Consider the following 57,671-nt stretch of genomic DNA (forward strand, 5'->3'; position numbering starts at 1 on the left):
AAGATATCATCATAATAGAGCCCAACTGGCCTGTAATATTTACATTCCTTAGCGTCTTTTAAACATTGTTCAGTCGTTTCGATGTAAGCCTTTTGCTTTTCGTATATTCGCAATTTCAAAATATCCGTCACATTTTCGTTCGAGACTTCATTAATAGTGGTCTTCATCATTTATTTTCCTTCCTCATTGCGCACCTGGTTATCCGCTTTGTTATCATGATATATTAATACCCTAAGGTATATGGTTACCATATAGTCAAGAGGAGAGATCGTAATGCCCGATGGAAATGTAGGCAAATATTTTACTACTGGCGAATTCGCCAAATTATGCAATGTAAAAAAACAAACGCTCATTCATTATGATGAGATTGGGCTTCTTACTCCCGATTTAAAAAACGAAAAGGGCTATCGGTATTACTCTTATCAACAATTTGAAGTTTTTTCGGTCATCACGCTTTTAAAAGAATTCAATATGCCTTTGAAAGAGATCAAATGGTTTCTTACTAACAGGTCACCTATGGAACTAATTGAACTTTTCAAAGAAAAGACCATAGAATTAGAAAAAAAGATAAAGAACCTTCACAGAGTGCAGAAGATCATTGAAACGAAAATATCCCTCACTGAAAAAGCAATTTGTATGGATGACTCTCAAATCACCTTCAAACTTCAGGAGGAAGAACAGCTCTTCCTTAGTGAATCCATCCTGAACTCTTCTGATGCCGAATTCTTAAAATCTACATCTGACTTCATTGATTTCTGTAATGAAAATGAATTTTATACAGGTTTCCCTATCGGTGCCATGATTAGTAAAGAAAACATCATCGATGGGAATCATGATGACTATTCATTTTTGTACACGAAAGTCATGGAAAAGCACCCAGCCCACACTTTCTATTCAAAACCTAAGGGACTCTATGTTGTTGCCTATCATAAAGGAAGTTATAAAAATATCTCCGAAACGTACGAAAGAATATTACAATTCATGGAGAGTGAAAACTTGAACCTCAAATCGTTTGCATACGAAGAATACATCTTGGATGAAGTCGCAGTAAAAGGGTATGAAAATTACCTGACGCAAATCATGGTTGAAGTGGAATGAGATTGAGGGGATTTCACATAGTTCGGGCGAGGATTAAAACATGCGAATGAATCATTCCAAGCAATGCCGTTAGCCTTGAAAAAGCTTTTCCTTGACGGTTTTCTAATGACAGGTTAATGCAGTTTGTTGACGGGTTGTTAAAGTTGTCCTAGGATATAAGGATATGAATTGATTTGGTAATAAATAGAAGGGGGAGTTATATGTCTCTAAAATCGGTCATGCTTTCCCTTTTGCTGTCGCAAGCAATGTTTTTGTGCGGTTTGCCTTTTTTTCTTCAGCTTCTATTATTTTTGAATCCTTTGGTGATCATGGTTGTCTGGTTTTGTATACTTCTTTTCGTTTCGTTTGCGGTTCTTTATTTTCGAGGTGAAACGATCAGAATTCCGCGCCTTTTATGGCAGGCAGTATTGTTTGGCTACAGTTTATCATTATTGGTTTTGCTGTTCTTTCGGCCAGAGGGGCAGGTATATTCGTATAATTTGATTCCTTTTTCTACGATTCTTTCCTATTTATCGAATGAAATGAATGGGCTTGTATCATTTTATAACCTTAGCGCAAATGTGGGGCTGTTCATTCCATTTGGTCTGTATTTGTTGTCCAGGGAAGGGCAAGAGCCCTCCGCTAAAAGGAAATTTCTATATCCATTATTTTCGATTTCAGTCATCGAAATCTGTCAGTTTGTTTTTCGGCGCGGAAGTTTGGATGTCGATGACCTGATCCTGAATACGATTGGTGTTTACCTAGGGTACATTCTGTATCCTTTGTTCAAGAAAGTCGTAGTGTTCTGTTCTGGAAATGTAAAAGGATGAGAGGCAGTGCAAATTGTTAAATGAAAGGGTGTATTTCCATGTATAGCACATTAGAAGAATTATCGAGCCATCCGGTTTTTCATTATTTTGCTGCGATTTCCAATATCCCGAGAGGATCGGCTAATGAAAAAGCGATCAGTGACTATCTGGTTCGCTTCGCGAAGGAGAGGGACCTGGAGGTGATCCAGGATGAGGCGCTGAATGTGATTATCAAAAAGCCTGCCACAATTGGATATGAGAGTGCACCTACAGTCATTATTCAGGGGCATATGGATATGGTTTGCGAAAAGAACAAGGGAACGCTTCATGATTTTGAGAAAGATCCCCTTCAATTAAGGGTTGTCGGAGACATGTTGTATGCGACGGAGACAACATTGGGGGCGGATAATGGGATTGCAGTTGCTTATGCTTTGGCATTATTGGATGCCAATGATATTCCGCATCCCTCTCTTGAAATAGTCATAACGACTGAAGAAGAAACGACGATGAACGGTGCACTTGCCGTGGATCCGGCTCACTTCAAGGGGAAAATGATGATCAATATCGATTCGGAGGAAGATGGAAAGCTGCTGGTCAGCTCTGCTGGAGGAATACGCGTGCGGCAGGTCCTGCCAATCGGATGGGAAACGGCTTCCATTGTTGATGCTGTATCTTATAACATCAGGATTAAAGGGTTGAAGGGCGGGCACTCCGGTATGTCCATCCATAAGGAAAGAGGGAACTCCAATAAACTTTTGGGCAGAGTATTACATGAATTAACGACAGACTTCCCTTGCTGCATACAGCAAATCAACGGGGGCTTGAAAGGGAATGCAATCCCTCGTGAAGCGGATGCCACTGTACTGATTTCTGTTAAAGATGTTCAGAAGATAACGGAGAGACTCCAGAAATGGGAGAATACTTTTAAAAATGAACTGCAATCTTCCGACCCTGAGATATCGATTAGGTTTGAAAAGATCGAAACGATTTCTTCAAACGTTTTTTCCAAAGAGACGGTGACTAAAGCCGTTGCCTCCTTACTGGTAATCCCGCATGGCGTTCAAGCAATGAGCATGGGAATAGAAGGATTAGTCGAAAGTTCGACGAATCTAGGGGTCGTTACAACAAATGAAGCGGAAATGATATTCGAAAGTGAAATCAGGAGTTCGGTCAAAAGCATCAAATATAATATGGTCACGCAGGCAAAGGCGATAGCTGACATGCTTGGGTGCAAGCTATTGGTTGACGCGGATTATCCGGAATGGCCCTATAATCCTGATTCGAAACTCAAGAAATTATTTGAAGAGACATACAAAGAAAAATATCAGGAAGATATTGAAATCATCGCTGTGCATGCAGGGATCGAGTGTGGGGTATTCATAGATAAGATACCAGGGTTGGATACTGTTTCATTAGGGCCGGATATGTTTTCCGTACATACACCTGAAGAACACTTAAGCATCCCTTCGACCATAAACAACTGGGAATATTTTGTTTACACACTAAAGCGGATGAAGAATCTATAAACAACTGCATGTTTGGGGAACAATTGAAATTCAATAGATTTGGAGATATCCTATCGTTCAACGATAGGATGTCTTTTTTTCGTTGAAAAAAGGAACAGCCCGAGGATATGGAACATGATCAATTCCATGAGCCTAGTTAAAAATATAATTGAAGTTATATTAATTTTAGAAAGAGTAAGAAAGAGCCATTAAAGAGAACCAGTCTATCAAAGGTAGATATTATCCTGTTTTGTTGACTTGATATTCAAGTGAAAAAAGCGTTTACAATTATATGTAAACGCTTTATAATTCATTTGTACCTATAAATTCATACCAATGAATTTAATGTATACTTATCAATATGAATTAAAAATGCCAGAATTCCCTTTAATTAAGGATGGAAGTTATTAATGAAGAGCGGCTTTTAAATTCAGAACATTCTGTTTTTTATTCAATCATCTTCTAAATAATTAGATTAGCAGAAACATATTTCATATCTTTCTTTAAAGGGGGTGACATACATCTTCATTTCGTTTTGAGATTTACCTGGATCAGAAGCAAAAAGTAATCTAAATCAAATAATGGAGGAGAAAAATGAGAAAAACCATTTCGATAATAATTTTGTGTATTTTTACCATTACTTTGTTCGTCGGGAATATACCAGGAACAGTCAAGGCAAAGCAAGCAGGGAAACCATTATACATGAATGAGAAGGCACCTGATGAAGAAAGAGTCAAAGACTTGTTAAAACGAATGACAATCGATGAAAAGGTCGGTCAGATGATACAGGCTGAGCGAGCCTCAGTAACCCCAAATGATGTAAAGGAATATAAATTAGGTTCGGTATTAAGCGGGGGAGGTTCTTTTCCGGATGGAAAGGAGGAAAACAGCACCCGTGAAAAGTGGTCAAACTTAGTGGATTCATATCAATCCGGGGCTGTTTCTACCCGATTGGGCATTCCACTATTATATGGAGCAGATGCTGTCCACGGTCATAATAACGTAAAAGGCGCTACCATTTTCCCGCATAATATTGGTTTAGGTGCCACTAGGAATACAGAATTAATAGAGAAAATTGGATATGCTGCCGCATCAGAAATCAAATCTACAGGCGTGAATTGGACGTTTGCCCCGACAATGGCAAATGTCCAAAACATCCGATGGGGAAGAACGTATGAAGGGTTTGGAGAAAACTCAAAACTTGTTGCCACCATGGGTGCAGCCTATATTGACGGGCTTCAAGGCAAAAACCTTAAGAAAACGGAAAATGTTCTAGCTACCGCTAAACATTTCATTGGTGAAGGATATACAAAAGGCGGAGTCAATCAAGGTGATGTGACTGAGTATACAGAAGAAGAGATACTTAAGAATGACAGGAAGATATATGAGGAGGCTATCGAATCAGGAGCCAGAACGGTGATGGCTTCTTTTCATAGTATCGAAGGGTTGAAAATGCATGCGAACAAACGGCTGCTTACCGATGTATTGAAGAAGGATATGGGCTTTACGGGATTTGTCATTTCTGATTGGTATGGGATACAGCAAATCACGAAGGATCAAAATGGGAATGCGGTTTCCGGGTTAAAGCAGCAGATTGACGTGGCAGTGAATGCTGGGGTCGATATGTTGATGCAGCCTGAAAACTGGAAAGAGACACTTAAACTTACAAAAGAACTGGTGAATGAAAGTGAAATTTCAGAAAAAAGGCTAGATGATGCCGTTACACGGATTCTTCGGGTCAAGTTTGAGTCTGGTGTTTTTGAAAAACCAATGACAGATCCAAAGTTGGCTAAGTCATTTGGGTCTGAAAAGAACAGGGAAATAGCGCGTCAATCCGTCAGTGAATCTCTAGTCCTATTAAAAAATGATAAAGTGAATGGTAAACCGATTCTTTCTCAATTAAAGAAAATGGACAAAATATTTGTGGCAGGCAGAAGCGCTGATGATATCGGAAAGCAGTCGGGTGGCTGGACGATATCATGGCAAGGGAAATCAGGTGATACGACTGAAGGTACGACTATTCTAGAAGGATTAAAAGAAGTTGGTGGAAAACAAAAGAAAATCACTTATAACAAACATGGAAGAGGAGCAAAAGGAAATGATGCTGCTATCGTTGTTGTAGGTGAAGAACCATATGCAGAAACTGATGGTGATGCCACTGATCTTCATTTAAATCGGATGGATCTATTAACATTGGAGAATGTCCGCAAGGCAGATCCGAATATTCCGATCGTTGTCGTATTAGTATCTGGCCGGCCGATGATCATTACGGATGAAATGAAGGATTGGTCAGGTCTGGTTGCAGCGTGGCTTCCTGGTACTGAGGGTGCAGGAGTTGCTGATGTCTTGCTCGGTGTTGAGGAATTTTCAGGTAAATTGCCAGTCAGTTGGCCTTTCTATTTGGAAGACTATGGAAATAGGGAGGACAAAAAGGATTATTTTATGTTTAATTATGGATATGGTCTGACGAAGAAGCAGGCTACGCCAAAGCTGCCTGAAAAACCAGAGCTCCCTGAAAAGTCTGGCTTAAAAGTACCAGGGAAAATTGAAGCAGAGGATTTTGCCGCCCAATACGGATTGCAAACGGAAAATTCATCTGAAGGGTCATTAAATATGGGGTATGCGGATGGAAGAGATTGGTTGGAGTACGAAATAAATGTAGAACAGGATGGCCTTTATCAAGCCGATTTTCGTTATGCGGCGAATCTAAGTGGTCAAACCGGGATTAATATCGTTAGCGAAGAAAAGAAGCTGCTTGGTAAGTTACGAGTCGGATCCACTGGGGGATGGCAAAATTGGGACACATCTACAGTTGACGGCGTCATCTTGAAGAAGGGTAAACAAAAGATCAAATTTGAATATATCGAGGGATCATTGAACTTAAACTGGTTCGAATTCAAGCGGGTTGGCAATATTCCGGCAATACCTCCTCCGACTGAGGATGTACCCGCAGAAGTGATTAAGGCAAAGGCAGTTGAATCATGGATTACGAATGAACGGGAACCAAGTGATGTTGCTTGGTACTTTGATTCCAGGTATCAACGAGGTGATAAGAAGTTGTCTAAGCAGGAAAAAATGGATATCACCAAACCGGATGCATCAAATCTTACTACCATAAACATTGATCCGACCAAACAATACCAAAGCATATTGGGGATCGGTTCTTCAATGGATGAGTCGACCGTTCATAATTTGACGAAAATGTCTTCTGATAAGAGACAGGAAGTTCTCGATAAATTGATAGATCCGAATAAAGGCATAGGAATGAGCCTTATTCGAACAACGATAGGCACATCTGACTTCACGGCACAGAAATTTTATACGTATGACGACATGCCGCCAGGGAAAACGGATGTTAATCTGAAGCATTTTTCAATCCAAAAGGATATCGATTATAAGATTATTGAAACGTTAAAACAAATTAAGGAAATTAATCCGAATGTTACATTCTTTGCCTCACCATGGAGTCCTCCAGGCTGGATGAAAACGTCTGACAGCATGATCAAAGGACAGGTGAAAGACGAATACCTGCCAATCCTGGCCAAATATTATTTGAAATACTTTCAAGCATATAAGAAACAGGGAATCGATATAAGTGCAATGACCTTGCAAAATGAACCGATGCTGGAGATTGAGTACCCGAGTACCAATATGCCTTACAGTCAGGCAGCGGAATTAGCGACACTCCTAAGAAAAGAGCTCGATAACAACGGTTTCAAGCATGTAAAACTTTGGGGATTTGATCATAACCCAAGTGATACAGGAACATACGCGGAACAATTGTTAAAAGATAAGGGAGCATATGATGCTTTAGATGGTACGGCTTTCCACGATTACGGCGGATCCTTGTCTGAAATGACTAGATTACACAACTTATTTCCAGAGAAAAACGTGTATTTAACGGAGCGTGCAGTTTGGGGAACGTATGGTGCGGATCGAATTGCACAATATATGAGAAACTGGGCGAGGAGTTATAATTCCTGGGTGGTCATGCTGGATAGCGACATTCAAACGCATCAATGGGTGGGTCAGCCGGATCCTACACTATTGATTCAAGATTCAGCTGATAGGGATAATTACTGGTTGACTCCGGAATATTATTTAACTGGGCATTTCTCCAAGTTTGTTAAGCCAGGGTTCATCCGTGTTGAAAGTGATTATGGTTCTTCGGATACGGTTACAAATGTAACATTCTTAAGTCCTGACCAAAAGACACTTGTATCTATAGTTATCAATCAATCCTATGAACCTCAAAAATTCAAGTTCATTAGCGAGGATGAACAAATCAAGGGTGAGCTGCCGGCCAAATCCGTGGCTACTTACCAATGGCAAAGATAATGAACACCAAAATTGAAGGAAGGGGCCAATCAAAAAGATTGGCTTCTTTTGTTGCTGAATAAAAACGCATGAAATTATTTGAATAGATGGAATATAAGCGTTTACATTTATGAGTGTACGTTTTATACTATATTCATACCAATAAATTTGTACCAATAAATATAAATCATTCTTATGAAATGGAGGGGTATTTTAGATGCCTTATACTTCTGAAGAAGATGTACAGATGATCATATTTGGCTTGATTGCTGGAGCGGGAGATGCCAAATCCAACTTTTATCAAGCGATTTCCCTTGTGCGGGACCATAAATATGAAGAAGCAGAGGATTTGATACATCAAGGGGAAACAGCCTTACTAGAAGCACATAAAGCCCAAACTAGATTAATAACAAATGAGGCAAATGGAAACAAAACGGATATTGGCATCTTAATGATTCATGCTCAGGATCATTTAATGAATGCCATTCTAGTGAAAGAACTATTAAACAATCTAATTTCGATGCAAAAAGATATAAATGCATTAAAAGAAAAATTGGAGGGAAATGACAATGGTTAAAATCGGTTTGTTCTGTTCGGCAGGAATGTCAACAAGTATGTTAGTGACAAAAATGAAAAAAGAAGTTCAAGCAAATAGTTTGGAAGTAGAAATCAATGCATATCCAGAATCTGAATTGGAACAGATCGCAGATTCAATTGATGTGGCTCTATTAGGACCCCAAGTTAAGTTCCTTCTGTCTAAAGCAAAAGCCGTTTGCGAACCGAAATCGGTTCCTGTCGAGGTGATAAATACAATGGACTATGGCATGATGAACGGCAAGAAGGTTTTAGAAACAGCATTGAATCTAGTGAAAAAGCAATAGTGGGAGGTACAACATGAAATTTCCAAAAGACTTTTTATTCGGAGCTGCATCTGCATCATATCAAGTGGAGGGTGCCTGGAATGAAGATGGAAAAGGGCTGAGTAATTGGGACGTCTTTTCAAAGATTCCAGGTAAAACATTCGAAAATACAAATGGTGATTTAGCGATTGATCATTACCATAGATATAAAGAAGATATAAAACTAATGGCAGAAATGGGATTGGAGTCTTATAGATTTTCAGTTTCCTGGGCGCGCATCATCCCGGACGGTGACGGTGAAATAAACGAAAAAGGAATCGGATTTTACAATAATGTCATAGACGAATGTTTGAAATATGGAATCGTCCCGTTCGTTACACTATACCATTGGGATTTACCACAGAGTTTAGAAGCGGACGGGGGCTGGGTGAATAAAAGAACGATACGGGCATTCGCTAAATACGCCGAGGTTTGTTTCAGGGCTTTCGGTGACAGGGTGAAACATTGGATCACTTTTAATGAAACCGTTGTATTCTGCACATTAGGATATTTGAATGGAGCCCATCCACCAGGCCTTGTAAACGATCAAAAAAAATACTTTCAAGCTACTCATAATGTATTCGTGGCTCATGCTGAAGCCGTTCAAATCTATAAAAGCTTAAAGTACTACGGAGAAATTGGCATAACACATGTTTTTAACCCTGCTTTTAGCATTGATGGCAAAGAAGAAAATATTTTTGCCTCGATGCATGCGAATCACTATCAAACATTTTGGTATTATGATCCGATTTTAAAAGGGGAATATCCAAGTTATGTAGTGGATGCCTTGAAGGAAAAAGGCCTGACACCTGATTGGACAGAAGCAGAGTTGACTTTGTTGAAGGATACGGCTGATTACAATGATTTCATGGGCTTGAATTATTATCAGCCAGCAAGGGTGGCCAAAATTGATGGAGCGATTGAAAGCACGAAAATTGATCGTGATAAGTCGACCGGGAAACCTGGCAACCCATCATTCGACGGTGTATACAGAACGGTCATGATGGAGGATAAAGTATATACAAAATGGGGCTGGGAAATTTCTTCCGAGGGCTTCTTGGATGGCTTAAGGATGCTGAAGGATCGTTATGGCGATGTAAAACTTTATATCACTGAAAATGGTCTGGGCGACGAAGATCCGATCATAGATGGTGAAATTGTCGATGTCCCAAGAATCAAGTATATTGAAGAGCATTTAAAAGTGATTAAAAGCGCAATAAGTGAAGGAATTAACTTAAAAGGCTATTATGCTTGGTCAGTCATTGACTTATTAAGCTGGTTAAACGGCTATAAAAAACAATATGGTTTTATTTATGTGGATCATAAAAATAATTTGGAAAGAAAGAAGAAGTTATCGTTCCATTGGTATAAGCACATTATTGAAACAAGAGGAGAAGAGCTGTAACGCTTTCAGACATCATGAAAAAGACTGACCTAATCCATTTCCAGGATAAGGTCAGTCTTACTTAGTAAGTATCATTCACTTTTGACTAGGAGGGGTAGTTATGTCGCGTATTGAAAAACTATTCGAGAAAATGATGCCTGCATTCATGAAATTTTCAAATGCAAAAGCAACCGTAGCACTTAAGGATGGTTTCGTACTTACGATGCCGTTGACACTTATTGGCTCCATTTTCTTATTAATAGCAAACCTGCCGATCAAGAATTGGAATAAAATCATGGCTAATTTATTTGGTGCAGATTGGATGGTGCCATTGAATCAAGTTACAGGAGCCACCTTTGACATTCTTGCTCTCATAGCCGTTTTTGGAATCGCTTACTCCTATGTGAAAGCAAGCAATATTGAAGCCGTTCCAGCAGGGATAATCGGTATCATTTCATTTTTGATTCTCAGCAATTCATTTGTTGAAAGTCCTTCTGGGGAAGTGGTTGGCGGAGTCATTCCTAAAGCCTGGACAGGCGGACAAGGGATGATAACATCCATATTGGTAGGGTTGGTTGTCGGTGCGATTTACACATGGTTCATCAAAAAAAATATCAGGATCAAAATGCCGGAAAGCGTGCCATCTGGTGTTTCAAATGCCTTCTCGGCATTAGTTCCTGGATTTGTGATCATGTTATTATCGATGTTCATTTTCCTCATTTGTGATAAGATTCAAGGCGTATCAATGACTGAAATCATTTATAAAGTATTACAGATCCCCATGCAAAATCTATCAGATACATTACCTGGAATCATCATTATCATGGCACTAATATCCATTTTCTGGTGGTTTGGATTACACGGTCCGAATATCGTGATGGGAATCATGGCACCTATTTTAACTTCAAATGCCTTGGCGAATCAAGCTGTCATAGATGCCGGTAACACGCTGGCCGTAGGCGGAAATGCAAAAATCGTTACGGTTCAGCTAGTGGATATTTACGCGAAATTCGGTGGTGCGGGCATAACATTAGGTTTAATTGCAGCAGCGCTGCTTGTCGCTAAATCACAGCAAGTGAATCAGTTATCTAAAATGTCCCTGGTTCCAGGTTTATTCAATATTAATGAACCAATCATTTTCGGGCTTCCCATCATATTTAACCCTTTAATGATCGTTCCATTTGTTTTGGTTCCTGTCATTGCCGTATTGATGACGTATTTTTCAATTATTTTAGGGTTTATCCATCCATTTACAGCGGTACAGGTCCCGTGGACAACCCCGCCAATCATTTCAGGCTTTTTATTATCGGGATGGCAAGGGGCAGTCGTCCAACTAGCTATATTGGGTATGGCTACCGTGGTATATTTCCCATTCGTTAAAATGCTTGATAAAGTAGCACTGGAACAAGAAACCCCAATTGAAAAAGTTAGTTGATTTAAAAAGAAACAGAGGTTTCTTTACAATCGTTATGAAATAAACTATTGTAAAGAAAACCTCTCTTTTAGTCTAAACTATTGTTCGAAAACGTTCGAAATCATTATGTATAGAGGAAGGTATATGGAAATATGGGTGTAAAGTATAGAATGGTCGTAGAACAAATGGAGAAAGAAATATTAGATGGAAAATATACATTAAATACTAAGTTACCTACTGAAGAAGAGTTGATGAAGAAGTTCGATGTCAGCAGGAATACCATAAGAAAAGCAATCAATATATTGGTTGAACAGGGTTATATATATCAAGTTCAAGGTAGCGGCATATTCCTAAGGGAATTTTCCAGACCCGGCTGTATTTCTATGAAGGATATGAATGGCTTAACCAAAGAGTTTGCAAAGGATGAAATGACAAGTAAAGTGCTGAAGTTGGAATTAATAGAAGCTGATGAAAAATTGGCCGAACAAATGAAATGTAATGTGAATACCAAAATCTATAACCTCAAACGGGTTAGGTACTTAAATGGTGAACCCATTGTAATAGAAGAATCCTTTTTTAATAAAGACATCATTCCCATTTTAAATAAAGAAATTGCAAATGGTTCCATTTATGAATATATAGTCGAGGATTTAAAGTTGAATATTGGTTTTGCAGATAAAATCATTTCGTGTGAGAAACTAAATGACGATGATGCAAAGCTTTTGGACTTGCAACCAGGAGATCCGACTTTAATTGTTGAAAATACGGTCTTCTTAAAAGCGGGAGTCGTTTTCGATTTTTCAATTGAGAAATATAATTATACTTCCGCCAAATTATTAACATTGACCACGAATTAATGGGCTTTCGGGATCTGAATGGAAGAGTCGAAACAAAAAAAGAGCGACTGCATTTCTTAGCAATCGCTCTTTTTTTTATTTCTCGTTCTATAATGATTTTCAGCTATGGAAATAGGGAGCTCAAAATGCTTCACGTTTTTGCAATAGGTCTAAGAAGATTCCAAAATAAATTAAGCATGAAAGTCAGGAAGATAAAAGTTTGGGTTGCTCCCTGGTATTTCGCATAGTTTGCTGCGCCTACCTCTGCAAATTCCCCAGCAATGACCACCAGCTTCGCGTGTAACATCTCTTTGTCGTACTGATAGATATGGATCCAGCTTCTACACGGTCACCGTTATAGGTACGGTTTTGGCAATGTCCCTGTCTTTGGTGGATTTGTTTAACTTTTTTCCTCTACTGAAATCACTCTCTTGTTTTTCTTAGATAAAGAATCCTGGCTCATAATGGGAAACAAAAATTATAAACAATAAGAGCGAAAAAACTAAGGATTCTGGAATGTTGAACTCAAAAAAACATATTAGGACTATTTAGGGAATAAAATGAATGGAATATTTTGAAGGAAAGTGGGGCAGTGCATGTGAAAATCCATGTGGTGAATAGGGGGGATTCGTTGTGGGGAATTTCCCAGCAATATGGTGTCAGTACCAACCGAATTGTTCGGATCAATGGCCTTGAAAATCCAGATAAGCTAGTGATTGGTCTAGCACTTTTGATTCCTGAACCTTATCTTCGATACAGGGTTCAGCAAGGGGATACTCTAAATAAAATCGCAAATAAGTTTGGAATTACGGTACAGGAAATCATGCAATCGAATCGCATCACAAATCCTTCTGCTATCTATCCAGGGCAGAGACTAACCATCCCGGTTATTTATCATACCGTAAGGGAACGAGATACCCTTTATGATATAGCAAGACGTTATGGAACGACAGTTCAAGCCATAATGCAGATGAACCGGATTACAGATCCGTCCAATATTTATATCGGACTGATAATAAGGATTCCCCAGAAACCAAAACCCATCATTGATGTAAATGGTTTTACAAACGTTTACGGGCAAGCCGGTGCGGAACAGGTACGTGAAGTGGCCTACGATTTGACCTACGTAAGTCCATTTGGTTATAGAATGAGGCAAGATGGCAGCTTAGAAGCCATAGATGACACCCCGACGATACGGGCGGCACAGTCAACTGGCGTAATACCCATGATGTGCATAACGAATTTTTCCGCGACGGAAGCGGGAACTCAGCTTGCACATACGATACTTTCCGATTTAAGTTTAGTGGAAAAATTATTAACGAACGTCATAAAAACGATGAAAGATAAAGGGTACCGTGGGTTGAATATCGATTTTGAAAGTGTAGCACCAGATGACCGTGATTTCTATAATCGCTTTCTCCAAAGAGCAGTGGATCGATTGCATCCTGAGGGCTACTTTGTGTCATCCTCCCTTGCCCCAAAAACTAGCGCCAATCAAAAGGGACCATTAGTTGAGGCACATGATTATCCAGTTCACGGACGGCTGCTAGACTTCGTAGTGCTGATGACATATGAATGGGGTTACCGAAAAGGGCCGCCACAGGCAATCTCTCCCATTAATGAAATAAAGCGTGTCCTTGACTATGCCGTAACGGCTATACCAACAAATAAAATCTTCATAGGATTTCAAATTTATGCACGGGACTGGCTTATTCCTCATGAAGAGGGGCAGGAAGCAGAGACTTTCGACATGCAGGAAGCCATCAGACGCGCCGTCCAATATAATGTAGAAATAAAATATGACGAGACAGCCCAATCACCTTATTATAGGTACAAAGATAATCAGGGACGCACACATGAAGTTTGGTTTGAGGACGCACGCAGTGCTAAAGCCAAATTCGACCTGGTGAAGATTTACAGGTCAAGGGGTCTCAGTTATTGGGTACTTGGTTATCCTTTTCCCCAGAATTGGGAACTGCTTGGGGATACATTTATTGTAAGGAAACGGTAGGGTGTTTTGTTACAGCAAGGTGGATGGGCAGCTTTTTTTATAAAGCTGTCTATTTTAGTGAAAACCCTTTAGGTTTCGAAATGGACTACAAGAATTACCGGATTTTTATAACAACGTTAACAATCATTTGGAATCCGAGTCCATAAAGGGGCTTAATCGAGGACGCCATATTGAAACTGAAAAATATAGAATTCGAAAAGACCGCTATATGGTGATCTTTTTCATTTTATGAGATAAAGAGAACTCCTTAAAAACAGGTAAGGGTGATTACCATAAAGGAAATGTGTTCTTCATTGTGGAAATGTATTACGGACAATCCCATTTAAGGAGGCATTTTTTGGAATTAACCATCATTAATACGTTTACAGATCAACCTTTTAAAGGAAATCCTGCGGCTGTCTGCCTGCTTACCGGGGAAAGTGATAGCGAGTGGATGCAGCGAATAGCTAAAGAGATTAATATGCCTGTTACTGCGTTTATTCACCTTCATAAAGGCGAATGGCAGCTGCGTTGGTTCACACCTTCCGTTGAAATCCCGATTTGTGGACATGGGACACTGGCAAGCTCTTTCTTTTTGTGGGGTAAAGGATACGTGCCAAGGGATAAACCAATTGCCTATCAGACGAAAAGCGGGATTCTCAATGCAAAATTCGTTGATGGAATGGTTCAGTTGGAATTTCCGTCATTAATCGAACAGGAGACCGCTGCCCCTGAATTACTGATAAAAGCTTTAGGTGTTGTGCCTGTGTATGTTGGACAAAACAAATGGGATTATCTAGTCGAAGTTCAATCAGAAGAAATCGTAAGGAATTTAAAGCCGGATTTCAATTCCATTGCCCGAATGCAGATTCGGGGCGTCATTGTAACTAGTCTATCGGATAGCGGTGAATATGATTTCGTTTCCCGTTTCTTTTCCCCTGCCCAAGGCCTTGACGAAGATTATGTAACGGGCTCAGCCCATTGTTGTCTCGGACCCTATTGGAAAAACAAGCTGGACAAAAGTATCACCATAGCCTATCAGGCATCGGAAAGAGGAGGACTATTGAAGGTTGAAGTATCGGAAGACACAGTTAAACTTTCTGGCCATGCCGTGACAATATACGAAGGGAACTTAACCATTTAATGCAGGAGCCGTTTTTGATTTATCAATCGAGAAATATCATTACACTTCAGCCAAATTATTAACATTGACTTAAAGAGTGCAGGAAATTCTTAAGATTTTACGGTGTGAATTGGAGATATCGATTCACACCGTTTTTTTAATTCATTTCTCTTTTTCCCCAACGATCCCATAAAACAAAATCTTCATAATATCCTCAGTCAAAGGCAGGATGCTTTGATAAACCTCTTCCCGTTGGATATATTCATTCATCGCTTTTATATAAAATAAAATCGCTTCATTAGATAAATTTGGATCAACATATCCTTGTTCCTTCCCCTGGTTAAACAGATCAATAAAGCGTGGCAGGGCCTTTTCTGTATATATTTTTTCCATATAATTGATACCGGAAGTATATTCCCTCATTAAATATTGATAAAAATCTTCATGAATTTGTTTCGCAGTTTCATTCTTCGTGAACATGAGTTGTTTTATTTTTTCAGGGAAAGCAATGTTGCTGGCAAGTATTTGTTCAAATTCATCCAATGCCCTATCTGTATAATAAACAAAAACCTCATGAATTAGGTTATGTTTGCTTTCGAAGTAATTATATATCGTTACTTGAGATACATTCGCTTTTTTGGCTATTTCTCCTATCGAAATCTTTTGGACACCATACTCCATGAACAAAGCTAATGCAGCCTCTAGTATATTCAATTTTTTTTGTTCCCTGCGTCGTTGAAATCCGTCCATTTGTTTCACCTCAACCTTAGTTTAATTAAAAATATGTAATAGAACAATAAAATAAGTTCATAAACTATTGTCAGGAATTATTATTTTATATATTATGAACTAAATCGATAGAAATATTTCATAATTTCTTTTCAGAGGAAGAGGTGGATGAGGAATGTCAGTATTGAAAACAACGAATTTAACGAAAAAGTTTGGAAAGTTTACCGCTTTAAATGGTGTGAACATTGAAGTGAATAAAGGTGAGGTATTTGGATTCATCGGTCCTAATGGTGCTGGAAAATCGACAACGATCCGTGTGCTGCTCGGGATTTTAAAAGCGACGGATGGAGAAGCGAAGATTTTTGGCATGGATGCATGGAAAGATGCCGTTGAAATTCACAAGCGGATCGCGTATGTTCCAGGAGATGTGAACCTATGGCCCAACTTAACAGGCGGGGAAGTTATTGATCTATTTGTTGAATTACGCGGGGCAAACAATAAAAGCAGACGCGAAGAACTTATAAAAAAATTCGATTTGGACCCTTCCAAGAAATGCGGGACATATTCAAAAGGGAACCGGCAAAAGGTTGCTTTGATTGCTGCTTTCTCATCTGATGCCGACCTTTATATATTGGATGAACCAACATCAGGTTTAGATCCATTGATGGAAAGAGTTTTCCAGGAGTGTGTGATGGATGCGAAAAATGAAGGGAAAAGCATATTACTTTCCAGTCACATTCTTTCTGAAGTGGAAAGGTTATGCGATAAAGTGGGCATCATTCGGCAAGGACAAATAATTGAAACGGGAACATTGGATGAGTTACGTCATTTAACGAGAACAAGCTTGCTTATCGAAACGAAGCAGCCTATTCCTGCTTTAGGGAGTGTAAACGGTGTTCGGGATTTCGTGAAGAAAGACGAAGCACTTTCATTCCAAGTGGATACAGATGAATTGGATAATGTTATGAGGTATATAAGCCAATTTGGAATTGTGAAATTGGAAAGCGCGCCGCCTACATTGGAAGATTTATTCATGAGCCATTATGAAGGTGAAAGGAAGACTTCTGATTCTCGGGCGGGAGGTGCGTTATAATGGCGAATCAGTCCTACCAGAATACAGGAAGACTCTCCCGATTCATCGTACGGCAAGATCGGATTCGGATACCTGTTTGGATAATTTCCCTATCTGTCCTTACCTTTATGGTTGCAATGGCATTCACCGATCTGTACCCGACTGGGCTAGAAAGGCAAACTATTGCAGAAACGATGAAGAACCCTGCAATGACAGCGATGGTGGGGAAAGGTTACGGCCTGGATGACTATACAAACGGAGCGATGATGGCGCATCAAATGTTACTTTTAACCGCTATGGCAGTTGGGATAATGAGTATTTTACTTGTTACGCGCCATACACGCGCAGATGAAGAGGACGGCCGTATCGAAATGATCCGTTCTTTGCCGGCTGGCCGGTTGGCTAATTTATATGCAACCATTTCCGTATCGTTTGGTACGAATGCATTGATCGCGTTAATAACGGGTTTCGGATTATATGCTCTGGGAATTGAAAGCATGGATTTGGAAGGTTCCCTTATGTATGGAGCTGCGTTAGGGGCAACCGGTATTTTCTTCTCGGCGATAACGGCATTATTTGCCCAGATTACGGAGAGTGCGCGAGGTACGATTGGTTATTCCATCACTGTTTTGCTTCTTTCCTATCTTATTCGGGCGATAGGGGATGTCAGCAATGAAACACTTTCCTGGTTTTCACCATTGGGTTGGGTTTTAGGTTCAGAGGTATATGTGAATAATTATTGGTGGCCAATCATCATTACGATCAGTGCGGCAATCATTTTGGTTGTACTATCACTATATTTGAATGCCATCCGTGATTTGGAAGCTGGATTCATACCGGCTAAGCCTGGCAGAAAATATGCTTCATTGTTTTTAAAAAGTCCGCTTGGTCTCGCGCTAAGGCTTCAGCGTACAGGATTAATTGCGTGGGCAGCCGGGATGTTCATTTTAGGAGCTTCTTACGGTTCCGTTTTAGGTGATTTAGAATCCTTTTTTGCAAAAAATGAAATGATGGCCGAACTATTGACGCCAGTTGAAGGCTATTCGCTGACGGAACAATTCTTGACAATGTTGATGTCAGTCATCTCCATGATATGCACCATTCCGCCTTTAATGGCGATGTTAAAGCTTAAAGGGGAAGAAAAAAAGAATCTTACTGAACATTTACTGAGTCGCGCTGTATCCCGTACAAGGCTTATGGGCAGCTATCTTATCATCTCCGTTATTGGCGGTTTTCTTATGATTACGCTTGCTGCAATCGGTCTTTGGGCAGTCGGGAATTCAGTGATGGATGAAGGGATTGCTTTCGGCACTTTATACAGTGCAGCAATGGTCTACCTGCCTGCGATGTGGATCATGATTGGCATTGCCGTGCTGTTTATTGGCTTTGCACCAAAATTATCCGGCTTGACTTGGCTTTACTTGACATACTCAATCTTAGTCGTTTATTTAGGAGGAATGCTTCAATTCCCGGAATGGATGAATAAACTAACACCATTTGGCCATATTCCGAAACTTCCTGTTGAAGATATCGACTTCATGAAAGTATCCATGCTTACCATCATAGCCATAGTATTACTGGCTGTTGGTTTTATCGGATATAACAAACGGGATATCCGAGGTTGACGATTCAACTATGATTCTATTAGTCCTGAAAAAAGCCTGATTCCTCGTTGTTTCAATGAGAAATCAGGCTTTTGGTTATCAGTCATGGGTAATTAATAATAGTACACCTAGCGCAATGATGATAAAGAATAAATAGCTTTCGAATTTCTTCGCAGGAATTCGCTTATTCATGAAGATTCCAAGACCTGTCGCAAGTAATATGGCTGGAATGGAATAAGCGTAAAGAATAAGTGAATCGACGGTCCACAGTCCGCCAAGCGCATGACCCGTCACGACCAGGATTCCGGATATAAGAAAATGGGCTTGCAATGTTCCGCGAAATCGATCTGGATTCCATCTTCGTAACGTTCCATAGACGACGACCGGCACTCCGTTAAAGTTATAGGCGCTGCCAAGGACTCCCGACGCAAAACCGAAAGGCCATACCCAGCCCTTCGAGTTGAGTAAGGGTTTATCCACAGCCTGAAAAAGTTTTTGCTTTACAAGAGAATATCCCCCATATGCAATCAAAAAAACACCGAGTGCAGAAGTGATGATCATAGAAGGTGCGTAATGCAGCAATGCGAGGCCGGCTGGTATGCCGATGAATGTTGAAGTCGCCAACCTGATTAAAACCGAGCGTTCGATATGCCGCCATCCGCTAACGACGGTAAGTGAAGCAACGGTAAGACCAGCCAATCCAATCAGGGAAACCGAAGTATTAAGCGGAATGTGAAGTAAGGCAAGCAGCGGCATGCTGACAATCGCTTCACCGAACCCGAACATCGTCCGCATCAAGGCGCCGATAAAGACTGCCGCCACCACCAATATGATGCTGCTGATCGTCATTTTTTCACCTCCTGAAGCAAAAATTAACCCTTCTGTAATTATACCATACCAAACTGGTTTTATATCGAGGTAACTATGGTTTGAAACAGGTCATTTAAGACCTTTATTACTCTTTATAATGCGTTTAGTTCACCTTTTAATGGAGAGGTACACGAATTAATTTACGTTGCTTAGGAGTCAATAATGGGGGTGAAATGTGGGTGTGTATCTTGTGGTGTTGTGTGGTGATAAAGATAGAAAAACATTCTCTTTAATTGAATTTGATGTGAAGGTTGTTTTGCAGATTAATAAAGATAACGAAGGGTGGTTTGTGGAAAATATGTTACGGGCAATACTTTTTAGGGAGGCTTTTTCCATACAAGCAGATTTAAAGAAAGAGTCATAGCCTTTCATTGGATTTCTCACCAGGAAAGGCTATGAATGCGTTCACCTTTTATCAAGCTTAGCAGAAAGGTAATTTCCGGCGAATTGGACGGATTGAACAATGATGATAAGAAGGAATACGGTTGTTATCATGATGTCAGTCTGAAAACGGTAGTATCCATAACGAATGGCCAAGTCGCCAATTCCCCCGCCGCCCACGACCCCGGCAATAGCCGAGTAGGATATGAAAGAAACGGCAGTAACAGTTAGTCCTAACAGGAGACCGGAACGCGCTTCTAATAATAATACTTTGAAAATGATCTGGAAGGGGGATCCACCCATAGCAACAGCTGCCTCAATGGTCCCCTTTGGCACCTCACGTAAAGATTGTTCAACAAGCCGAGCTAAAAAAGGAATGGCAGCTATCGATAATGGGATGGAGGCGGCCAGCGGACCTACAGATGTTCCCAATATCGTTCTTGTAAATGGGATAAGAGCAATGAGTAAAATGATGAATGGGAAGGAACGGACCGTGTTGATCATTGCGTTTAAAACGTTATTTAAGATAGTCTGTTCGAGTAATTGCTCCTTTGAAGTTAAAAATGTAATGAAACCAAGTGGGAGGCCCAATAAGATAGCTGCAAATATCGCTATTCCCACCATTAAAAATGTTTGGCCTGCACCTAAGTAAATTTCAGGAAGTAAGGAAATGATATTATCAAACACTTACCTTCACCTCCTCTTCAGATTCATGTTTTAATAGAATTTTACCGATTTTCGTTGTGGGTACGGTTCTATTATCCGCTAAGTTCAATTCCTCCATGATTCTCCCATTTTCCATGACCGCCACCCTATTTGCTAACCTTCGAATTACATCCATTTCATGAGTCACGATCAGGATGGTCACACCATAGGTTTCGTTTATTTTTTTTAGATAGGCCAGGATGGATTGAGTGGTTTGCGGATCAAGTGAAGAGGTTGGCTCGTCACATAGCAATACATTAGGTCTTGTGCTTATGGCACGGGCGATCGCGACTCTTTGCTTTTGTCCGCCAGAGAGCTGCGCTGGATAATGATTGGCTTTATCAGATAAATCGACGATTTGCAGGGATTCAGCTATAATTTTGGCTCGCTCATGTTTTGGTACATTGGCAAGTTCCAATGCCAGACTAACATTTCCTTGTACCGTTCGATTTGCCAAGAGGTTGAAATGCTGAAAAACCATCCCGATTTTGTTGCGTGCTTCTCGAAGCTGTTTGCCAGATAAATCACTAAGGATAGAATCATTTATTGCTATCGTACCTTCAGTAGGCTTTTCTAATAGGTTACCCATGCGCAGTAAAGTCGATTTACCTGCACCGCTAAAACCGATGATCCCATATATTTCATTCTCCTTAATATCCAGATTTATATTGGAAACGGCAGTGAATAATTCATTTTTTACAGTAAATGTCTTACCTACATTTTTAAATGTTATCATTCTGGAACCTCCCAATCTTAAAGCGTTTATATCCATTCATTTAAAATAATCAGGCCGGTGAAATCCTTCAAATTCTGTATTGCTTTCAATCGCTTTTTGAAATTCAGGGGATTGGTAGGCGTTAATGATTTCCTTCACGAATCGTTTTTTCTTATCTTCGGTTCTTACTGCTACAAAATTTTGATATTCAAATGGGGGATCCTCTAAATAAAGGGCGGAAGAAAGTTTCCGGTCGGATACCAAGATGGTATACCCATTGGCTACCGCATAATCTACATCAGGCAAGATTCGGGGAACTTGAGCCTGTTCCACCTCAACAAATGAAAAGTTCACTTTTTGATCGACGATATCTTTTTTGGAGACAGTCAAGGGATCGTATCCTTTTTTTAATTGAAGCCACCCTATTTGTTCAAGCATTCTTAATGCTCTTGCCACGTTAGCGGGATCATTCGGGATTGCCACTTTTTGCCCATCCTTCAATTCATCCTTGCTGCCATGCTTATCGGAATATAAGCCCATAGGTGCTGTGGGGACTTTAATGGTTTCGGTAAGCTCCAGTTTGTTTTCATTGATGAAATTCTTGAAAAAAGCAGTATGCTGAAATACATTTACATCGATGGAGCCTTCGGCCAAGGCAAAGTTTGGTTGGTTTGGGTCACTGATTTCCACGTATTTAACGGAGTATCCTTTATTTTTCAAATAAGGTTCTATGCCTTTTTTCACTTGGTCACTATAAGGACCTGGAGTGAAGCCGAAAATAATTTCTTTCTTAGCTTCACTCGCTGCTTTATCACTGCCGTTGCTGTTGCAAGCTGAAAGCAACATGACGAATAATAGGGACATGATGATGAACAGAAATGAATTTCTCATGGAATTCCTCTTTTCTTTTTTTGTATAGGGTTCATTCTTTTTTTAGGAATAAAAAAAAGCATGAACAAGGTTTGTTCATGCCGCCGGTTATCCGGTAGGCTTGCATAGTATAGTTTTCCAATTGGAATAATTAAACTATAACAAGAGTATAGATAATTTATCAAGTGTTAATTTTTCTGGATATTTATGGGTTAAAATCAAAAACGCACTTGACCAATTGATTTTATCGGATTATGATAGTGAACATAAAAAAATAGCTTATCGGACAACCGAGAGCCCTTGTTAGGAGTCAGTTCCATACTCCTTCAAGGGCTTTTGTGTTATCCAGGGAGGAGTTGGGAACTTAATGAATAAGAGAAGCCGGCTTGCCGAAAGTTTGAAAGATGGAAGAAATGTTTGGCTTGATGGAAAGAAAATAGAAGATCTTTATGCCCATCAGGCTTTCACAGGCACTTTAAAGACTTTAACAAATTTGTTGGGTATGCTGGATTCACCTGAAGAACAAAAGATTGTCGGGTATGAAAGTCCAAAAACAAAGGAATATGTTCATAGATCTTTTCTCATTCCTAAAGATTTGGAAGAACTGATTTCAAGAAGAAATGCTTTTGAGTTATGGTCACGGAAAACTTACGGAGTGATGAGCCGACTATCCGACTATGCGAATTCGATGGTCACAGCATATTTCATTGATAGGGATTTCTTTAACCAGTATGATTCAGGATTTTCCGAAAAAATCACTGCATACTATGAACAGGCTAGGGATGAACGGCGTATTGTGATCCAGGCGATTCTTGACCCTCAGATAGATCGGTCAAAGCCAAGTGATGAACAGGAAGATGCTTTATTGAAAGTCATAAGGGAAACGGAAGAAGGAATCGTTGTTAGAGGGGCGAAAATGATTGCTACCGCTTCCCCGTATGCACATGATGTCATCATCATGCCGCATCAGAAGCTGACTCCTGATAAAACGGAGCATGCCAATATGTGCATTATCCCTTTGAATCTTCCTGGCCTGCAAATTGTCTGTCGTGAATCATTCGCTTCAAAAGACCAAAAGAAACATCCATTAAGTGCACAATTTGATGAAATGGACGCTGTTTTAATTTTTGATGATGTGTTGATTCCGTGGGAACGCGTTTTGATAAGGGGATCTGTAGAAGGAGTGTTTGAAGCTCAGCGGCACCAGCAATTGAACTGTCTCGCCCATCATCAGACGGTCGTTCGCTTGCTTACGAAGCTTCAATTCGTAACGGGGGTGGCTACGGCCATCGCTCAATCGATCGGTGTTGATCAATTCTTACAAGTGAAGGAAAAGCTTGGTGAACTATATACCCAAATCGATAGTATAGAAGCGTTGCTTATTGCTTCAGAGGTTCAAGGTTCACTTAACGAGAAGGGCGTTTATCTGCCTGCTCTCGTACCTTTGCAAACGGCCCGAAATCTTGGAACCCGCCATTATCCAAGAGCGATCGAGATTTTAAAACAAATCGGGGCGGGCGGTTTTATCCAGCTCCCTTCTACAACGATAGAGGACAGCAACGACCTCATTCCACTATTGGAAAAGTATTTTAGAGGAGCGAATGTTGATGCCGTCACTAAAACTTCTTTATTTCAAATAGGATGGGAACTGATTGGAAGCACACTGGGATCGAGGCATGATCTGTATGAAAGGCTGTATACCGGGGATCCCATTCGAACCTTCGCTTTGCAATATGAAACCTATGATAAAGAGCCATTAAAACGAAAACTCCACCGTTTTTTGGAGGGGGTAAATGGAAAGGGGAATCGTGATGATCGAAAACAATCGGTATCTTCAACGACTTAATGATGGCAGAAACATTTGGCTAGATGGGGATATCGTCAAAAACTTAGACGAACACCCTGCATTTAAGGGAACGGTCCATACGATACAATCATTGTTGGATTTACAAACAAAAGCAGACAGTAAATCGTTGCTGACATACAAAACGGAGGAAGGGCTTGATGCGAACCTGTCATTTCTCGTTCCAAGGACGCATAAGGATCTGGAAAAAAAACGTTTGGCGTATCAGCATTGGGCCGATCAGACTTTTGGAGTCATGAGCCGTCTATCTGAATATTCCCGTTCCATATTTACTGGTTGGTTTGCAAACCGTTCAGAGTATGAAGCTGCACATCCAGGTTTTTCTGAAAAAATAGAAAGCTATTACTATCAATCCCGTAATCTTAATTTATTGTCAACAGTTGCAGGGCATGATCCACAAAAGGATCGTTCAAAAACATTAGTGGAAAAAAAACCGGGGATTTTACATATCAGCCGTAAAGATAGCGAAGGGATCTATGTTCGCGGTGCGAAAATGATTGCGACAGCGGCTCCGTATGTCGATGAAATTTTAATCTTTTCCTATCACAAGAGAGGAGAAAATGAACGTGAATTTGCAAATGTTTTCTTTGTGCCTGTCAATGCGAATGGATTGCATATCGTTTGCAGGGAGTCATTTGCCGATAAACGGGAGGAGGATCACCCGTTAAGTGCACGTTTTGACGAAATGGATGCAGTCCTAATTTTTGATGATGTATTCATCCCTTGGGAGCGAGTACTGGTTCATGAGGATCCGGAATTTGCTTGGAAGCTTCGTTGTGATGCCCCTTCATCACTGCTTAGCCAGCATCAAACAGTAGTGAGACTTGTCAGCAAACTGGAAAGTGTCGTAGCAATCGGGAACGAATTAGCGGAAACGGCTGGGGCAACACAATTTCTGCATGTGAAAGAGAAGCTTGCAGAATTGATCATACAGTTAGAAACCATTAAAGCATTACTGCTCGCTTCGGAATATAAAGCAAAAATGTATAACGGCATACTGCTTCCTAATCAAGATTTCTTAGCGACAGCAAGGAATCTGGGAACTAGATTCTACCCAAGAGCGTTGGAAATCCTCCAGCAGATTGGGGCAGGGGGGCTATTGCAGGTCCCATCCAGCATAAAAGAATTGGAAGGTCCCATAGGTCCTTTGTTAAAAGAATATTACCAGGGTACAGAGACATCTGCAGAAGATAGGACACGATTAATTAAATTAACGTGGGATCTATTGGGAAGCCCTCTTGCATCAAGACATGAATTATATGAGAGATTTTATTCCGGCGATCCTGTCAGAACGTATGCAGCCCAGTACAATAATTATAAAAATAAGCAGAAACTCGTTGATTATGCTTATGAGGTTTTAAAATAAGGAGGTCCTATAATGTCTGTGCATTTTTACTGGTATGTACCTACAAATGGTGATGGTGAATACTTAGGCCTAAACGAGCCGCAGAGGAAGCCTACTTTGGATTATATAATATGCGTTGCTAAAGCAGCTGAAAAGGCCGGTTTTGAAGGGATATTAATTCCTACGGGCATACCTTATCTAGACTCATGGATAGTGGGTTCGGCCATCATTCATCATACGAGAATAATTAAGCCGTTAATCGCTTTTCGCCCAGGATTCATCGCTCCGACGGTTGCGGCTAAAATGGCCGCGACCCTTGATCAATTCTCGGAAGGGAGAATGCTTGTCAATGTAGTGACTGGAGGTTCGGCAAAAGAATTGGGGCAGGATGGTGACTTCGTTGAGCATAATGAGCGATATGCCAGAACCGGTGAATTCCTTGAAGTCGTACAAAAATCATGGACGGAAGAGAAGGTTAATCATATAGGAGAATATTTTACGATCAGTGATGGAGTATTGAATCCAAGCATTCATCAAAGTCCGAATATTCCGATTTATTTTGGTGGTTCATCTGATGCAGCAAAGGAAATTGCAGCGAAATCTGCAGATGTTTATTTGCAATGGGGAGAACCAGCCCAGCAAATTGAACAACAAATCAATGATGTCAAACAAAGGGCGAAGAAGTATGGAAGGCAATTGGAATATGGTGTCAGGATTCATGTGGTCGTTCGGGATGAGGAAAGTGAAGCATGGGAGGCAGCCGCAAAAATAATAAGTAAGGCTGACAGGGAAACTCTGAGTAATATGAATCATTACTATGAAACGACGGATTCAGTGGCCCAAAAACGGATGAATGAATTAACGAGGAACAATGAGCGTTTTGGAAGATATGGTTGGTCGGGCATCGGGAAAATCAGGAAAGGAGCGGGTACAGCCATTGTAGGCACCCCTGAACAAGTAAGGGAAGGCCTGCAAGAATATATCGATATTGGCGTCAAGCATTTTATCCTATCCGGTTTTCCTCATTTAGAGGAGGCAGAAAGATTCGGGCAAGCAGTACGGCCATTATTTGGAGAAAAGGTTTTATGAGCAGGAGGGTCCATAAAAATAAGGGGGGAAGGATATGAAATTTTCAATCTGGGGGGCTAATTTATCAGGTGGTTTCTTGCGGGCAAACGTAGAACAAAATATGGATGGAAGTATGGAGTATAATCGGAAACTCGCTAAAATGGCAGACCAGCTACAAGTGGATTCCATCCTTTATGCCATTCGCTATGTGGGCAGTATTGGAGGTAGCTCAACGGATAGAGGTCAACTTGATCCCTTATCAGTAATCACTGCTTTGGCAGGGGATACCGAAAATGTTCATTTTATTGCTGCGGTTTTACCGGGCTTCATTCACCCTGCAACCCTCGCAAAAGTAAGTTCAAGCATCGACATTATCTCAAATGGGAGATTCCACATAAATTTGGTCAGCGGTTGGTTTAAAGAAGAGCAAGAAATGTTTGGGATAGAATGGATTCAGCATGAAGAGCGGTATAAACGTTCAAGGGAATACCTAGAAGTTTTAAAAGGATTGTGGACGACTGATAATTTTTCTTTTCAAGGGGACTATTATCAAATAAAGAATGCGATATTGGCACCGAAGCCGATTCAAAAACCATATCCAGCAATCTATCAAGGCGGTAATTCCCAAGATTCCCAAGAGATGGCCGGGGAATTATCCGATTATTACTTTATGAATGGAGCTTCCATAGAAGAGTTGAAAGAACAAATGAATTATGTAAATGCTGTAGCACAAAATCATGGTCGTGAAGTGAAATTTGCCGTTAATGCTTTTGTCATTGCCAGGAAAACGGAAGAGGAGGCAAAAAGCGAATATCAGTATATTATCGAACAGGCAGATGATACGGCGATAGCACAGTTCAAAAACCGTAAAGATACGAAAGGAATGTGGAAAAATGCATCCTCTATTAGTGATTTTGTTGCTAATAATGAAGGATTCAGGACAGGGTTGATCGGCAGTTACGAATCAGTTGCAAGCAAAATTCAGGAACTTCAAGCAATTGGAATCGATAAGATCCTATTAACTTTTCGAAATGCACTTGAGGAATTACCGGATTTTTATAACAACGTTAACAATCGCTTACAATCAGAGTTCATTAAGAAATAAAAATGGACAAAAAATTCAGAAGCTTAATCGAGGATGCCATAATGAAACCTGGATGAATAGGAAAATATAGAACTCAAAAAGACCGCTATAAGTGGTCTTTTTGGGATTGGATTGAAGAAATTTGCGACACTCCTGCCGAATTACTGGCTAGCCGAGACCCCACAGGCACTTACTTTGATGAGGCTTGGCAGACACTCGCTTTCCGCGGGCAATCTTCTTAATGAAGGATCAAACCTTTACCTTTTTTAGTGTACAAGAATCGAAATGGCACTATACACTAATAACAAAGCCATGATTACATTAAACTGACTTCTATACTTTGATAAAAACGTTTGAAAAACAGAACCGAACATACTCCAGCAGAACGTACTCATAAAACCAACAAAAGCCAGAAATAATGAAAAGAATAGTAAGCTGAAAGTTGAAGAGTGATAAGGTAGTATGAAGGTCGATATTGCCGTGATGCCATATAGGATGCCTTTTGGATTTATGAATTGTAAAAGCATGCCAGCTATAAAACTGTTGTTCCTGTCATCATTATCGTCCTTATCTTTATTTGAACTGGAAATGATTTTTATGGCCAGATACAGCATATAAATTGCACCTAGGATCGTCATGATAAATTCAATCTTTGGTATGAAATTTTCAAGCAAAACATTAAAATAACTGCACAATAACATTATTACAAAAAAACCGGCACCTACCCCGAAACAAAATTTAATCGTCTTTTTTAACCCGTACTTGTTCGCAAATAACATGGCCATGATGTTATTTGGACCTGGAGTGAAACTCGTAATAAAAACAAATAGCAAAAAAGATAGTAAAGGCATGGTTGACTCCCCTTTGTATGTTATAATGTCCAAAAGTGACATTATAACGACTTCCTTTTTATTGTACAATGCGGACGTTATATTGTAAATAAGGGGCATTTTTATGGAAGAGATAAATTTTATTATTGCTAACAATTTAAAAGCCATCAGGGAAAGTAAAAAATTAAGTCTTGAAAAGGTTGCAGAATTAACTGGAGTAAGCAAAACGATGATCGGACAAATAGAAAGGGGAGGATCGAGCCCAACGATTACAACAATTTGGAAAATAGCCAATGGATTAAAGATTTCATTTTCTTCATTGATAAATAGTCCGCAGCCGGATACAAAAATTGTTTTAAAAAGTGAAATTCAATCATTATCTGAAGATAACGGCAAATATCGAGTTTATCCCCACTTTCCCTTTGAGGATGAGAAGCGCTTTGAAGTATATTCAGTCGAGATAGAAAAAGGTGGATTCCTAAGTTCCGATTCGCATAGGGATGGAACGGAAGAGTACATAACTGTTTTTGAAGGGGAAGTGACTGTACGTGTAAATAACGAAGAATATACAGTAAGGAATGGTGATTCTATCAGGTTCAAGGCTGACAGACCGCATGCCTACCATAATTCAGGGGAAACATTGACTCGATTAAGCATGATCTTATATTATCCAGCTTAAAAAAAGGGAGTAATGTAGTTCTGTTAATTATATCTTTGCAAAGTGAATATCCCCTATAGATGCCTGTTGGTAAGGTCTTCCTGTTGGGGATACTGCTTCAACAAGTCAAAGGCCCAACGATTTGACTCGTTATCAAATTACTAGTAAACTGATGGTGCATCAAAGATGGGAGGTAGGCTTAACATGGATAGACGGGGATTTTCGGATGAGAACAAATTGAGTTTGCTGATTTGGCTGCGAATGGTTCGTTTTTATCAAAGAAGCAATCAGCTTTCGAATGAACACTTACAGCATTTCGGCGTAACCGCTGCACAATTCGATATGTTGGCACAAGTGCTTATCCATCAGCCTGTTTCACAAATCGAATTAGCGGAGCACCTAACGATAAGCCGTGGAGGCGTATCACATATGCTGACAAGGCTGGAAAAAGAGAACTTGATCGTCCGTAATCAACAATGGAAGGTTAAATATATTTCATTAACGGAAAAAGGGAAAGAGTTAATGGAAAAGGTCATGCCTATTCAATCCGATTTCCAAGCTTCATTATTCGATATATTGGATGATGAAGAAAAGAAGCGCATGCATGAGATGATGATAAAGATTCATAGACATAGTTTACAGATGGAAGTGCCTAATCCCAGCCAGGAGGAATCCTAAGACTGGATCAGGCAGCCATAATGATAGCATTCTTATCAGTTTACTAGTAACTTAAGGGAGGAATGGAGTAATGAAAAGTGAAAATCATTTTAAACGGGATATTGTCGAAGTGAAAGATGTGAAGCTTCAAAGGTATAGTCCGATTCATACGGCCGGACCAATCATAGAACCAGGAAACTGGGAAAAGAGTGATCCGTTCCTTTTAATGATGGAGGATAAATTTCAAAAGGGATCATTCGATATTCACCCGCACAGGGGAATCGAAACCGTTACATTCGTCATTGACGGAACGATCGAGCACTATGACAGTCATACCGGGGATGGAGGGATACTTGGACCTGGTGATGTCCAATGGATGACAGCGGGAAGCGGCGTCGTGCATAATGAGGTGCCTTCCGAAGGTGTGACTGCCCATTCCCTTCAACTTTGGGTCAACCTTCCCCGGAGTGAAAAGATGACGACACCAAGATATCAAAACTTAATGGCAAAAGATATGCCGGTCAGAAAAGAAGAAGGAGCACTGATCCGTGTCTTTTCCGGATCATCCAAGGATGTTATCTCGACAACGAAAAACCATGTTCCCGTGACGATGGTGGAGATGGTTCTGGAGCCAGGAGCATCGGTCACACAGAATTTACCAGGAAGCTTCAACGGATTCATCTATCTAATAGAAGGAAGCGGAATCTTCGGTAACAACGAAGTGAGAGCCTCAAAGGGACAGGTCTTATGGCTGGGTGCTTGTAAAGAATCAGGGGAAAGTGAAGTTGATATAACGGTAACTGAACCTTTAAGACTTGTTTTATATGCAGGAGAACCTTTAATGGAGCCTGTTGTTGCCCGCGGACCGTTTGTCATGAATACTGAAGAGGAAATCGATCAGGCATACCTTGAGTATCGGCAAGGGACTTTCTTGAAGCATTGATATGAAAATTTCGACAAGGGCATCGTAACTGATGCTCTTTTTTTTGAATCCTCCCATAAGAATAGGTAAATATTGATGGCAAAAGGGAGTGTATTTAATGCGTGGATCGGAAAAAATGCTCCGGAGTCCGAATAATGAGGTGAAGGTTGAAAAAATTCGTGAACGGTCGAATAAAGTACGGTGAAGGTCGAATAAAGTGCCGGAACGGTCGAATAAATTCGTGGAAGGTCGAATAAAGTGCAAACCTCTGAAATCAACTGGACTTTTTTGAAAAAACTGGAAGCTAACTAGTCTTCTTCGTCATTGTCTGCAGTCTGGGAGAGATTTAAATCTCTCCCTTTTTTGATTTTTAGCAATTAGGTATAAAGACCAAGGGTTATTTCAAAAAACTGATTCTATTTTACCACTAATTAATTTTCTTGATATATCATCAATTAGCCACTAGGTATTTTGGGGTGATTATAATGATAATATTCTGTTAATATTCCGTGATGTATTGTAAATTTGTTTTAAAATTGGATTATTTTGTTGTAATATAGGAGATACACGGATCTTTAGAGGAAAAAAGTAGGGTGGATTTGTGTATGGGTAAGTAAATTTGTCGGAATTAAATTTTTGGAAAAGCGTGTCAATTCTATGGATAAGTTAGCAGAATGTTATGTCAGTATAGAACTTATAGGGGGATTAACTATAATGGGGAAAAAGAAAATCGTAAAAATTGCATCCGCTACCATGATGGCTGCGACAGCGGTCGTAGCAGTAGCACCGGCACCTTCGGATGCTGCCACTAGCCTGAATAGTAAAATCAAAACGGCCAAGGCCGCCATCAAAAAACCATTCGACACCTATTTCTACACTTCTAAACTCGCTTCAGTGTCCACTGTTGAAAAACAAATCAAGTCTGCAAAACAAGCAAAAAAAGACATCAACTCTACCATTAAAAAATCAATGCTAAGCAAAAAAGAAAAAGATGCCAAATACAAAGAAATCGAAGCTTATGACAAGTACATCACTCGTTCAGAAGGTTATGTAAAAGGGTATAAAGCGGCCGAAAAAGCAAAAGCTGCACATGACAAATCGATTAGCGCCCTTACGAATTCAATACTTGCCAAGAAATCAATAGATATCAGGAATCAATACGAAGCACTGGATAAGGCCGTGAAAAAGGCAGATAAAGATATTAAAGATACGGTTTACGGTGCGAAAATCGAAAAGCTCCTATACGACAAATTCACTAAATCGACCAAAACAGCTTTGAACGGTGACCTGAAAGTTCCATACTACTATGAAAAAGCTGCTTACTGGGTGAAGCAGGGTGATTTAAAGACCGCGGACAAGCGGATGCAAACTGTTTCTTCGCAGTTGAAGAAGGTCAGCAAAACATCCAAGCTCGGAAAAGCCATACACGCCTATGTTAAAGAAGTGAAAGGTAAGTATGATGATGCGGTATATGCAGAAAAGAAAAAAGAAGTGGCAAAGCGGTTCAATGCCTATGAAGCTCTTGCCAATGGGGAACTTAAAACGAAAGAACAGATAAAAGCGGCTAAAAAGGCGAGAGCCGACATCCATTTAAATGGGATCAAGGAGTCGGACCGAAAGGAATTCGAAGCGAAAATAGCATTGGCGGATAAGAAAGTGGCAGCTGCTAAAGAAGCTTTGAAAAATCCGGCGAAGGCAATCACGCTTTCCTTGATGCATACGAATGACACGCATGCCCACTTGGACAATGTAGCCAAAAGGGTGACGGCTGTTAAAGAAGTGCGTAAGAGTAAACCGCAAGCTCTTTTGGTGGATGCTGGTGACGTATTCTCGGGAACGCTCTATTTTAATGAATTCAAAGGGCAAGCTGATCTTCGCTTCATGAATTTAATGAAATATGATGTCATGACATTTGGGAATCATGAGTTTGACTTGGGATCAAGCGCTGAAGGGCATCAAGCTTTGGCTGACTTCATTAAAGGGGCACAGTTCCCATTTGTCAGTTCGAATGTGGACTTCTCCAAAGATGATAAGTTCAAGGGACTATTCTCGGACATGATTTCAAGTAAGCCGGAGCAAGGGAAGATATACAATGGAATCGTAAAACAAGTGGATGGCCAAAAGGTAGGGTTCTTCGGGCTTACAACGGAAGAGACTAAAGATATTTCAAGTCCTGGAAGTATAGAATTCGAAAACTACCTTGAAGAAGCCGAAAAAGCGGTCAAGGCGTTCAAAGGCATGGGTGTCAATAAGATAGTTGCCGTATCCCATATTGGTTATGATGACAATGCAGCTTATGACAATGATTTAACATTAGCTGCCAAGGTCAAAGGCATCGACGTGATTGTGGGCGGACATAGCCATACGCAGTTAAACGCCCCCGTTATTGTTGACAAAGATGATAAAGGGAAAACCAAAGATCCGACAGTCATCGTTCAAGGGTATCAGTATAGCGACTTTTTAGGAACGATCGATGTGGAATTCGATAAGAAAGGCAAGATTGTCGGACAAGCCGGACAGCTGATTAAGCTTTCTGAAAAACAGGATGATCCTGAAGCGGCAAAAGTGCTCGAAACATACTCCTCGAAGATTAAGGAGCTGAAGGAAACGAAGACTGGGGCAACAGCTGTGAAGGCTTTGGACACACCGCGTGATGCAGGGGATGAAACGAAACCGAGTGTTCGTAAAAATGAAACCGAACTGGGTAATTTAATTACAGACGGAATGCTTAGTAAAGCAAAAGAATTCAATAAGGATGCGGTCATTGCTTTCCAAAATGGCGGGGGCATCCGCGCTAGTATTGATCAAGGTGAGATCACATTAGGGGAAATCCTAACCGTTTTACCGTTTGGGAATACGTTAGCGACGATGGAGCTTACGGGTGCAGAAATCAATGAAGCATTAGAGCATAGTGTAAGCCTCGCCCCTAAGGAAAATGGCGGCTTCCTGCATGTTTCCGGAATGAAATTCAGCTACGACAGTTCGAAGGAAGCAGGCAATCGTGTGACAAAGGCTGAAGTCCTTGGACAAGATGGAACATATTCCGAATTGGATGCAGCGAAGGAATATGTCGTGGCGACCAATGCTTTTACAGCCAAGGGCGGAGATGGATTCACCGTTTTCAAGAAAGCTTATGAAGAAGGAAGAGTGACGGATATCGGACTCGCTGATTGGGAGAATTTACGGGATTATGTAAGCGGGCTGAAAACTGTCGATCCAAGCATCGAAGGACGCATCAAGGATGTGGCCGGAAGCAATACAGACCCAACTGTGGTATTGGCCAAAGACTTTGGCGGAACGGCTGATGCGCCAAAAACACATGAAGGTAATGTAGTTGTTGATATTACTGATGTTGCTTCATTGGAAAATGCAGTGGTTAAAGGGAATCTTACATTAACAGGAACTCCTCCGGATGACTTTACTTTTTCACAGGTTACAGTCGAGGGTAATTTGGATTTATCGGGACTTAACGGTAAGACCGTGAGCATGAGCGGTGTCACGGTGAATGGCGAAACCATTCTTTAAGCGGTATTCAAATGATTGCTGAGCCTACGAAAAAAAGTTGGAGGGGTTGAGATTTTGAAGAAGAACGGGATAAGCAAGCTTTTCTTTGCCATACTGATCGTGCTGTCAACGGTTTTGCCAAATGCAGCCGCTGCAAAAGCGGAAGGGACAATATCGGTAACGGAAGCGATTAATAATAACAGCGGAACGGCGACGGTGAAGGGATACATCGTCGGTACAGCTAAAAGCGGTACAAGCTATCAGCAAACATCGCCTTTTACGGAAAGTACGAACATAGGTATTGCGGATAGTCCGGATGAAACGGATGTAAAGAAAATCATGCCTGTTCAGCTTCCGGCCGGTAATATCCGTACGGCGTTGAATCTAGTCGAACATCCGGAATTATTTAAAGCGCAGTTGACGATTACGGGGAAGCTGGAAAAGTACTTTTCAGTACCCGGCCTGAAATCCGCAACGGATTACAAAATCATCACTGATGGAGGAACGACTCCTGGACAGCCTGATGTGAAGGTGCTGGACTCCATAGCCGAAGCACGCACGAATACTGAAGATGTCGTGCAGGTCGATGGGGTAGTCACGACGGGGCTTGGTTATTGGGGAGGAAAAGGCTTTTATATCCAAGATGAAACGGCAGGGCTATATGTTTATGGTTCTTCGTGGCCTGCGGAAGTAAAGCAAGGGGATAAGGTTAGATTAATCGGACAAGTATCCGCTTATAATAAGGAATTACAAATCCAACCAACTTCCCTTGAAGTCGTATCTTCTGATAATGAACTTCCTGATATCCAAAAAATTGATGCTTCAGGGGTCAATGAGGAAACACAAGGTGAGCTGGTCACCATTGATAAGGCGACCATTACAGAATTGGCAGCATCGGGAACATACGGAACATTCGAATTCAAGGCGGAAGATACTGAAGGGAAATCTGTTGTCGTTCGCCATGATAACCGGACCGGTTCGAGTTATGAAGATTTCGTGAAGAGCTTTAAAGCAGGGGATGTCATTTCCGTAACCGGAATCGGATCGAGGTTCAATGACACGTATCAGTTGAAGCCGCGTGGTCTTGAAGATTATGAACTCGTGAACAAACCAGCCGTATACACGGATATTTTCCCTGGTACGGTTAGTGAAAATACAAAGGTATCACTTGAATCTGGTTGGGAAGGAACGAAAATCCATTATACGCTGGATGGATCCACACCGACGTCTTCAAGTGCTTTGTACACAGAACCTATCATTTTAACGAAAGATACTGTCATCAAGGCAATCGCAGTCAATGACAAGACATCGGAAGTTTTCACATTTGCCTATACCGTTAACAAAACCACTGAAGTGAAGATTCGTGACATACAGGGGATGAATCATTTTTCATCTTATGAAACTCAACTCGTCTCGGGTGTGGAAGGTGTCGTCACTTATGTAAAAGATGCGAATAACTTTTACATGCAAGATCCCAACCCGGATAAGGACTTAACGACATCCGAGGGAATACTTGTGTACAACAAAGCACATGGCCTGAAAGCGGGAGATCATGTCAAAGTGGCAGGTAAAGTTGCCGAATGGTATATCGAAGGATACGCTGAAATGAAAACGACGGATCTGCCGACAACTGAATTGACCAATACTACGATTGAAAAGCTTGGCACTGCAGCTATGCCAGAACCGATCATCATTGGAAAGGATGTCATTCCGCCGTCTGAGAACATCGATGATGATAGATTGACAGACTTTAACCCAAGTGAAGACGGCATTGATTTCTACGAGAGTTTGGAAGGAATGCTCGTAGAAGTATATAACCCGAAAGTGGTTGCTCCTCAAGACTATGGTGAATTGGTCGTGATTCCGGGGTATATGGAAACGACGACTGCAGTCGGAGGCGTCAAAATAACGGAAACGGATTTCAATCCTGAAAGAATTACCCTGGATATAAATGATGAATCATATACAGCTAAAACCGGTGATTTCTTTGAAGGCTCGGTTACAGGTGTCATCAGCTATGGATATAGCAACTATAGGGTACTGACGGATAAAGCTCAGCTGCCGGCATTAAAGGATGGCGGTACGGCTCGGGAAGTGACATCCTTAGAGAAGGATGCTGATAAGCTATCGATCGCTTCCTATAATATCGAGAATTTCTCGACTCAAACCGCTAATTCGAAAGTTGAAACGATCGCAACATCCATCATTACAAATCTAAAACAACCCGATATCATCGGCGTAACGGAAATGCAAGATAATGATGGGGCAACAGATAGCGGGACAACGGATTCTGCCCAAAGTGCCAAGAAGTTAACCGACAAAATAAAAGAGCTGGGCGGACCGCAATATCAATACATCGATATCGCACCGGAAGATAAACTTGATGGCGGGGCACCCGGCGGGAATATCCGGGTAGGCTTTTTATATAATGTCGACCGCGTCAAATTGACTGAAGGAACGAAAGGAACGGCAACACAGTCCGTGGCCTTCAAAGATGGAAAACTTACCTTGAACCCTGGACGAATCGAGCCTGCCGATCCCGCCTTCACTTCAAGCAGGAAGCCTCTAGCCGCTCAATTCGAATTTAAAGGTGAAAGCGTAGTGGTGGTAGCCAATCACTTTAATTCCAAGGGCGGTGACCAGCCGTTATTCGGCAAAAACCAGCCTCCTGTCCTTTCAAGTGAAACGCAAAGGCTTCAAATTGCCTCTATCGTCAATCGGTTTGTCAGTGATATCAAGTCACAGGATGCCAAAGCGAATATCGTCCTGCTTGGAGACTTTAATGATTTTGAATTTTCGGCTCCGCTTAAAACATTAAAGGGCAAAGACCTAACCAATATGATCGAGAAAGTCCCTTTTGAAAAACGTTATTCTTACACATATCAAGGCAATTCACAAGTACTGGACCATATCCTGGTATCGAATAATATGGCCGCGGCCACAAAAGTCGATATTGTCCATATTAATTCATCCTTCATGGAAGTTCACGGAAGGGCTAGCGATCATGACCCTGTATTGATTTCAACCACTTTATCTAAATCAGGCGAAGTTGAAACTCCTGCTCCAGAAAAAACATATAATCTGACAAACGTTAAAACAAAAAAACTTACGATTGCTTCACCTAGTGCTTTGATCGATCTTGATGAAACATCCAGCATCGAAGAAGGTATCTGGTTAAAAGGTTCATATGCTGTACTCAAAGGCCTTGGGCTTAAGAATACTGCTGTGTCGATAAAACCGGATAAGGAAGGTGCAATCATTGATTTTGGAGGCATGGCGGTGAAGGAAGTCATCATTGATAACGCCAATGTAAAAGAAATCAGGGGCGCTGAAAATGTTCAGAAATGGTCGGTCACAGAAGGTGTCGACACATCGAATATCAAGTTTGTCGATTCGAAAGGGGAAGCAATTGCTTCCCCTTTCGACCCTAAAGAAAACCATGCGCCCGTCGTAACGAAAAACCTGGAAAATCTTGAAGTGAAAGCCGGTTCCAAGGTCACCATCGATTTGAGTGAGCACTTTTCAGATCCAGATGGAGATAAGCTGACCTTTTCATCCACTATCGGTACAGTCACAGACCAGACATTAACCCTTCCTGCAAATGAAGCTGGAACATACCTTGTCGCAGTCAAGGCCGAGGACCAGCTATCGGAAACGGTTGCCCGTTTCACGCTGACCGTTTCGAATGATAAGCCGCTCGAAGCTTATTACGAAACGGCGGCAGGAAAAACGGGAACGGAATTGAAATCGGTTCTGCACTCGATAATTAAGGGCCATACGATGTTATCTTATGATCAAGTGTGGAATGCCCTTAAAGAAACGGATGAAGATCCGGTGAACAAACAGAATGTCATCTTGCTTTACTCTGGAAAATCCATCTCGGAGAACGCGAATGGGGGCAATGCCGGACAATGGAACCGCGAACATGTTTGGGCAAAGTCCCACGGTGATTTTGGGACAAGCAAAGGTCCCGGGACAGACCTTCATCACCTCCGTCCCGCTGATGTGACAGTGAATGGTAAACGGGGCCACCTTGATTTCGACGAGGGAGGTCAAACGTATAGCGGATGTGAATGTAAGTTTGATTCAGATTCATGGGAGCCGCCAAATCATGTTAAAGGCGATATAGCACGGATGCTATTTTACATGGCCGTCCGTTATGAGGGAAGCGGCGAGTTGGATCTTGAATTATCCGATACAGTCAATACGTATCCTAAGCCCCTACATGGAAAGCTATCGACACTTCTGAAATGGAATGAACTCGATCCAGTTGACGATTTCGAGAGCCATCGCAATGATGTCATTTATGACTGGCAAAATAACCGCAATCCTTTCATTGACCATCCGGAATGGGCATCCGAAATTTGGGGTGCCGCTAAATCCATCAATGAGAAAAAAGCGAGTTAAATCGGAGTTGGAATGGGAAAGCAGCCTGATGGCTGCTTTTTAGTTTGTTTACACAAGGGGTTGAAAGTGCAAACATGATGTTAAGATGAGGGTTGGTTTAACTGGCTAGCGGAGACCCTGCTAAAATAACCGCGTGAACGGTCGAATCGAGTGTGTGGTAGGTCGAATAAAGTGCGTGAACGGTCGAATCGAGTGTGTGGTAGGTCGAATAAAGTGCGTGAACGGTCGAATCGAGTGTGTGGTAGACCGAATAAAGTGCGTGAACGGTCGAATCGAGTGGTGGTAGACCGAATAACTGCGTGAACGGTCGAATCGAGTGTGTGGTAGGTCGAATAAAGTGCGTAAACGGTCGAACGAGTGCGTGGTAGGTCGAATAAAGTCCGTGAACAGTCGAATCGAGTGAGTGGTAGGTCGAATTGAGTGTGTGGTAGACCGAATAAAGTGCGTGAACGGTCGAATCGAGTGTGTGGTAGGTCGAATAAAGTGCGTGAACAGTCGAATCGAGTGGGCGGTAGGTCGAATAAAGTGCGTGAACGGTCGAATCGAGTGGGAGGTAGGTCGAATAAAGTGCGTGAACAGTCGAATCGAGTGTGTGGTAGGTCGAATAAAGTGCGTGAACGGTCGAATCGAGTGTGTGGTAGACCGAATAAAGTGCGTGAACGGTCGAGGGAATGGCCTTCTTATTCAATAAAGGCACCCTTTAATGGAGGAATTGAGTAGCTACTATTAGCTGGTTTGCTTAAAAAGAAAAAATCGTGATCATGCAAGTGCTCACGACTTTTTGTCTACAAACTGAAAGTGCCACCAGGCTGCTTTTTTCATGCTTCACTACAAAGTTAATCATTTATGATTAATTATCTTTAAATACTGAAAAATCAAACATTGACATCTCGTTAAATAATAAAAATTTTGGTAGGTATGTTATGTAATATATGTTAATATGGGATATGCAATGAAAGGGTTTTCATTGCAGAAAAGATAAAAATATTTTAATATAGTAATTATGCCGCTTTTTGATTTTCATTTACCCTTAAAAGACGGTTAAAAAATATACTGCCAGAAATGGGGCATTACGCGATGAAATACAGATCTGCATTTGATATAATCGGTCCCGTCATGATTGGACCTTCAAGCTCACATACAGCAGGAGCTGCCAGAATTGGCAGAGTAGCACGAACATTATTCGGAAAGCAACCGAAGAAAGCCATTATTTCTTTATATGGTTCTTTTGCAAAAACTTACAGGGGACACGGTACGGATGTTGCTGTCGTAGGTGGGATATTGGATTTCGATACGGATGATGAACGAATTCCTGCCTCTTTAACGATAGCGGAAGAAGCCGGTATGGACGTTTCCTTTACAATCGAGGATACTGTGATGGATCATCCTAATACAGTCAAAATCAGACTGTTCGACGAAGATAAAGAATTGGAACTTGTTGGGATCTCGATTGGTGGCGGAACGATAGAAATAACGGAGCTGAATACGTTCAAGCTTAAATTGTCGGGTGAAAACCCAGCCATTTTAGTTGTGCATAACGATGTGTTTGGAATCATATCTTCCGTTTCGACAGTATTGGCGAATCATGAAATTAACATTGGCCATATGGAAGTTTCACGGAAGGAAAAAGGTCAAATGGCCCTCATGGTGATTGAAGTCGATCAGAAAATCCAGAGCGATGTCATGAAGGAAATTGAAGGATTGGAAAATGTGTCGCAAGTCATAAGGATGGTTGAATGATCATCATTAAAAGTGTTGGCATAGATATGGAGGTACAAACATGTTCCGAAATGTAGCAGAGTTGGTTGAACTTGCTGAAAGTAAAAATGTAAAAATCGCGGAAATCATGATTTTACAAGAAATGGAGTTCTCGGGCCTGTCGAGAGAACAGATTATTGAAAAGATGGACAGGAATTTGACAGTGATGGAACAAGCGGTGGAAAGAGGTCTGAAAGGTGTGCAATCCGTGACAGGCCTAACGGGCGGAGATGCCGTTCTTTTGCAAAATTATATCAAGTCGGGCAAGGCACTGGCCGGTAATTTATTATTGGATGCCGTCAGTAAGGCTGTTGCAACGAATGAAGTGAATGCAGCAATGGGAATGATTTGTGCCACTCCGACTGCAGGTTCTGCTGGTGTTGTTCCCGGTACATTATTTGCCGTGAAAGAAAAATTAAACCCGACCCGGGCAGAGATGATTGAATTCCTTTTCACTTCCGCTGCTTTTGGATTCGTGGTTGCAAACAATGCTTCCATTTCCGGAGCGGCTGGTGGCTGCCAAGCAGAAGTGGGCTCGGCAAGTGGAATGGCCGCAGCTGCGATAGTGGAACTGGCCGGCGGTACACCAAGCCAAGCCGCAGAAGCGATGGCGATCACTTTGAAAAATATGCTTGGATTGGTTTGTGATCCAGTGGCTGGATTGGTTGAAGTTCCTTGCGTGAAACGTAACGCAATGGGTGCATCCAACGCGATAACGGCAGCTGATATGGCACTTGCAGGCATTACGAGCCGCATTCCATGTGACGAAGTTATCGATGCCATGTATAAAATAGGATTGACCATGCCGGTTGCACTTCGTGAAACGGCAGAGGGCGGCCTTGCGGCGACTCCTACTGGGCGTAGATTGGCAAAGGAAATTTTCGGTTCATATAAATAAACATTCAGTCCCATTAACAACAGGTTTGTTAATGGGATTTTTAATTTGTCTTAAAAAAACAACTCCAACTCCTCAACCTGCCCAAAAATAAGATTATTTTTTAGTGAGTGAAAAAAGGAAATTAGAGGAAAATGGAGGGATTTGGCGTTTATGGACACGGAGATGGAAACAGTCGTTAAAAAATCTGAATTATCAGTGAATATGGGGCCGTAGCAACTTTGTGAGTTATCACTTTCAATGATAAGATGAGTACGAAATTCACTATGGGAAGGATTGATTCTTCATTAATTTTCTCGAATTAACGTACACGTCGGCAATGGAAAAAGCGATGTTTCAGGCTCATGGAATCGGCTATGCACTATATGCTCAAAAACTGGAGCAGCGCATGATGGTTGAACAAGAACGGGAACAGGATTATCTAAAAAGCAGGCGTATATCAGACGAGATGAGAGCCAATCTTTTTTTGGGGAGTTAATTTCGAAGATATCGAATAACATAAAACGAAAAAAATCATGAACAAGCGAAAGAGCAATCTTAAAGATTGCTCTTTTTGTCCTGCTCTAAAGGGTAATTTTCTATTTTAAAGGAGGAGACAACACTTTTAAATAGAATGTATGTTGATGAAGAGGAGGATTGATCTTAGTGGAGAGAAGAGCATTACTGGTATCTGCATTACCGGGATATGAAGAAGAAATTGGGCGGTGGCTATGGTGTTTGGAGGATGTTCGCCGTACGCTTATAACGAAATTGACTGGAATCAGCCAAAATATACTTGATACGAAAATCGATGAAAGGCAAACGATTGGCTCGATGTTATATCACATAGCTCTGATAGAGGCAGATTGGTTATACGAGGAGGTCCTTGTTTCGGAATGGGATTCGGAAATACGCGCGTTGTTTCCATTAGGATGCCGTGCCGAAGATGGCTCCCTAAACCACATTGAAGGACAAACATTAGAAGAACATTTCTACCGCCTCAATAAGGTGCGTGAAGTATTTCTTTCAAACTTTCGCACAATGGACCTAACGGATTGGCGCAAACCGAGGGTACTTGAACAATATGACGTTACGCCTGAATGGGTCGTTTACCATTTGGTTGAACATGAATCACATCATCGAGGACAGATTTTTCAGTTGTTGAAGAAATTACGGAATGAAATAGAAGTTAAAGAAATGTGATTCTTTAATGGCCTACTATCCATATCAGTTTGTCGACAAATCTGCCGAATAACTGCTTGGCAGGCGATCGGCGGATAGGGAGCGGATTTCTGAAACGTTTGTCAAAGAAAAAAACTGTAGGCAAACTCGCTTTTCTTCGAATTTGTCTACAGTCAATATTCCTGGTCTGATTTATATCATTAATCTATTTGGTGATTGAATTTCGACTTTAAGACGCTGCTGGCATACCCAATGAATCCTCCAACAATGGCAGGGATGACCCATCCTAGTCCTGCCTCATACATAGGAAGTATTGCAGTGAAGAAATCATTGATGAATGAAATGTGTACACCTGCTCCATTTAATCCATCAAATAAACTGACGATGAATGTTAAAAGTAAACTGCCTTGATAAACTTCAGGTCTTCCTTTAAATAAAGAATGAAGAAATGTTAGGAAAATCAAAACAATGGCCAATGGATAAATGGCTGTCATAACAGGTACAGAAATGGCAATTAACTCGGTTAGTCCAATATTGGCAATGATTGCACTGAATATGGATAAACTTATGGCAATCGTTTTGTAAGGCAGATTTGGGAAAAGCTTATGGAAGTATGTCGAGCAAGATGTAATGAGTCCTACGCTTGTCGTTATGCAAGCCACTGTGATCATTAATCCTAATAATAGCCCACCATATGCTCCAAAGTAGTAATCCGAGACTTTCGCCAAGACAATGCCTCCATTATCCAAGCGTCCAAGTTCCCCAACGCTTGAAGCACCCATATAAGAGAGAGCTGTATAAATGGTGGCAAGGATAACAGCCGCAATGGCAGTTGCTTTCCCGCAAACGATCATTATTTGTTTTTTTGTTTTAGCACCTTTTTCTTTGATGGCATTAATGATGATGATGCCAAAAACAAAAGATGCAAGAGTATCCATGGTTAAATAACCTTCTCTGAACCCATTGAAAAATGGTTGAACCATATAGTGCTCTGCAGGTGCTTGAAAATCTCCAATTGGATTAACGAAGGCGACTACCACCAGGATTCCAATGAATGTCAACTTGATGGGTGTTAAAACTTTCCCCACAATTTCGACAATTTTCGCAGGATTGAGCGAAAGAAGGCACGAAACTGTAAAAAAGATGATGGTGAAAATAAGTAAAGGCAATGGACCTGAATCTTCAGGCAAAAATGGTTTTACACCGATCTCAAAAGAAACGTTTCCTGTTCTAGGCATTGCGAATAAAGGACCAATGGCTAAATAAAGGACGGTTGTGAATACAATACCAAAGACTGGATGGACACGGCTCGCTAATGATTGTAAGTCATCTTTTCCAGAAAAACCGAGTGCCAGCACACCAAGTAACGGTAATCCTACTCCTGTGACCAAAAACCCTGCATTTGCTGACCAGATATTCATACCTGCTGATTGACCAAGCATTGGCGGAAAAATTAAATTCCCTGCCCCAAAGAAAAGGGCAAACAACATGAACCCAATCACTACTATAAATGAAGATGGAACCTTATTAGACAAAATAAACCCTCCGAAAAAACCAAAATTTGCTATTTTAGAAAATTATTAAATTTTCTAAAAATTATATACACATTAATACTAAGACCGTATCGTATTATAACTAAATTAAATTGATATTTCAATATATTTTTTGTTTTTTATTATTTAACTTGAATGATCAGTGGTCCGCCCTTACCTTATTTTGAACATCTAAGAGCTGCTCATACTAATGAAATTCATTTGAACAAATGAAATTTAAACGGAAATGAGGGTGCAAAAATTAATAAATTTCTTAGCTTTTTGTTGTTTATCGCAGTGTTTTCATGTATAGGTGCATGTAACAAGGAAGTGGTCAAAGAAAAAGGTGAAATTACAGAGAGGAGCCTTGTTAAAGAGGGAAATGTGGTCAAATTGGGAGAGGCAGAAAAGTTATTTAAAGGCTATTATACTGCACGATATACCATTAATGATCCAGCCAATCCTCCAACCTTTGATGAAATTGCAGGTAATATTAAAGGATATTTATCAGAAGATGAATATAATGCCCAAATTCTTAACCGTTTTTATTCAATGCCTGCACTGGTAGCCAAAGAAATCAATAAAAGCATTGAAGTGCAAAGTGTGAAGCTTGAAGAACAAAGCATAAATGAAGATGGCACAGTAGATTACACATACACAACTGTATTTAAGATTTATGACGAGAATTCATCCAAGACTTATGAGAAAGAAGGAGAGCTCACGATAACCATCATAGATAATGAATTAAAAGTCACCCGTGATTGGAGCAGAGGGATAAAAATTGACGGTTTAGATGGCGGACTTTAATTGAATTTTGCTGTAAATTTGGGGAGGGAACAGTGAAGGAGGTGTTTAAGAATGGGAGTATTTTTTGAAAAAATACTAGGATTGTTTTTTGAAAAACGGAAACAAAGCAAAAAAGATGTTTTGTTACTAATTTCCATATTCGCGCTTTCTATCTTGAATGTGGTGGAGTATATCACGGATATGGACTTATTTTGGTTATCTGGTGTTGTATTAATTGCAATCATTGTTCTATCGGCATCCCTATATTTTGAAGGAAAAAGAAACAGGGAAAATGAACATTAAAATTCGTTTTTTGTGAAGCGGACGTTAGGTTAAATGTTGTTGTTTAATCAAAAAAATAAAATGACGTTAAAATAACAATTATTACTTTTATTAGTGACAGGTACTTCAATAAGGGAGCTGCTTTGGCCGCTTGAGTTTGTAGACAAAAGGGGTTTATCTAAATTTCAAAACAAAGTGGATGGGAACGGAAGGTGCGAGACTCCTGCGGGAAAAGCCGTCGAGGGGAGACCCCGCAGGCGCAAGGCGCCGAGGAGGCTCCCGGACCGCCCGCGGAAAGCGAGTGCCTGGAGTGGAAATCAGCGTTCGGGGTTTTATAAACCAAATAAAAACTGAGAAAAACTTAATTTTCAAAGAGTTTGTCTACAGTCTGGGCTGCTTATGCAGCTCTTTTTTATGGAGCTATTGGGGCAGCTATACTCCCGGAATAAGGTGGAATTATTAGAAAGTAAATCGAAGCTCTAAGGTATCCTATCAACGGGAGTGAAAAATAACATGTACTCAGCAGGGTTTGTATATTCTTCTTCTGTCAATAATGGTTATGGAATCAGAATTTCTGCCGTTTGTATATAACTTACCGTTTTGTCGTGAAAGGAACTTATGAAAATGCTCGAGAAGGGTAAAATCGGAAGCCGTCAACTGACGATATTAGTGATTTTATATACGCTTGGAGATTCTATATTAGTCATTCCCTCCATTGTCGCTTCTGAAGCTAAACAAGATGGTTGGATTTCGGGTATTATAAGCGTGGCAATAGCACCGTTATTGGTTGTTTTTATATATGATGCTTTAAGGAAATGCTATCCTGATTTAACATTAGTGGAATACAGCCAAAAAATTCTGGGTAAGTGGCTGGGAATAGTAATTTCTCTTTTATTTATAAGCTACTTTTTTATAACCACAGCGACTTATTTGAGTGAAATTGGGGATTTTATGATAACTCATATTATGCCTGATACCCCAATTCAAGTGATCATGATTCTTTTTATGAGTGTCGTCCTCATGGCCGCACGTCTCGGTTTGGAACCCTTGGCCCGAAGCGCGGAAATATTTTTTCCTTTTGTTGTATTACTTGTATCAACATTGATGATTCTTCTACTTCCTGAGATTAAATTTCAAAATCTGCACCCCGTATGGGAGGGAGGATTGAAACCGGTTATAAGGGGATCTATACCATTTATTGTCTTTCCGTTTATTGAACCGGTTGCGGTTCTAATGATACTCCCGTTCGTGAGTCAAAAAAACAGAATAAGAAAAAGCCTTTTTGTCGGTCAATTGTTGGCTGGAAGTGTTTTGATCATTATAACCATGTTAGCCATTCTTGTACTTGGTACAGAGTTAACAGCGAGACAAAATTATCCAATCTATATGTTGGCTAAGAAAATAAATATCGCTGATTTCCTGACGCGGCTGGAAGCAATACTAGCCATAATATGGTTCATCACCATTTTTATTAGATTTAGTTTGTTTTTTTATGTGACCGTTTTAGGTCTGGCACAAACGTTAAAATTGCAGGATTATCGTCCTCTGGTTTTTCCGTTTGGTATCCTTTTGATTGCCTTTACATTGATTATGACACCTAATATCGTCCATTATAGTAAATTCATTTCAGAAATCTGGCCGTTTTATGCTATTACATTCGGGTTTCTGCTTCCATTGATATTACTAATAATCGCCAAAGTTAAGAAAAATGATCGACGTAACTAAGGTCGTGTCTTATTTGTTAAGATACCTGTGTATAATTCTATTAGAAACTCAGGTGTTATTCCATTAAAGGGCGCAATTCTTTAATAAAGCATGCCTTCCTTAATGAACTAATGGGTGCTTTTTTACTTCAATAAGGGAGCTGCTTATGCATCTCTCAGTTTGTCGACAAAAGGGGTTTACCTAAAATTTCAAAACAAAGTTGATTGGAACGGAAGGTGCGAGACTCCTGCGGGAAAAGCGAGTCGAGGAGGCTCCCGGACCGCCCGCGGAAAGCGAGTGCCTGTAGTGGAAATCGACGTTCGAGGTTTTATAAACCCACAAACAAACTTGATTTTCATTGAATTTGTCTACAGTCTAGGAGCTGCTTAGCAGCTTTTTTTCTTATGAAGCTATAGGGGCAGGTTGGTGTAACAAGAATAGTTGGCTTTAATTTAATAGAGGCAGGATTGAAAGATAAGGCTACTTTGATCAAAAAGTGGATTTGATAGACAATAAAAAATAGTTTGACTTTTTTAACAACTATGTTTATATTTGGTTTAATACTAACTACCGTTAGTTAATATGGTTCAAAAAGTAGGTGTTAGAAATAAAAAGTAATCTAATGAATTATTAGTTGTAAGCGATTACAATATGTGGTTGTAAAATTTGTATGAAATGATCTTTATTTAAAACCAGGAGATGATACTTATGAAATATCCACTTACACCAGATGTAAAGCCAGAGTTTTGTACAACAGGAACCTTTATGCGTTTACCTTCTCAAAAGCATGATGCAAAGCTGGCAATTGTGGGTATGCCTTTTGATACAGCTGCTTCTTTTAGGGTGGGAGCCAGGTTTGCTCCTCAAGCCATTCGCCAAGCATCCATGACCCTGTTTCCTTATCATCCTATTCATAAGGTATATCCTTTTGAACAATTGAATGCCATTGATATAGGGGATATCCCTGTTATTCCCCATAATATTCATCGAAGTTATGATCTAATGAAGGAATCCATTTTTGAATTGATGTCCAAAGGGGTCATACCTATTGGATTAGGGGGAGATCATTCTGTCACTTTAGCTAGTTTACGAGCTGCGGCAAAGGTATATGGCCCAGTAGCCATGATTCATTTTGATTCTCATACAGATACTTGGGATACATATTATGAGGAAAAATATTGGCATGGATCTCCATTTATTCGTGCACACGAAGAAGGTTTGCTGCAGGCAAATAAAGTATTTCAAGTAGGAATCCGAGGTACGCTAAACCACTCTGGAGATTTACAGGCAAGTCTTGATTTAGGTTATCGTTTGATTACAACTGGTGAACTTTCCAATCGCGGATTTGAAGATGTTTTGAAAGAGATTAGAAAAACCATAGGCAACACACCTTGTTTCTTGACATTTGATATAGATTTCGTTGATCCTTCTTTTGCTCCAGGTACAGGTACACCTGAAATAGGTGGTTTTAGCAGCTTTGAAACACTTAAAATGATTCGTGCCCTAACTGACTTTAACTTTATAGGATATGATGTGGTTGAAGTGCTGCCATCATATGATCCAAGTCAAATCACTTCACTTTTAGCAGCAACACTTGTACATGAGTTTGCCAGCCTTGCAGCATTAAGTACGAAAGAAGTCAATCAATAAAAAGTAGTCATTACATTTGATAAAGGAGGCAGCTCTTTGCGATGAAAGGATTACCCGAGCTTAAGCGTTCACTGAATACAAGATATGTTATTGTATTTGGACTTTCCTTTATGGCGCCTGTGACAGTCTTTAGCACATATGGTATCGCCATTGATCGTACCCAGGGAATGATTCCGACAGCATACATAATTGCTTTAATTGTCATGCTATTCACTTCATATAGTTACGCAAAAATGGTTCAGGTTTATCCCACTACCGGTTCAGCTTATACCTTTGTGCAGAAAGGAATTAATTCACACCTTGGTTTTCTCGTAGGATGGGTAATTTTATTTGATTATCTTTTCAGTCCTATGATCAGTGCATTACTTTTTGGGATTATGGTGAATGCTTACTTCCCTGGTATTCCTATCATTGCCGTTATCATTTCTTTTATTATAGGTGTGACTACCATTAATATTTTTGGGATTAAGGTTGCTGCAAATGTGAATACCTTTTTGGTAATATTTCAATTTCTTTTTATTATTATCTTCAGCCTGCTTTGCATAAATGGGCTTTTAGCAGGAAAAGGTACCGGGGAGTTGTTTTCTAAGGATCCTTTTTTTAGTCCTGACGTAAATTTTAATAATCTGCTCTCGATTGTACCTCTATTATGTTTTAGTTTTCTTGGGTTTGATGCGGTTACTACATTAGCTGAAGAAACCAAAAATCCGAAAAAAACACTTCCTAAAGCTATTTATGCTACGACATTGATCGGGGGGATATTATTTGTTGCATCTACCTATTTTGCACAATCCATTTTCCCGAACTTCAATGCTTTTAAGAAACCGGATACAGCTATAGTCGATATCATGATTTATACCGGGGGTAATTTTCTGAATAGTTTGTTTATTTCAGTTGTAGTGACATCTGCTACTGCTTCTGCAATAGCTTCAGGAGGCAGCGGAGCCAGGATTTTATATGCAATGGGGAGAGATAATGTTCTGCCTAAGAGGATATTCGGATATGTTTCTCCAAAATTTCAAACGCCCATATTCAATATCCTACTCATTGCTTGTGTTGCAATGAGTGCCGTATTTTTGGATATCGCAACAGCTACTTCTTTCATTAATTTTGGAGCACTGTTTGCTTTTACATTCGTTAATCTTTCAGTGTTTATCCATTATTTTGTGAGGCAGAAGCAGAGATCGCCTAAAAGTATCGTTTTATATTTACTTCTTCCCTTAATAGGCACCGGTATAACCATATTGTTCATGACAAAGTTAGATATCCATTCTTTAGTATTAGGGATTACTTGGATGGCAGTAGGATTCATATATTTATTGTACTTAACAAAAATGTTTAAGGAACGTCCTCCTGAACTGAATTTTGCAGAGCAAAAAGAAGAACTCGATGTAAAACTAGTGCAATGATCAGTTACTGTTTTATTATTTTGAATGAAAAGAGGTAAACTCCATGACTATTAAAAAAGCAGATATTGTTCTTTCCAGTGATGCTATTTTTACAGGGCTTGCACATGAGCCGACATCTGGTGCAATTGCTATCTTAGGTGACAAAATTATGAGTGTAGGATCAAAAGCGGAGATTGAATCTTTTATAGGAAGTGAGACAAAAGTATTTAACTATGGAAATCAATTAATTTTGCCTGGATTTCATGATTTTCATCTCCATATCATGTTTAGTGCACTAAGTTTAAATAGTGTTAATTTATTTGAAGCCAGGTCAGCTCAAGATGTAGCTGCAAAAGTACTGGGATTTTCTAAAGATTGTTCTGAGGAAGAATGGATTATTGGCATGCAATGGGACGCAGGTTATTGGCATGATAAACAAGAGCCCCATTATAAAATTCTTGACGCTGTCATTCCAGATCGTCCTGTCGTTCTTTTTCATGCTGAAGGTCATTATACATGGGTGAACAGTAAGGCCATGGAATTAGCAGGAGTTACTGAGGATATACGTAATCCGGATTTTGGTCGCTATGAAAGAGATAAGAATGGTTTACTTACTGGAATTTTATATGAAGACGCCCAGCAAATCGTCTTAAAAGAGGCATTGCGATTAACACAAAATAAAAAAGAAAAGATATTAAAGGAGTTTTTACGATTATTATCCCGATATGGAATTACTTCTGTAAACGATTTGTTTGCGCCAATAGATTACTTCCTTCAAGACTATGACCTTTTTGAGAAATTGGATAAGCAAGGAGGATTAACGACTAGATTTCATATCACTCCTGAATTGGATGGCAATTTGGACAAAGCTCAAATACTGAGAAATAAATATGAATCAAAGAAACTACAATTCTCAGGATTAAAGCAATTTGTTGATGGAACAGTCACGGGTCATACCGCTTACTTCCTGAAACCTTACTCCGATCAATTGGATATCTGTGGTCATCCAGCTCTAGATCCAGAAGTATTGATTGATCGAGTTGTTAAAGCGGATGAACTTGGATTTAGAATCAGGTTTCACGCTATTGGAGATGCGGCAATTCGTTTAGCTTTAGACGCTTTTGAAGAAGCTGTACGCAAGAATGGAAAAAGAGACTCAAGGCATACAATAGAACATATTGAAGTAATCGATTCGGATGACATTGAACGTTTTTCAAAACTGGGGGTCATTGTCTCCATGCAGCCTGATCACATGGCTGCTTCATCAAGAGAGGTATATTCTTCAATAATAGGTTCTGAAAGGGAAAAAAATGTTTTCCTGACGAAGTCGCTTTTAAATTCAGGTGCGTCTTTAGCTTTAGGAACAGATTTTCCGGTTTCCATCTCATTAAATCCAATGCGGCAAATATATACTGCCATTACAAGAATTGATAGCAGCGGAGATCCACAAAACACATGGCATCCTGAACAAAAGCTCACTTTGGCAGAGGCATTGCAAGCATATACATACGGCTCAGCCTATGGATGTTTCAGGGAGCACGAGCTAGGTACAATAGAAGAGGGGAAACTTGCTGATCTTGTGGTTTTAGACAGAAATCTATTTGATATTCCAGAAAGTGAAGTGCTCAAAACTAAAGTGGTACTTACAATAAACGATGGGGAAGTTGTGTATAAAAGCGAAGAAACTTCTTTATCAAGCATATTCTAATTCTTATCTTTTAGAGAAAAGAACTATGTTCCAAGGTGTCAAATATTTAGTTTAAAAAAGGAAATGAGTTTATAATGAAATTAACTAACGTTGGATAGTTTGGAGGCTCATTATGACAAAAAATGAAATTAAAAACATTTCCTTAACACTTTTTACTAAGTACGGATACGAGGGAACTGCTTTATCGGAAATTGCCAAGAGGGTAGGTATACAAAAACCCTCAATATATAACCATTTTAAAAATAAGGATGATCTTTTCTTGTGTCTGTTTGAAGAAATTCTGGAAGAGCATATACAACAGGTCGAACAATTTGTCGAAGAAATAAATACACTCTCTTCTGAAGAAAAGTTAAAGCATATCCTTCTTGATACTTGCAACTATTATAAAAACCATGAAGATAAAGCAACTTTTTTAAAGAGGGCCATGATCTTTCCGCCGGAACATTTGAAGCACATCTTAAATGAAAGTTTCCTTAGATCCGAAGAATCATTTTCCGCTATCTTACATGATATCTTTGTCGAAGGAATCGACAAAAAAGAAATACGCCAAGGGAAAATCGAGAACTTAATCATGTCCTACTTCTGTTTGATTGATGGGATATTCATGGAATTTTCTTATTATGGTAAAGAGAATATGGAACCTAGAATTCAGTATATATGGGAAAATTTTTGGTATGGACTAAGTGGATGATACATTCAAACAGTTCATGCTCTAAAAACTATCAAATAGGTGTACTTGCTCATACACAGTCTCCCTTGGATTCGCGTTTCCCGCAGGAGTCTCGCGCCTTCCGTTCCAATCAAATTTGTTTTAAAAGATAGAACTCCTTTTGTCTACAATTTTTTTGAGTCGGTGTAAAAATTAGATTTCCACTCCAGGCACTCGCTTTCCGCGGGCGGTCCGGGAGCCTCCTCGGCGCTTTTGCGCCTGTGGGGTCTCCCTTGGATTCGCGTTTCCCGCAGGAGTCTCGCGCCTAATAATCGAAGTCTCTTCCAATACCCTGAAATTGGTAAATTCCCATCAAACATCTAAAAGATAACTTTACGATTACCAAAATGGTCAGTTGTTCTTTCTCAGTTAACACAACTTATGATAAACTGGTATTATCAGAATTTTCCAAATAACAGAACGTTCATTGTTCCGTTAAAGGGCCAGTTTAATTGAACAAGGAATTGGCATGACACCTTGGTTAGTTAGTTATCTAAAACACGTCGAAAATGAATGTTGACCAAAGGGATTATCTATCAAAGGGATTAAATTGGAGGGAATAGAAAATGGAAGTAAAGACCCTTTTGTTACAACAATGGGCAAGCTGCTTAGATGAAGAAGACTGGTTTCCACCACTTGAAAAAGTGCTAGAGGATATTACTTTTGAACAGGCAATTTGGAAACCAGCTGATGGGGCAATGAATTCCATTTGGGAATTAGTTTGTCATTTACTCTTCTATGAAAAGAGATTTCTGATGCGGTTTCTTGGTGAAACAGAGAATGAACCACAGGCAGAAAATAATACATCTACATTTCGATTACCAACTGAGACGTTAGAAAATTGGAAAGAAACAAAACAAGAATACTTTTATGTTCATCGTGAACTTGGAAAAATACTAGCAAAATCAGAACATGAAGATTTGTATAGACAGGTCCCGGGAGAAGATAATTCATTAGTGCTTGAACTGAAGAGTTTAGCCATGCACGACGCATATCATATTGGGCAAATCGTATTCCTTAGTAAAATGCAAGGAGCTTGGCCAGGGAAACGCAGCTTTTAAAAATGCTTCATTAGCTTTACAGTTATTCCATTATAGGGAGCTTTAATGGAATAAGAAAGGGAACGTCCAAATCGGACGTTCCCATATTTTATACCTAAAAAGAAGCCCTCATTGGATGAAGAAATTTGCGACACTCCTGCTGAATAACTGGCTAGTCGAAACCCCACAGACGCTTGGCAGGCAATCGGCGGAAAGGGAGCGGATTTCTGAAATCAACTCGAAATTGTCTACAGAAAAGCTATGTGAATATAAGATTCCACATAGCTTTTATTTTTGGTTATGCGCTTGTGCTAATTTCTGTGCATTCGGCGTAGTACTTCCATCTACTCTTTTAATCTAAAGTTTGGAACGCCTGTCAAAAAGTAAACTCACAATTCCTTTGTCTTAATCCTTTCGATTAACTCTTCAAACCAAGATATTGTGTGATCTGTTCTGGTCGAAAAATAACCAGCCAAAAATTCACGAATATTCTCGTTGCCTTTAGGTTCTGGCTCGAAATTCCCAAGCTGCTCCCAAATAGCCATGATGGACTTTATTTTTCTTTCTAATATATCTACTACTTTATCCCGGTCCACATACTTGATGTTGGCTAAACCTACAATCATATCCTTGATTTCATCCGCATTTTCAAATAATTTATAGATTTTTTTTGGTAGTTCTTCGCGACCCTTATCCGTAATCGCAAATACTTGTTTATCAGGCCGATGTTCTTCTTTTATCACTTCAACTGGCTCGACTAAACCTTGTTTCACCAATGATTCAAAATGGTAGTACAGTTTACTTTCCGTTAATCCGCCCAGGCGATCCAATGGAATGGGTTCTGAAAGCTGCTTTTTTAATTTATAAGGATAATTTTTATCCTCCATCAGCTTGCTCAATATAAAAATTTGAATAGACATTTTCTACGCTCCTTTAAGAAGTATTATCTCCTTATTGTAGCAAAACCTAAGCTGTGATTTCTGCCGCTTTCTTTTCAACTTCTGTTTCAGAAACCTGTTCTGGCATTGGTTTTTGTAAAAACGCGACAATAGCCATATTAATTAACATCGCAACGGCACCAACCGCAGCCATCGACCAAATATACGGACTTGGACTGATGCTGCCAAATAGGTTTGCAAAGTACGCTTGCACCGAGTAATACATCGGTGAAATGTGGCTCATCCATTCATATGGTAAATGCATCATATCACGTGTGATAGTGGCACCATTCGCTATTGTTTGCATTAATAAAATCGGTAAGTTTAAAATCATGCCGCCTTCACCAAATAAGAAGATTAAAATCGCGGTGAAATTAAAACATACCATATAGTTTAGTATTTGTTGACCTACTATACCGAAGAATAGGTCACCGCTCGGCTTGTCAATTAAATATGCTACACCTACAGCGATGATTGATGAAACCACTGCAATCAATAAGGCAGCCATTTGCACATAAGTGAATAACCGTGTTTTGCTTGCTTTTCCCCGGCTGGCTCTAAATGCACCTACTAATTGCATCGCTCCGATCATCGCCCCTACATAACCGGCCATTGTTAAGAACATAGGCAGCATATTATGATTCATGCCATCCGGTATTTCGTTGATTGTAACCACATTTCCTACATAGGATTTCTCAATCTTTTCGGCTAATTCAGCGGCTTGCTTTTCTGGTACATTAAAGTTCATCAATACGCCCTGAGCTGTTTGCTGGGAGAATTGTGTGCTTAACTGACTGTTAATTTCAGTTACGATCGCATTCATGGTAGAAGAAACGACTGTTGCCCCTGCCTCATTGATTGTAAAGTCGATGCTTGATGACGCTTCACCTTTTTGCATATTTTCAGAGAAGGTTTTTGGGATGTGAACGACTAATGCTAAATCATTGTGCTCCAAATCTTTTAAGGCTTGTTTATTTGTTATATCCGTCTTGATTTCTTTAAAGGGTAAATATTCTTGTAAATTTTCGGCGATCATCGCCCCATTTTTACCAGCATCATCATTGATGATGGCGATAGGTAATTTATCGACATTTCCTGGAATGGCTGTATAACCGGGCAAGAAGATGCCTAGCATGGCAACTGCATAGAAAATCCCCATAAAGATTGCCGCAGTTGCACCTCTTGTTTTTAAGAATGCAGTAAATTTCATATGTTGAATCCATCCTTTTGATTTAATTTCAGTATATCACTCAATTCAAAGTACTCAAATTAGAGTAGTTTAAAGGGAGTACTTTGAATTTTATTTTATTTTTTTCATAAAGTCAATCGAAAAATTTTATGTATATGAAAAAACTCCCAACAAAGCAGAACGTCAAAACATCTGCTTTGTTGGAAGTAACTAATAGGGAGGGGGTTCATTTGGATTCCTTCGGCACTTCTCTGGCTATCAAAATGACCACGATTTAGATACTCATTTTCTCAGTGTCATTAAACCTGTTTAATACAACTTCAACAAAAGCCTCTACTGCTGGAGACAGCCATTTCTTCTTTTTTATCAGCATATAGGAATAAATGGGATCGAGATTTTCTGAATGACTAAGGATTTTAAGCTTGCCGCTCTCCACTTCAGCTTTCACTGTAATATAAGGCAAAACCGAAAACCCAAGTCCGCTCATGACAATCTGTTTGATTGCTTCAATACTCCATAACTCCATTATCCATTTCATGCTTTAATAAATATTTTTCAAACATGGTCCGATAACTGCAGCCTTCTTCATTTGTGATGAAGAAATGGTTGGTGTTCGTGCCGATATTTTTATATGCATCAAAATGATCAGGACCGTCAGGACTGCTCACAAGAACGATTTTCTCCTCAATCAAAGAATAATGAATGCATTTTTTCGGTTTTATTTTCGGATATACCATTAAAGCGACATCAACCCGCCCGCTTATTAAGTCAATTTGGTTTTGGCTACATGGACCGTTGGTTAATATGATTTTGACATCAGGATATTTCAAGGAAAAATCCCTTATTATTGGACCTAACCTGGAGATTGTTAAAGACTCCGGTGCAGCCACTTTTAAAACACCTTTAACTTCGTTCGTGCAACGCATGTTCTTAATCTGTTCGTGAGTGGAAAGTAAATCTTCCGCTAACGGTATTAAGTCTCTGCCTAGAGCAGTAAGCTGCACATTTCTATTTGCATAAGTGAAAATTTCCCCGCCAATCTCATGTTCGAGCGCCTGAATATGTGAAGTTATCGTGGATTGAGTATAGCCCAACTTCGAAGCAGCCCTTGTATAACTTCCTATTTCGACAATAGTCTGAAATGTTTTAAGGTGTCTAATTTCCATATCGTTCTCCTTAAGTTGGATGATGTATCGAAAAAAATGATAATGAATTTTTTATTTTCAATTTAGTTAGTTATAGTCATCTTACAATAAAGACTGTTCGTTAGGAAATTGTGAATGAAGGTGAGATTATGAGTATAATAGCGTTTCTTTCATATGTGATGATTACATCGATTACACCTGGTCCAAGTAACATCTTATTGATGAATGAAGCAAGGAGGTTTGGCTTTTTTGGGTCATGGAGGTTCACTAGCGGCATTTTGGCAGGATTTGCAGTATTAGGGATCATGAGCGGAGTATTTACAACAAGCCTCTACAGTTGGATGCCTATCGTGGAGCCATATTTTAAAATTGCCGGTGCCGCATATCTTCTTTACTTAGCTTGGCAGATTAGTATGCACAAAGGTTCAAAGAAGGAATCCAGAGATGTGCAGTCTTCTTTTTTATCAGGCTTCATTCTTCCAAATCATCAATGTAAAAAGCATTTTGTTCTATTTAACCGTTTTGAGTGCGTTTATTTTACCGTTTAATGAGTCGCTTAAATTCGTTGCTATATATTTAGCTTTAACGATTTTTCTGGGATGGCTGGCATTGCTTCTATGGTCAGGATTCGGCTCGCTTTTCAAAGATTTTTTTGCTAAACATGACAAGTCATTTCGGTTAATTATGTGCCTATTATTGATTTACTCTGCCGGTACAATTTTTCTGTGAGTACTCAAAAAGTAGCTGTCTATAAGTTCTTATCTTACTAAAAACGGTAAGCTTTAAAAATTAAGCAGTCTTAATTTATGAACAATGACATTAATGAAGTCTTTTTTTCATACGATATTTTTGGGGTGAAAAAATGGCAAGAGTAAGTTATCGAAGTTCAGACGTTGACTTAATGGCAAGGATGATGAGAGCAGAAGCCGAAGGTGAAGGAAAACAAGGGATGTTATATGTTGGAAATGTAATTGTTAATCGTCTTAAAGCGAATTGTATAGATTTTATAGATTTAAGAACAATTCCACAGGTCATTTATCAAGTACAAGGAGGAAATTATTCTTTTGAAGCAGTTCAAAAAGGTAATGTATTTTATCAAAGAGCAAGATCTGCTGAAAAAAGATTAGCAAAACAGAATTTGGATTAT

At 40.0% G+C, this 57,671-nt stretch carries 46 protein-coding genes and 2 pseudogenes (2 of these 48 running past the window's edge); 37 read left to right on the top strand and 11 right to left on the bottom strand.

The genetic code is table 11. The annotated features are described in order from the left end of the window. Positions 1 to 167, bottom strand: partial view of a GNAT family N-acetyltransferase gene (locus tag ABOA58_RS03615; RefSeq protein ID WP_350302782.1) — the start only. It extends 283 nt beyond the left edge of the window; the window shows 167 of its 450 coding nt (coding positions 1-167); it begins with the start codon at positions 165 to 167; its stop codon lies off the left edge, out of view. Between the two features lie 106 nt (positions 168 to 273). On the opposite strand from ABOA58_RS03615, the gene ABOA58_RS03620 reads away from it, so the two are divergent. The 11 genes from ABOA58_RS03620 (at position 274) to ABOA58_RS03670 (ending at position 15,375) form a co-directional block, all read left to right on the top strand. Beyond that, positions 274 to 1,098, top strand: coding sequence for a MerR family transcriptional regulator (locus ABOA58_RS03620; RefSeq protein ID WP_350301241.1), 825 nt, complete (start codon positions 274 to 276; stop codon positions 1,096 to 1,098). Positions 1,099 to 1,298: 200 nt separating this feature from the next. After that, a complete protein-coding gene (locus ABOA58_RS03625; RefSeq protein ID WP_350301242.1) occupies positions 1,299 to 1,907 on the top strand; it encodes a VanZ family protein in 609 nt (202 codons plus the stop codon). Positions 1,908 to 1,945: 38 nt separating this feature from the next. Continuing rightward, entirely contained in the window at positions 1,946 to 3,412 is a 1,467-nt protein-coding gene (locus ABOA58_RS03630) for an aminoacyl-histidine dipeptidase (RefSeq protein ID WP_350301243.1), read from the top strand. A gap of 573 nt (positions 3,413 to 3,985) precedes the next feature. Then, positions 3,986 to 7,729: a glycoside hydrolase family 3 N-terminal domain-containing protein gene (locus tag ABOA58_RS03635; RefSeq protein ID WP_350301244.1), complete on the top strand. Its 3,744-nt coding sequence runs from the start codon at positions 3,986 to 3,988 to the stop codon at positions 7,727 to 7,729. Between the two features lie 196 nt (positions 7,730 to 7,925). Further along, positions 7,926 to 8,285 carry a PTS lactose/cellobiose transporter subunit IIA gene (locus ABOA58_RS03640; RefSeq protein ID WP_350301245.1) on the top strand — a complete coding sequence of 120 codons (360 nt, stop codon included), beginning with the start codon at positions 7,926 to 7,928 and terminating at the stop codon, positions 8,283 to 8,285. Then, the gene (locus ABOA58_RS03645; RefSeq protein WP_350301246.1) at positions 8,278 to 8,589 is read left to right on the top strand and encodes a PTS sugar transporter subunit IIB; all 312 of its coding nucleotides are present in this window, start codon (positions 8,278 to 8,280) and stop codon (positions 8,587 to 8,589) included. The genes ABOA58_RS03640 and ABOA58_RS03645 overlap by 8 nt, the downstream gene beginning before the upstream one ends. A gap of 13 nt (positions 8,590 to 8,602) precedes the next feature. Continuing rightward, a complete protein-coding gene (locus ABOA58_RS03650) occupies positions 8,603 to 10,012 on the top strand; it encodes a glycoside hydrolase family 1 protein (protein WP_350301247.1) in 1,410 nt (469 codons plus the stop codon). Between the two features lie 100 nt (positions 10,013 to 10,112). Further along, positions 10,113 to 11,426, top strand: coding sequence for a PTS sugar transporter subunit IIC (locus ABOA58_RS03655; protein WP_350301248.1), 1,314 nt, complete (start codon positions 10,113 to 10,115; stop codon positions 11,424 to 11,426). Positions 11,427 to 11,557: 131 nt separating this feature from the next. Continuing rightward, positions 11,558 to 12,262: a GntR family transcriptional regulator gene (locus tag ABOA58_RS03660; protein WP_350301249.1), complete on the top strand. Its 705-nt coding sequence runs from the start codon at positions 11,558 to 11,560 to the stop codon at positions 12,260 to 12,262. A 577-nt stretch (positions 12,263 to 12,839) separates the two neighbouring features. Beyond that, a complete protein-coding gene (locus ABOA58_RS03665; protein WP_350301250.1) occupies positions 12,840 to 14,252 on the top strand; it encodes a LysM peptidoglycan-binding domain-containing protein in 1,413 nt (470 codons plus the stop codon). Between the two features lie 337 nt (positions 14,253 to 14,589). Further along, positions 14,590 to 15,375 (top strand): PhzF family phenazine biosynthesis protein, encoded by a 786-nt coding sequence (locus ABOA58_RS03670; RefSeq protein WP_350301251.1) that lies wholly within the window; start codon positions 14,590 to 14,592, stop codon positions 15,373 to 15,375. 141 nt (positions 15,376 to 15,516) lie between these two features. Here the strand turns inward: ABOA58_RS03670 and ABOA58_RS03675 are convergent, their stop codons facing one another. Next, a complete protein-coding gene (locus ABOA58_RS03675) occupies positions 15,517 to 16,104 on the bottom strand; it encodes a TetR/AcrR family transcriptional regulator (protein ID WP_350301252.1) in 588 nt (195 codons plus the stop codon). 154 nt (positions 16,105 to 16,258) lie between these two features. Between ABOA58_RS03675 and ABOA58_RS03680 the strand changes: the two genes are divergently transcribed. Both ABOA58_RS03680 and ABOA58_RS03685 read left to right on the top strand, forming a co-directional pair. Next, positions 16,259 to 17,176, top strand: coding sequence for an ABC transporter ATP-binding protein (locus tag ABOA58_RS03680; RefSeq protein WP_350301253.1), 918 nt, complete (start codon positions 16,259 to 16,261; stop codon positions 17,174 to 17,176). Further along, positions 17,176 to 18,780: an ABC transporter permease gene (locus ABOA58_RS03685; RefSeq protein ID WP_350301254.1), complete on the top strand. Its 1,605-nt coding sequence runs from the start codon at positions 17,176 to 17,178 to the stop codon at positions 18,778 to 18,780. The genes ABOA58_RS03680 and ABOA58_RS03685 overlap by 1 nt, the downstream gene beginning before the upstream one ends. 78 nt (positions 18,781 to 18,858) lie before the next feature. Here ABOA58_RS03685 and ABOA58_RS03690 read toward each other — a convergent pair whose 3' ends face one another. Then, on the bottom strand, positions 18,859 to 19,608 hold the full coding sequence (locus tag ABOA58_RS03690; protein ID WP_350301255.1) for a sulfite exporter TauE/SafE family protein: 750 nt from the start codon (positions 19,606 to 19,608) through the stop codon (positions 18,859 to 18,861). Between the two features lie 196 nt (positions 19,609 to 19,804). Between ABOA58_RS03690 and ABOA58_RS03695 the strand changes: the two genes are divergently transcribed. Further along, positions 19,805 to 19,993, top strand: a complete 189-nt coding sequence (locus ABOA58_RS03695; protein ID WP_350301256.1) for a hypothetical protein — start codon at positions 19,805 to 19,807, stop codon at positions 19,991 to 19,993. Positions 19,994 to 20,034: 41 nt separating this feature from the next. Here the strand turns inward: ABOA58_RS03695 and ABOA58_RS03700 are convergent, their stop codons facing one another. From ABOA58_RS03700 to ABOA58_RS03710, 3 genes are read right to left on the bottom strand one after another with little or no spacing between them, the layout of a single operon-like run. Beyond that, positions 20,035 to 20,697, bottom strand: a complete 663-nt coding sequence (locus ABOA58_RS03700) for a methionine ABC transporter permease (protein WP_350301257.1) — start codon at positions 20,695 to 20,697, stop codon at positions 20,035 to 20,037. Continuing rightward, positions 20,690 to 21,451 (bottom strand): methionine ABC transporter ATP-binding protein, encoded by a 762-nt coding sequence (locus ABOA58_RS03705; RefSeq protein WP_350301258.1) that lies wholly within the window; start codon positions 21,449 to 21,451, stop codon positions 20,690 to 20,692. Before ABOA58_RS03705 ends, ABOA58_RS03700 begins: the two co-directional genes overlap by 8 nt. 36 nt (positions 21,452 to 21,487) lie before the next feature. Continuing rightward, positions 21,488 to 22,321 (bottom strand): MetQ/NlpA family ABC transporter substrate-binding protein, encoded by an 834-nt coding sequence (locus tag ABOA58_RS03710; protein ID WP_350301259.1) that lies wholly within the window; start codon positions 22,319 to 22,321, stop codon positions 21,488 to 21,490. Between the two features lie 346 nt (positions 22,322 to 22,667). On the opposite strand from ABOA58_RS03710, the gene ABOA58_RS03715 reads away from it, so the two are divergent. The 4 genes from ABOA58_RS03715 to ABOA58_RS03730 are packed head-to-tail and all read left to right on the top strand — an operon-like array spanning position 22,668 to position 27,682. Next, positions 22,668 to 24,146: a 4-hydroxyphenylacetate 3-hydroxylase family protein gene (locus ABOA58_RS03715; RefSeq protein WP_350301260.1), complete on the top strand. Its 1,479-nt coding sequence runs from the start codon at positions 22,668 to 22,670 to the stop codon at positions 24,144 to 24,146. After that, a complete protein-coding gene (locus ABOA58_RS03720; protein ID WP_350301261.1) occupies positions 24,094 to 25,530 on the top strand; it encodes a 4-hydroxyphenylacetate 3-hydroxylase family protein in 1,437 nt (478 codons plus the stop codon). The genes ABOA58_RS03715 and ABOA58_RS03720 overlap by 53 nt, the downstream gene beginning before the upstream one ends. 12 nt (positions 25,531 to 25,542) lie before the next feature. After that, positions 25,543 to 26,598: an LLM class flavin-dependent oxidoreductase gene (locus tag ABOA58_RS03725; RefSeq protein ID WP_350301262.1), complete on the top strand. Its 1,056-nt coding sequence runs from the start codon at positions 25,543 to 25,545 to the stop codon at positions 26,596 to 26,598. A 34-nt stretch (positions 26,599 to 26,632) separates the two neighbouring features. Next, a complete protein-coding gene (locus ABOA58_RS03730; protein WP_350301263.1) occupies positions 26,633 to 27,682 on the top strand; it encodes an LLM class flavin-dependent oxidoreductase in 1,050 nt (349 codons plus the stop codon). A gap of 245 nt (positions 27,683 to 27,927) precedes the next feature. Here the strand turns inward: ABOA58_RS03730 and ABOA58_RS03735 are convergent, their stop codons facing one another. Then, a complete protein-coding gene (locus ABOA58_RS03735) occupies positions 27,928 to 28,512 on the bottom strand; it encodes a LysE family transporter (RefSeq protein WP_350301264.1) in 585 nt (194 codons plus the stop codon). Positions 28,513 to 28,615: 103 nt separating this feature from the next. Here ABOA58_RS03735 and ABOA58_RS03740 point away from each other — a divergent pair, with 103 nt between their 5' ends. The 8 genes from ABOA58_RS03740 (at position 28,616) to ABOA58_RS03780 (ending at position 42,474) form a co-directional block, all read left to right on the top strand. Next, positions 28,616 to 29,170 (top strand): helix-turn-helix domain-containing protein, encoded by a 555-nt coding sequence (locus ABOA58_RS03740; protein WP_350301265.1) that lies wholly within the window; start codon positions 28,616 to 28,618, stop codon positions 29,168 to 29,170. A 183-nt stretch (positions 29,171 to 29,353) separates the two neighbouring features. Next, a complete protein-coding gene (locus ABOA58_RS03745; protein ID WP_350301266.1) occupies positions 29,354 to 29,827 on the top strand; it encodes a MarR family winged helix-turn-helix transcriptional regulator in 474 nt (157 codons plus the stop codon). A gap of 70 nt (positions 29,828 to 29,897) precedes the next feature. Then, the gene (locus ABOA58_RS03750) at positions 29,898 to 30,749 is read left to right on the top strand and encodes a pirin family protein (RefSeq protein WP_350301267.1); all 852 of its coding nucleotides are present in this window, start codon (positions 29,898 to 29,900) and stop codon (positions 30,747 to 30,749) included. A 693-nt stretch (positions 30,750 to 31,442) separates the two neighbouring features. Next, positions 31,443 to 34,253, top strand: a complete 2,811-nt coding sequence (locus ABOA58_RS03755) for a bifunctional metallophosphatase/5'-nucleotidase (protein ID WP_350301268.1) — start codon at positions 31,443 to 31,445, stop codon at positions 34,251 to 34,253. Between the two features lie 54 nt (positions 34,254 to 34,307). Continuing rightward, on the top strand, positions 34,308 to 38,639 hold the full coding sequence (locus ABOA58_RS03760; RefSeq protein ID WP_350301269.1) for an endonuclease: 4,332 nt from the start codon (positions 34,308 to 34,310) through the stop codon (positions 38,637 to 38,639). A gap of 1,077 nt (positions 38,640 to 39,716) precedes the next feature. After that, entirely contained in the window at positions 39,717 to 40,379 is a 663-nt protein-coding gene (gene sdaAB, locus ABOA58_RS03765) for an L-serine ammonia-lyase, iron-sulfur-dependent subunit beta (RefSeq protein ID WP_054399153.1), read from the top strand. Between the two features lie 40 nt (positions 40,380 to 40,419). After that, positions 40,420 to 41,295 carry an L-serine ammonia-lyase, iron-sulfur-dependent, subunit alpha gene (sdaAA, locus tag ABOA58_RS03770; RefSeq protein ID WP_096340651.1) on the top strand — a complete coding sequence of 292 codons (876 nt, stop codon included), beginning with the start codon at positions 40,420 to 40,422 and terminating at the stop codon, positions 41,293 to 41,295. 642 nt (positions 41,296 to 41,937) lie between these two features. After that, complete coding sequence (locus ABOA58_RS03780) at positions 41,938 to 42,474, top strand: DinB family protein (RefSeq protein ID WP_350301270.1); 537 nt, start codon at positions 41,938 to 41,940, stop codon at positions 42,472 to 42,474. Positions 42,475 to 42,653: 179 nt separating this feature from the next. Here the strand turns inward: ABOA58_RS03780 and brnQ are convergent, their stop codons facing one another. Further along, complete coding sequence (brnQ, locus tag ABOA58_RS03785; protein ID WP_101224771.1) at positions 42,654 to 43,988, bottom strand: branched-chain amino acid transport system II carrier protein; 1,335 nt, start codon at positions 43,986 to 43,988, stop codon at positions 42,654 to 42,656. A 381-nt stretch (positions 43,989 to 44,369) separates the two neighbouring features. Between brnQ and ABOA58_RS03790 the strand changes: the two genes are divergently transcribed. From ABOA58_RS03790 to ABOA58_RS03830, 9 genes are all read left to right on the top strand, one after another. Next, positions 44,370 to 44,792 carry a hypothetical protein gene (locus ABOA58_RS03790; protein ID WP_350301271.1) on the top strand — a complete coding sequence of 141 codons (423 nt, stop codon included), beginning with the start codon at positions 44,370 to 44,372 and terminating at the stop codon, positions 44,790 to 44,792. A gap of 51 nt (positions 44,793 to 44,843) precedes the next feature. Further along, on the top strand, positions 44,844 to 45,074 hold the full coding sequence (locus ABOA58_RS03795) for a hypothetical protein (RefSeq protein WP_350301272.1): 231 nt from the start codon (positions 44,844 to 44,846) through the stop codon (positions 45,072 to 45,074). A 603-nt stretch (positions 45,075 to 45,677) separates the two neighbouring features. Continuing rightward, the gene (locus ABOA58_RS03800; RefSeq protein WP_350301273.1) at positions 45,678 to 46,778 is read left to right on the top strand and encodes a GerAB/ArcD/ProY family transporter; all 1,101 of its coding nucleotides are present in this window, start codon (positions 45,678 to 45,680) and stop codon (positions 46,776 to 46,778) included. Between the two features lie 687 nt (positions 46,779 to 47,465). Beyond that, positions 47,466 to 48,407, top strand: coding sequence for an agmatinase (gene speB / locus ABOA58_RS03805; protein ID WP_350301274.1), 942 nt, complete (start codon positions 47,466 to 47,468; stop codon positions 48,405 to 48,407). Positions 48,408 to 48,448: 41 nt separating this feature from the next. Then, complete coding sequence (locus ABOA58_RS03810) at positions 48,449 to 49,816, top strand: APC family permease (RefSeq protein WP_350301275.1); 1,368 nt, start codon at positions 48,449 to 48,451, stop codon at positions 49,814 to 49,816. 43 nt (positions 49,817 to 49,859) lie between these two features. Continuing rightward, positions 49,860 to 51,503, top strand: coding sequence for an amidohydrolase (locus ABOA58_RS03815; RefSeq protein ID WP_350301276.1), 1,644 nt, complete (start codon positions 49,860 to 49,862; stop codon positions 51,501 to 51,503). 112 nt (positions 51,504 to 51,615) lie between these two features. Beyond that, positions 51,616 to 52,194, top strand: a complete 579-nt coding sequence (locus ABOA58_RS03820) for a TetR/AcrR family transcriptional regulator (protein WP_350301277.1) — start codon at positions 51,616 to 51,618, stop codon at positions 52,192 to 52,194. Between the two features lie 584 nt (positions 52,195 to 52,778). Next, entirely contained in the window at positions 52,779 to 53,273 is a 495-nt protein-coding gene (locus ABOA58_RS03825) for a DinB family protein (protein ID WP_350301278.1), read from the top strand. A 115-nt stretch (positions 53,274 to 53,388) separates the two neighbouring features. Then, positions 53,389 to 53,613, top strand: coding sequence for a hypothetical protein (locus tag ABOA58_RS03830; RefSeq protein ID WP_350301279.1), 225 nt, complete (start codon positions 53,389 to 53,391; stop codon positions 53,611 to 53,613). A 28-nt stretch (positions 53,614 to 53,641) separates the two neighbouring features. Here the strand turns inward: ABOA58_RS03830 and ABOA58_RS03835 are convergent, their stop codons facing one another. The 3 genes and pseudogenes from ABOA58_RS03835 to ABOA58_RS03845 all read right to left on the bottom strand — a co-directional run bounded on the left by ABOA58_RS03835 (position 53,642) and on the right by ABOA58_RS03845 (position 56,545). Continuing rightward, positions 53,642 to 54,172 (bottom strand): PadR family transcriptional regulator, encoded by a 531-nt coding sequence (locus ABOA58_RS03835; RefSeq protein WP_350301280.1) that lies wholly within the window; start codon positions 54,170 to 54,172, stop codon positions 53,642 to 53,644. A gap of 46 nt (positions 54,173 to 54,218) precedes the next feature. Next, entirely contained in the window at positions 54,219 to 55,400 is a 1,182-nt protein-coding gene (locus ABOA58_RS03840) for a YhgE/Pip domain-containing protein (RefSeq protein WP_350301281.1), read from the bottom strand. Positions 55,401 to 55,653: 253 nt separating this feature from the next. Next, positions 55,654 to 56,545: pseudogene (locus ABOA58_RS03845) on the bottom strand (LysR family transcriptional regulator). Positions 56,546 to 56,673: 128 nt separating this feature from the next. Here ABOA58_RS03845 and ABOA58_RS03850 point away from each other — a divergent pair. After that, positions 56,674 to 57,253: pseudogene (locus ABOA58_RS03850) on the top strand (LysE family translocator). 133 nt (positions 57,254 to 57,386) lie between these two features. Continuing rightward, positions 57,387 to 57,671, top strand: partial view of a cell wall hydrolase gene (locus ABOA58_RS03855; protein ID WP_137018548.1) — the 5' portion only. 159 nt of this gene lie beyond the right edge of the window; 285 of the gene's 444 nt are visible here — the first part of the coding sequence; its start codon is at positions 57,387 to 57,389; its stop codon lies off the right edge, out of view.

Origin of the sequence: Peribacillus frigoritolerans (assembly GCF_040250305.1) — a bacterium.
Taxonomy (GTDB): Bacteria; Bacillota; Bacilli; order Bacillales; family DSM-1321; genus Peribacillus.

What these genes read in the sequence shown, in the direction of transcription:
- ABOA58_RS03620 (WP_350301241.1), top strand. Translation starts at nt 274, where the DNA reads ATGCCCGATGGAAATGTAGGCAAATATTTTACTACTGGCGAATTCGCC.
- ABOA58_RS03625 (WP_350301242.1), top strand. Translation starts at nt 1,299, where the DNA reads ATGTCTCTAAAATCGGTCATGCTTTCCCTTTTGCTGTCGCAAGCAATG.
- ABOA58_RS03630 (WP_350301243.1), top strand. Translation starts at nt 1,946, where the DNA reads ATGTATAGCACATTAGAAGAATTATCGAGCCATCCGGTTTTTCATTAT.
- ABOA58_RS03635 (WP_350301244.1), top strand. Translation starts at nt 3,986, where the DNA reads ATGAGAAAAACCATTTCGATAATAATTTTGTGTATTTTTACCATTACT.
- ABOA58_RS03640 (WP_350301245.1), top strand. Translation starts at nt 7,926, where the DNA reads ATGCCTTATACTTCTGAAGAAGATGTACAGATGATCATATTTGGCTTG.
- ABOA58_RS03645 (WP_350301246.1), top strand. Translation starts at nt 8,278, where the DNA reads ATGGTTAAAATCGGTTTGTTCTGTTCGGCAGGAATGTCAACAAGTATG.
- ABOA58_RS03650 (WP_350301247.1), top strand. Translation starts at nt 8,603, where the DNA reads ATGAAATTTCCAAAAGACTTTTTATTCGGAGCTGCATCTGCATCATAT.
- ABOA58_RS03655 (WP_350301248.1), top strand. Translation starts at nt 10,113, where the DNA reads ATGTCGCGTATTGAAAAACTATTCGAGAAAATGATGCCTGCATTCATG.
- ABOA58_RS03660 (WP_350301249.1), top strand. Translation starts at nt 11,558, where the DNA reads ATGGGTGTAAAGTATAGAATGGTCGTAGAACAAATGGAGAAAGAAATA.
- ABOA58_RS03675 (WP_350301252.1), bottom strand. Translation starts at nt 16,104, where the DNA reads ATGGACGGATTTCAACGACGCAGGGAACAAAAAAAATTGAATATACTA.
- ABOA58_RS03680 (WP_350301253.1), top strand. Translation starts at nt 16,259, where the DNA reads ATGTCAGTATTGAAAACAACGAATTTAACGAAAAAGTTTGGAAAGTTT.
- ABOA58_RS03685 (WP_350301254.1), top strand. Translation starts at nt 17,176, where the DNA reads ATGGCGAATCAGTCCTACCAGAATACAGGAAGACTCTCCCGATTCATC.
- ABOA58_RS03690 (WP_350301255.1), bottom strand. Translation starts at nt 19,608, where the DNA reads ATGACGATCAGCAGCATCATATTGGTGGTGGCGGCAGTCTTTATCGGC.
- ABOA58_RS03705 (WP_350301258.1), bottom strand. Translation starts at nt 21,451, where the DNA reads ATGATAACATTTAAAAATGTAGGTAAGACATTTACTGTAAAAAATGAA.
- ABOA58_RS03710 (WP_350301259.1), bottom strand. Translation starts at nt 22,321, where the DNA reads ATGAGAAATTCATTTCTGTTCATCATCATGTCCCTATTATTCGTCATG.
- ABOA58_RS03715 (WP_350301260.1), top strand. Translation starts at nt 22,668, where the DNA reads ATGAATAAGAGAAGCCGGCTTGCCGAAAGTTTGAAAGATGGAAGAAAT.
- ABOA58_RS03720 (WP_350301261.1), top strand. Translation starts at nt 24,094, where the DNA reads ATGGAAAGGGGAATCGTGATGATCGAAAACAATCGGTATCTTCAACGA.
- ABOA58_RS03725 (WP_350301262.1), top strand. Translation starts at nt 25,543, where the DNA reads ATGTCTGTGCATTTTTACTGGTATGTACCTACAAATGGTGATGGTGAA.
- ABOA58_RS03730 (WP_350301263.1), top strand. Translation starts at nt 26,633, where the DNA reads ATGAAATTTTCAATCTGGGGGGCTAATTTATCAGGTGGTTTCTTGCGG.
- ABOA58_RS03735 (WP_350301264.1), bottom strand. Translation starts at nt 28,512, where the DNA reads ATGCCTTTACTATCTTTTTTGCTATTTGTTTTTATTACGAGTTTCACT.
- ABOA58_RS03740 (WP_350301265.1), top strand. Translation starts at nt 28,616, where the DNA reads ATGGAAGAGATAAATTTTATTATTGCTAACAATTTAAAAGCCATCAGG.
- ABOA58_RS03745 (WP_350301266.1), top strand. Translation starts at nt 29,354, where the DNA reads ATGGATAGACGGGGATTTTCGGATGAGAACAAATTGAGTTTGCTGATT.
- ABOA58_RS03750 (WP_350301267.1), top strand. Translation starts at nt 29,898, where the DNA reads ATGAAAAGTGAAAATCATTTTAAACGGGATATTGTCGAAGTGAAAGAT.
- ABOA58_RS03755 (WP_350301268.1), top strand. Translation starts at nt 31,443, where the DNA reads ATGGGGAAAAAGAAAATCGTAAAAATTGCATCCGCTACCATGATGGCT.
- sdaAB (WP_054399153.1), top strand. Translation starts at nt 39,717, where the DNA reads ATGAAATACAGATCTGCATTTGATATAATCGGTCCCGTCATGATTGGA.
- sdaAA (WP_096340651.1), top strand. Translation starts at nt 40,420, where the DNA reads ATGTTCCGAAATGTAGCAGAGTTGGTTGAACTTGCTGAAAGTAAAAAT.
- ABOA58_RS03795 (WP_350301272.1), top strand. Translation starts at nt 44,844, where the DNA reads ATGGGAGTATTTTTTGAAAAAATACTAGGATTGTTTTTTGAAAAACGG.
- ABOA58_RS03800 (WP_350301273.1), top strand. Translation starts at nt 45,678, where the DNA reads ATGCTCGAGAAGGGTAAAATCGGAAGCCGTCAACTGACGATATTAGTG.
- speB (WP_350301274.1), top strand. Translation starts at nt 47,466, where the DNA reads ATGAAATATCCACTTACACCAGATGTAAAGCCAGAGTTTTGTACAACA.
- ABOA58_RS03810 (WP_350301275.1), top strand. Translation starts at nt 48,449, where the DNA reads ATGAAAGGATTACCCGAGCTTAAGCGTTCACTGAATACAAGATATGTT.
- ABOA58_RS03815 (WP_350301276.1), top strand. Translation starts at nt 49,860, where the DNA reads ATGACTATTAAAAAAGCAGATATTGTTCTTTCCAGTGATGCTATTTTT.
- ABOA58_RS03820 (WP_350301277.1), top strand. Translation starts at nt 51,616, where the DNA reads ATGACAAAAAATGAAATTAAAAACATTTCCTTAACACTTTTTACTAAG.
- ABOA58_RS03825 (WP_350301278.1), top strand. Translation starts at nt 52,779, where the DNA reads ATGGAAGTAAAGACCCTTTTGTTACAACAATGGGCAAGCTGCTTAGAT.
- ABOA58_RS03830 (WP_350301279.1), top strand. Translation starts at nt 53,389, where the DNA reads ATGAAGAAATTTGCGACACTCCTGCTGAATAACTGGCTAGTCGAAACC.
- ABOA58_RS03835 (WP_350301280.1), bottom strand. Translation starts at nt 54,172, where the DNA reads ATGTCTATTCAAATTTTTATATTGAGCAAGCTGATGGAGGATAAAAAT.
- ABOA58_RS03840 (WP_350301281.1), bottom strand. Translation starts at nt 55,400, where the DNA reads ATGAAATTTACTGCATTCTTAAAAACAAGAGGTGCAACTGCGGCAATC.